Genomic DNA, 56,882 nt, shown 5'->3' on the forward strand with positions numbered 1-56,882 from the left:
CCTTGCGCCTTAATCCCGAGTAGGCCGACACGATCTGGTCCTGGGTGGGCAACTGCAGGTCGGGCTGCTCGGCGGCGATCTGGGTGAACATCGACGTGATCGCGCGCGGGGTGATCGGCATCAGCGGCGAGCGCATCAGCCGGAAGAGCGCCGCCTCATGCCTGTTGGTGCCGATGATCAGCGGGACCGGGTGCGAGCAGCCGTCCTGCGCCAGCTTGACCGGGTAGTCGTGCAGCAGGTCGCCGTCGACGATCGGGACGAATGCAAGCGTGCCCGGATTGCGCACCGGCACTTCGTCGAACACCTCTTGCGACGCTGCCAGGATCGCCGCGATCGGTGCTTCGGGCAAGCTCCCCGCATCGGTCCCTAGCTTGTCGAGGAAGCTCACGGCGACGCGCTCAGCCCTTTCGCGGTCGTACACCGATGTGGCCGGCGAGCTTTGGGCGATCGCGCCCGCGAACAGGCCCTTGGCCGCAGGGGTGGCAAGCAGTGTCGTGACGATCCCCGCTCCCGCGGATTCGCCGAACAGCGTGACCCTTTCGGGATCGCCGCCGAACGCCTCGATGTTGTCGCGCACCCAGCGCAACGCCGTCAGCACGTCGCGCAGCCCGATGTTCGAGTCGAAGCGGCGCCGCGCGGTGCTGAACGACGACAGGTCCAGAAAGCCCAGCGCCCCAAGCCGATAATTGACTGTCACCACGACAACGTCACCGCCGGTGACCAGACGGTGGGCGTCGTACAGCGGCTGGCTGCCCGACCCCAGGACGTAGGCGCCGCCGTGCAGCCACACCATCACCGGTTTGGCGTCACCGGGCACGGCGTGCGCCGGCGCCCAGACGTTGAGGCTCAGACAGTCCTCGCCCTGCGGCGCACCGAGTTCCAGTGGCATGTTGGGAAAGGCGGGCTGCGGGCAGGCCGGGCCGTAGGAGGTGGCATCGACGACATTGCCCCACCGCCGCGGGGGCTCCGGTAGCCGGAAACGCAGGTCGCCGACGGGCGGCGCGGCGTACCGAATGCCCCTCCAAGTCCGGAGGCCGCCGTCGGTGGCGCCCCGGACCGGGCCGTACGTAGTTTCGATCACGCGGTCGTCGGTCGCCATGCGTTGAGAAACTTCCCTAACTAAGCCGCTCGGTGAGGAATTGGACTACCCGTTTGCGGGCTTCATAAGCGGGTTGGCCGTCGACTTCGCGGACCTCGTCGGTCAGCACCGAGTGCGCACCCTTGGCGAAGCCCCCCTCGTTGCCGGGTCCCGAGTCGATCTCGATGACTTCGAACGCGTCGCCGAGCCGCGCCTTGAGCGTGGCGAACCGTTCCCGCGGCACGACGTTGTCCTCGCTGAACCGCAGGCCCATCGCGCACAGGCCGTCGTTGGCGCAGCGATCGGCGACGGTTGCCAACTCGGATTCGCTCAGCCCCGGGTCGGCGCGTCGCGCTCGGCCCAACGGCAGCGGTACCGACGGCTGGGACAGCACCGGGGCCAGCACGCTGTCGTCGACGGCGGAGGCCAGCGCGAAGCCGCCGGTGAAGCACTGCCCGATGACGCCGACGCCCTTGCCCGGCGTCGACGCGTTGAGGTCACGCGCCAGGGCGCGCAGGAACACTGACACCGGCCGCTGCTTGTCGGTGGCGAACGCCGCGAATTCCCTTGCGACGCAGGCCCGCGCGATCGAACTGAGGATGTAGCCGCCCGTCTTGGGCTTGCCCGGCTCACCGAACAGCGAGGGCATCGCGACGGTGAAACCGTTGTCCACCAGGTGATTACCCAGGCCCAGCACACCGGGATGGATGCCGGGGATTTCCGGGATCAGCACCACCCCCGGGCCGGCGCCCTTGCGGTAGACGTCGTGGGTGTAGCCGCCGCCGCTGAACGGCGCCACCGACCATCCGGACAGGTCTGCTTCGGGTGCGGTCACGTGCCTTCCCTTCAATGCGCGGGTAGGGGCGGCTGGGATTGTGTCGCCGCCGCCAGCGTACGGAACTGATCGGCGCCACCGGCGCCGGTGATCGCGATCTGGGTGGCGCCGGCCGGACCGGCGAGCCTGGTGGTCCACACCGGCTCGGCGTCGGCGTCGTTCTGGCCGGCGCCGCAGTAGACGACCCAGGTGGTGCCGTCGACGTCGGCCGTCCCGGTCGGATACGCCGACGCGCGGATCGAGCCGACGAGCCTGTCCTCGTCGGCGTTGCTCTGGGTCAGGCTCAGATACATTCCCGCCGGGCTGATGTAGCCGACGGTCGAGGTGGCCGCGTTGAGCCGCTGACCGGTCGAGGGGTCTTTGCGACCGCCCTCGATGCCGCCGCGGCCGCCGGAGTTGGCGTGCCAATCGCCGGGTAACCGGGGCAGCCGGATGGGGAACCCCAGCGTCTGGGCATCGGCCCGCAGCGCCACCGCCGCGTCATAGGCCGGGATCACCCCTTTGTTGGTCCCGACCGGCCGGAACGAACACATTCCCACCAGGCCGGCCAGCACGATGCACCCGATCACCAGCGGTACGAGCGACCAGAACATGTCGCGCCCGTCCTGCAACAGCCGGGGCTTGGCCGCGCGGGGTGCCGGTGCCGGCTCGCCTACCTCGGCGTTCGGCGGCGGCTGCTCGGTCATCTCCCGAGTATCCCAGTTCCCGCAGACCGATCCGCTTCTGGGACAATCTCCAACCATGACAGCATCGCAGCCACGGTCGCGCGGCGAAGCACCAGACCGCAACCTGGCCCTGGAACTGGTCCGTGTCACCGAGGCCGGCGCCATGGCTGCGGGCCGCTGGGTGGGCCGCGGCGACAAGGAGGGCGGCGACGGCGCCGCCGTCGACGCGATGCGCGAACTGGTCAACACGGTGTCGATGCGCGGCGTGGTGGTCATCGGCGAGGGCGAGAAGGACCACGCGCCGATGCTCTACAACGGCGAGGAGGTGGGCAACGGCGACGGCCCGGACTGCGACTTCGCCGTCGACCCGATCGACGGCACCACGCTGATGAGCAAGGGCATGCCCAACGCCATCTCGGTGCTGGCGGTGGCCGACCGCGGCGCGATGTTCGACCCGTCCGCGGTGTTCTACATGAACAAGATCGCCGTCGGGCCCGAGGCGGTGGACGTGCTCGACATCACCTTGCCGATCGCCGAGAACATCAAGGCCGTCGCCAAGGTGAAGGCCTTGTCGGTGCGCGACATGACCGTGTGCATCCTGGACCGGCCGCGGCACGCCCAGCTGATCGAGGACGTCCGCGCGACCGGGGCCCGCATCCAGCTCATCACCGACGGCGACGTCGCCGGCGCGATCTCGGCCTGCCGGCCCCTCTCCGGGACCGACATGCTGGCCGGGATCGGCGGCACGCCGGAGGGCATCATCGCCGCGGCCGCGATCCGCTGCATGGGCGGCGCCATCCAGGCGCAGCTGGCCCCCAAGGACGACGAGGAACGCCAGAAGGCGATCGACGCCGGCCACGACGTCGACCGGGTGCTGACCACCGAGGACTTGGTGTCCGGCGACAACGTGTTCTTTTGCGCCACCGGCGTCACCAACGGCGACCTGCTCAAGGGGGTCCAGTACTACCCGGGCGGCTGCACCACCCAGTCGATCGTGATGCGGTCGAAGTCCGGGACCGTGCGCATGATCGAGGCCTACCACCGGCTGTCCAAGCTCAACGAGTACTCCGCGATCGACTTCACCGGCGACAGCTCTGCCGCCTATCCCCTGCCCTGAACCGACACCACCGAGGACTGCCACCAATGGCCGATAGCGCCACCGACACCGAATACCGCATCGAGCACGACACCATGGGCGAGGTCCGGGTGCCCGCGAAAGCCTTGTGGCGCGCGCAAACCCAGCGCGCGGTCGAGAACTTCCCGATCTCGGGGCGGGGCCTGGAGCGCGCCCAGATCCGCGCGCTGGGCCTGCTGAAGGGCGCCTGCGCGCAGGTGAACAAGGACCTGGGCCTGCTGGCGCCGGAGAAGGCGGACGCGATCATCGCCGCGGCGGCCGAGATCGCCGACGGCCAACACGACGACCAGTTTCCCATCGACGTGTTCCAAACCGGTTCGGGGACAAGCTCGAACATGAACACCAACGAGGTGATCGCGTCCATCGCAGGGGCCAACGGTGTGACGGTGCACCCCAACGACGACGTCAACATGTCGCAGTCGTCCAACGACACCTTCCCGACGGCCACGCACATCGCGGCCACCGAGGCCGCGGTGCGCCACCTCATCCCGGCGCTCGAGGTGCTGCACGAGGCGCTGGCGAGCAAGGCCCGCGAGTGGCACACGGTCGTCAAATCCGGACGCACCCATCTGATGGACGCCGTCCCGGTGACCCTCGGCCAGGAATTCAGCGGATACGCCCGCCAGATCGAGGCCGGGATCGAGCGGGTCCGCGCGACGCTGCCACGGCTGGGCGAGCTGGCTATCGGCGGTACCGCGGTGGGCACCGGGCTCAACGCTCCCGACGGGTTCGGCGCCAAGGTGGTCGATACGCTGATCGCCTCCACCGGTTTGGGCGAATTGCGCCCGGCGGCAAACTCTTTCGAGGCCCAGGCCGCCCGCGACGGGCTGGTCGAGGCCTCGGGCGCGCTGCGCACCATCGCGGTGTCGCTGACCAAGATTGCCAACGACGTCCGCTGGATGGGGTCGGGGCCGCTGACCGGGCTGGCCGAGATCCAGCTGCCGGACCTGCAGCCGGGTAGTTCCATCATGCCGGGCAAGGTGAATCCCGTTCTGCCGGAGGCGGTCACACAGGTCGCCGCGCAGGTGATCGGCAACGACGCCGCGATCGCCTGGGGCGGCGCCAGCGGCGCGTTCGAGCTCAACGTCTACATCCCGATGATGGCCCGCAACATCCTCGAGTCCTTCAAGTTGCTGACCAACGTCTCGAAGCTGTTCGCGGAGCGCTGCATCACCGGGCTGAAGGCCAACGTCGAGCATCTGCGCGAGCTGGCCGAATCGTCGCCGTCGATCGTGACGCCGCTGAATTCGGCGATCGGCTACGAGGAAGCCGCCGCGGTGGCCAAGCAGGCGCTCAAGGAGCGCAAGACGATTCGCCAGACGGTCATCGACCGCGGCCTGATCGGTGACAAGCTGTCGACCGAGGAGTTGGACCGCCGCCTCGACGTGTTGGCGATGGCCAAGGTGAAGCCGGAGGAATAGATGATGGTGGTTCAGCGATGACGGCTCCCCCCGGCGGGCCCTACGGTCAGGATCCGTACGGGACCAATCCCTATGGGCAGGGCCCCTATTGGGGCGGCCCGCCGCAAGGCGGCGGCTATCCGCAGGGCGGCGGCTATCCGCAGGGCGGCGGCTACCCGCAGGGCGGACCGCCACCGGCCGGGCCGCCGCCGGCCGGCTACCCGTACCCACCGCCCGGCGGGGGGCAGTATGCGCCGCCGCCATATCCCCCACAGGGTCAGCAGGTGCCGCCCGGCTGGCCGGGCGGCCCGTACCCGCCGGGGCCGCCGCCGCGCGGGCCGCGCTCCAAGGCGCCGTGGCTGATCGTCGCCGGTCTCGCGGTGCTGGCCGTGATCGTGCTGGTGGTGCTCCTGGTGCTCGGGCTCAACAGCGGGAACAAGCCGAACAAGGCGGCGCCCTCGACGGCCCCCTCGTCGACCGGCGCCCCGTCGTCGCAGCCGAACAATTCCCAGCAGACGGCGACGGGCTGCACGCCCAACGTGTCCGGCGGTGACAAGCCCGTCGGTGACACGGTCAGCGCGGGCAAGCTGTCGTTCCCGACCAGCGCGACGCCGGGATGGCAAGGCTTTGCGGACGACCAGACCCCCAACCTCATCGGCGCCGTCGGCGTCGGGGCCGAGGTGCCCAACGCCAGCCAGTGGATGATGCAGGCGGAGGTCGGCATCACCGACTTCGTGCCCAGCATGGACGTCGCCGCGCAGGCATCGAAGTTGATGAACTGCGTGGCCAATGGCCCCGGCTACGCCAACGCGACGCCCACCCTGGGGCCGACGAAGACGTCGTCGACCACGGTCGACGGGGTCAAGGCCGCACGGGTGGACGCCGACGTCACGATCGCCGATCCGGCGCGCAACGTGAAGGGCGACTCGCTGGTCATCATCGCGGTCGACACCAAGCCGGTCACCATCTTCCTGGGCGCGACGCCCATCGGCGACGCCGGTTCGGCGGGCATCATCAACGGGGTTGTCGCGGCTCTGAAGGTCAAGAAGTAGCCGGCGCCGACACGTGGGTGGCTTCGGACCGCCCGCGCAGCACGGTGGAATAGCATTCGGCCCAGTGCGCCCGCTCGGCGTCATCGGCGCCGTCGATCGCCGCCGCCGAACACAGGATCCGCCGGTCGGAGGTCTTGGCGAGGTCGGCCAGTCGCGCGGCCTCGTTGACGGCGTCACCGATTACCGTGTATTCGTAGCGGTTTTCGGCGCCGACGTTGCCGGCGAAGACGCGCCCCGCCGAAACGCCGATGCCGAAATCGACCACCGGTAGCCGGCGCAGCTCGGTGCCCAGCGCCCGCGCCGTCGCCAGCGCCGCCGACGCCGGTTCGGCCGACCGCAAGGGCGCCCCGAAAACCGCCAGTGCGGCGTCGCCGGCGAATTTGTTGATCAGCCCCTGATGTTCGTCGACGGCGTCGACGACGATCCGGAAGAAGTCGTTGAGCACCTGCGCAACCTCTTGCGGCGGAAGGCTTTCCGCGAGCTGCGTCGAACCGACCAGGTCGATGAAGAGGACGGCCGCGTCGACCACGTCCCCCGACAGGGAGGCGCCCTCCTGGATGGCGCGCTGGGCGACGTCGGTTCCGACGTGGCGCCCGAACAGGTCGCGCAACCGGTCCCGCTCGGCGAGCCCGGTGACCATTCGGTTGAAACCCGTTTGCAGGCGCCCGATTTGGGAGCGTTCGTAGGCGCCCACGTGGGTTCCGATGCGGCCGTGTTCGACCTCCGCCATCGCATCGACGACCTCGGCGAGGGGATCGGCAATGGATCGCGACGTCAGAATCATCGTCGGCAGCCCGAGGACCAGCGCCGCCAGCGACACCACCAGGATCGGCACATCCAGCGCGGCGGACTTCTCGATCAGCCAGCCGTAGGAGCGCAGCACCACCAGGGTCGCGATCACCCCGATTGGGAGCGCGCTGCAGAGGAACCACAGCAGCACCAGCCGCGCGAACACGCCCGGCACCGCCAGGCGGGGCTCGCCCCCCAGCGTGGCGGTACCCATGATCGGGCGCAGGGTGCGTTGCGCAAGCAGCATCCCCGTCCCGGCGGCGGCCGGTGCACCCAGCAGCACGCCGAGCCCGATGGGCAGCAGGATCTGCGCCCCGCCGCCCAGGTTCATCAGCGCGAAGACGACCCCGGCCGCCCCCCAGGCCAGCACCAGGATGGCCGACTGGCGGCCGGGCATCTTCATCGCGGCTTCCCGCTGTTCGGGGGTCGGTTCGTCCCCGGCGACATACCAGCGCAGCGTGGGAGCCAGGTTCACCGCCCCGGCCGCCGCGACGGCCGCGACGCCCAGCACGACGAGAACCAGCATCAGCGCCGTGTTCTTCTCCGCGAAGTCCGTGTCGGCCGCGACGGACGTGTGCCCCCGCAGCGGAATCAAGATGGCGGCCGCGTCGACGAAGGCCAGGATGTAGGCCAGCGAGAGGTCGGTTGCGTAGTCAATCGTCAACCTGCGCGCGGACTTTCGCCGCCCCGCCGCTGGAGCCCGAAACCGCCCCGACGTGATCACCTAGGCGCCGTTGTTGGGGCCGCCCGAGTTCTGGCCCGGGATGTCGGTGATCGGGAAATTGGGCATCGGCTTGGGCGAGGACGTATTCGGCAAGGCGGGGATCTCGCTGGCCGGAATGTCGTGCAACTGGTTGGCAGGCGGCCCGTTGTCCCGGCCGCCGTAGGTGCTGCCGGGCGCCCGCGCGCCCAGCAGTTCGGAGACCGTCACCAGCCGGTAGCCGTTGGCCTTGAGCACCGGGATGAACTGGTACACCAGGTCGACGGTGCTCGAGTAGGTGTCATGGAACAGCACCACCGAGCCCGGCTTGATGTACGTCATCAGCATGTAGCGCGTCGCGGCCGTGTTGGAGTCGTTGATCCAGTCGAAAGGGATGACGTCCCAGAGGATTTCGGCCAGACCGAACTTTCCCGCGGTCTGGCGCACGGCGTCGTTGGACAGCCCGCCCGCGGGGCGCCACAGCGACGGGGCCCGGCCGGTCGCGGCGGCGATCGCGTCGTTGGTCTTCGAGAACTGACCGGCGATGTCCTCGGGCGGGATCGTGGTCATGTTGGGGTGTTCCCAGGTGTGGTTGCCGAACTCCATCCCGGCGTCGGCGACGCGCTTGGCGCCCGCCGGGTTGGCGGCCACCTTGTTGCCGATCAGGAAGAACGTGGCCTTGGCGTCGGCGTCCTTGAGCACCTGCAACAGCCGGTCGGTGTAGGGCCCCGGCCCGTCGTCGAACGTCAGCGCGATGCACTTGACCACCGAGCAGCTCTGGTTGTCGGCGCGCGTCACGTGACCGGTGAGCGCGCCGATCACCAGCACCGCGGCGGCCGCGACGACGCCGAAAACGGTCCGCCAGTAGCGCCAGGCCTGGCTGTCGGGTCGTTTCGGCACGTGAGAAGCCTACCGAAACCCCTCCTCAGTGCGGCCCGGCGATCTCCTCGAGCATCTCGGTGACCAGCGCGGCGATCGGCGACCGCTCGCTGCGCAGCAGGGTGATGTGGGCGAACAGCGGGTGCCCCTTGAGCTTCTCGATCACCGCCGCGACACCGTCGTGACGCCCGACGCGCAGGTTGTCGCGCTGGGCGATGTCGTGGGTCAGCACCACCCGGGAGCCGGTCCCCAACCTGGACAGCACGGTCAGCAGCACGTTGCGCTCGAGCGACTGCGCCTCGTCGACGATGACGAACGAGTCGTGCAGCGAGCGGCCCCGGATGTGGGTCAGCGGCAGCACCTCGAGCATGCCCCGGGACAGCACCTCCTCGAGCACCGCCGGGCTGGCCAGCCCCTCGAGGGTGTCGAAGACGGCCTGCGCCCAGGGGCCCATCTTTTCGCTCTCGCTGCCGGGCAGGTAGCCCAGCTCCTGGCCGCCGACGGCATACAGCGGACGGAACACCACCACCTTGCGCTGCGTGCGCCGTTCGAGCACCGCCTCGAGACCCGCGCACAGCGCCAACGCCGACTTGCCGGTGCCGGCCTTGCCGCCCAACGAAACGATGCCCACCGACTCGTCCAGCAGCAGGTCGAGCGCCACGCGCTGCTCGGCGGACCGGCCACGCAGCCCGAACACCTCGCGATCGCCGCGGACCAGCTGCACGCGTTTGGCCGCCGTGACCCGGCCCAGCGCGTGCGAACTCCCGCCCAGCAGCCGAATTCCGGTGTGGCAGGGCAGGTCCCGCGCCTCGGCGAGGTCGATCTCGCCGTCGGCGAACAGCGTGTCGATGTCCTCGGCCGCCGTCTCGATCTCGTACATCCCCGACCACCCGGACACCACGACATCCTGCGCGTGGTATTCGTCGGCGGACAGCCCCACCGCGGCGGCCTTCACCCGAAGCGGAATGTCCTTGCTGACCAACGTAACCCGCTTGCCCTCGGCGGCGAGGTTGGCGGCGCAGCTCAGGATCCGGGAGTCGTTGCAGTCGGTGCGAAAGCCCGCGGGCAGCACCGACGGGTCGGTGTGGTTCAGTTCAACGTGAAGCGATCCGCCTTGTGTCCCAACGGGAATCGGCTGATCCAGCCGACCGTGCTCGAGCCGAAGATCATCGAACAGGCGCAATGCCTGACGGGCAAACCAGCCCAGTTCGTGGTGGTGGCGTTTGGCCTCCAGCTCGCTGATCACCACCAGCGGCACCACCACCTCGTGTTCGGCGAACCGGCTGCAGGCCCACGGGTCGGACAGCAGCACGGAGGTGTCGAGCACATAGGTCCGGAGATCGGTCACGAAGCGCTCCTCGAGCGGGTAAGCCCGCGCGGACCCGCACAGGCATGTCGGCGGGAGCCGCAGCACCAGGACCGGGGCCGGTCCTGCCCTTGTCGTGACGGGAGGTGCCGCCCTGGCAGCAAAGCATGTCGCTGGCCATCGAGAATGACGCTACTCTCGTGGCCGCTCGGCCGCCGGGCAGGCGCGCCGAGACCGACACGGCGACACCAAAAACCGGCCGCGAGCCCGCGGCCGGTTTGGGTGAAGTTCGGCTTAACCGATAACGAATTGCTTGAGCGCAGGCTCGTCGGCCACGCCCCATTCGGTGATGCGATCGGAGATCGCCTGCCGCAAGTCCTCGGGAGTGAAGATGCCGGCGTCGGCCGCGCTTTGCACCTTGTCCGCGTAGGCGTCGATGTCGGCGCCGACGACCTGAAGCTCCGCCGCCCGCGCGGCGACGGCCGCGATGGTCTCGTCGCGGGTGTAGGACAGGCAGTGCGCGACGAGGCTGGCGAACATGTGCTCGTGGCGCTCTTCGTCCCTGCGGATCCGGTCGATGAGCCCGGCCAGGAGGGGCTCCTCGATCTTGGCGGCCAGGTTGCGGCAGAAGACGGCGTGGGTGCGCTCGGCGAACGCCATGTAGACGAGGGTCTCGACCTGGCTGTAGGTGTCGGCGCGGTAGCCCTTCATCACGTACTGGACGCGGGCCTCCTCGTTGGCGGTGGGGTCGACCTCGCGGGTCACCACCAGGTACTCGCGCAGCGCGATGGCGTGCAGGTGCTCCTCGGCGGTCCACCGGCCCAGCCAGCGGCCCCACCAGTCCTCGAGGATGAAGTGCTCGACGAGCTCGCGGTGATGGCCGGCGAGGTTGTCCTTGAGCAGCAGCAGGATCTCGCAGGCGTCCGTGATGGTCCGCGGCAGCGTCGTCTGGGACGGGTCCCAGTCGCGTCCGCCGAGGAAGGCGAAGTTCTCGCCCTGATCGAACGGCACGTACTCGTGGGCGAACCAGAGGTCCTCGGTGTTGAGGTGGTTGTCCATGAGCCGCTCGACCACGGGCTCGAGTTCGAGGGTCAGCGCGTTAGGAACAGGTTTCTGTGCCATGCGGTTACTGTAACTCCTAGGTACATGTTCTGGAAATTCTCGGCGCGTGTCGGCGCCGATTGGTGACTTTGGTCCCTCGGCCGGTCAGCGGTCCACCAGCGTCCAGCTCTCAAGGCCCTCGTAGAGGGGAAAGTCCCTGGCCAGACGCGTCACCCGCTGCCGCAGCGCGGACACGTCCGCAGCGGTGCCGGCCGCCAACGCGGTGGCGATGATGTCGGCGACCTCGGTGAATTCGGCGTCCCCGAAGCCGCGGGTGGCCAGCGCCGGCGTGCCCACCCGCAGGCCCGACGTCACCATCGGGGGCCGCGGGTCGTTCGGGACCGCGTTGCGGTTGACGGTGATGCCGACTTCGTGGAGCAGGTCCTCGGCGGCCTTGCCGTCGAGGGGCGAGTCGCGCAGGTCGACGAGCACCAGGTGCACGTCGGTGCCGCCGCTGACCACGGAGACGCCGGCCTTGGCGACGTCGGCCGCCAGCAGCCGGTCGGCGACGATGCGGGCGCCGGATAGCGTGCGCTGCTGGCGGTCGGCGAATTCGGGGGTGGTGGCGATCTTGAGCGCGACCGCCTTGCCCGCGATGACGTGCATCAGCGGCCCGCCCTGCTGGCCGGGGAACACCGCCGAGTTGATGGCCTTGGCGTACTCCTGCTTGCCCAGGATCATGCCCGAACGGGCGCCGCCGAGCGTCTTGTGCACGGTGGTGGACACGACGTCGGCGTGCGGCACCGGCGAGGGGTGCAGGCCCACCGCGACCAGCCCGGCGAAGTGCGCCATGTCCACCCACAACTTGGCGTCGACCTCGTCGGCGATCGACCGGAAGGCGGCGAAGTCGAGGATCCGCGGGTAGGCCGACCAGCCGGCGATGATCACCTTGGGGCGGAACTCGAGCGCCCTGGCCCGCACCGCGTCCATGTCGACCAGGTGGGTCTTGGGGTCCACCCCGTAGAAGCCGGCGTCGTAAAGCTTCCCGGAGAAGTTGAGCTTCATGCCGTGGGTGAGGTGGCCGCCGTTGGCCAGGTCCAGGCCGAGCAGGTGCTCCCCCGGCGACATCAAGGCGTGCAGCACCGCGGCGTTGGCCTGGGCACCCGAGTGCGGCTGCACGTTGGCGAACTCCGCGCCGAACAACGCCTTGGCCCGGTCCCGGGCGATGTTCTCCACGACGTCGACGTGCTCGCAGCCCCCGTAGTAGCGCCGGCCCGGCAATCCCTCGGCGTACTTGTTGGTCAGGACGCTGCCCTGGGCCTGGAGCACCGAACGGGGCACGAAGTTCTCCGAGGCGATCATTTCCAGGGTGTCGCGTTGCCGGTGCAATTCCTTGTCGAGCAGCTCGGCGATGTCGGGGTCAACCTCGGCGAGCGGGGCCGACATCACGGACGCGGTAGGTCGGGCATCAGGTGCGGCGGTCACGGGCGCCAGTCTATCCAGCATGGTTTTAGCCAGCCCAGCCGTCGGGCGCGCGTCCGCCCCTGCAACACTTGGCACCATGCCGCGGCTTAGCGAGCCGAGCCCGTACGTGGAGTTCGACCGGAAGCAATGGCGTGCGCTTCGTATGTCGACGCCGCTGGCCCTCACCGAAGAGGAACTGGTCGGCCTGCGCGGCCTCGGTGAGCAGATCGACCTGCTGGAGGTCGAAGAGGTCTACCTGCCGCTGGCCCGGCTCATCCACCTTCAGGTCGCCGCCCGCCAGCGGCTGTTCGCCGCCACCGCCGAGTTCCTCGGCGAACCGCAGCAAAACCCGGATCGGCCGGTGCCGTTCGTCATCGGCGTGGCCGGCAGCGTCGCGGTCGGCAAATCGACGACCGCCCGCGTGTTGCAGGCGCTGCTGGCCCGCTGGGATCCGCACCCCCGGGTGGACCTGGTGACCACCGACGGCTTCCTCTATCCCAACGCCGAGCTGGACCGGCGAAACCTGATGCACCGCAAGGGTTTTCCGGAAAGCTATAACCGCCGGGCGCTGATGCGGTTCGTGACGTCGGTCAAATCCGGCGCCGACTACGCGTGCGCGCCGGTGTATTCGCACCTGAAGTACGACATCATTCCCGGCGCCAAGCACGTCGTCCGCCATCCCGACATCCTGATCCTGGAGGGCCTCAACGTCCTGCAGACCGGGCCGACGCTGATGGTGTCGGACCTGTTCGACTTCTCGCTGTATGTGGACGCCCGGATCGAGGACATCGAGCAGTGGTACGTGTCCCGGTTCCTGTCCCTGCGCGGCACGGCCTTCGCCGACCCGGAATCGCACTTCCACCACTACTCGGCCCTCAACGACACCAAGGCCGTCGCCGCCGCGCGTGAGATCTGGCGGTCGATCAACCGGCCCAACCTGGTTGAGAACATCCTGCCGACGCGCCCCCGCGCCACCCTGGTGCTGCGCAAGGACGCCGACCACTCCATCAACCGGCTCCGGCTGCGCAAGCTGTAGCTACGTCGCCAGACGGCGCACTCCCAGGTATTGCAAAGCGGCGAACGCCGCAGTGTAGACGCCCGTGGCCAGCGTCGCGGCCACCCCGGTGGCCGTCATCGGCAAGGCTTCGGCGGCCAGTATTGCGGCCAGCGTGAAGACGATGTTGGCCGCGACGATGCCGATCCCGACACGTCGCAAGTTCGGCGCCGCCGCGAGGGTGAACACGGCGAGGCCGGCAAGCACGAAGAACGCGCCCAGCGCGTACTCCTGGCCCGACGTCAGCCCCGTCAGCGACGAGATCTCGTCGGCGAAGAACGCGACGGCCAAGCCGCACAGCCCCGTCAGCGTGGCGTCGGCACGCATCGCGAAACGCAGCAGCGAGTCGGTCGAGTCGTATAGGGGTCGGGGGGGAAGACCGGTAACTGCGGTCATGTGATCACTCCTCGCGATGGCGGATGGGTCGAACTGGTTTGAGCGTGCCGCCAGGGCACTGCCAGATCGACTCGTGGCACTGCCAACTGCTGCCACGAGGAGAACGACCAGGGATTTCTGCCGGCTATTCCCGTCCCGGGGCAATTAATTCCACACGTGTCTCAAACCGTGGGGTCGCCGGCGTGATCGGGTGCCCCGAGCCGCGACACATAACCAGTGGCGAAGACACGCCGAGGAGGCTCGCGATCGCTTATATCTCGCGGTTGCCGGGAGCGCTGACCTAGTCGCTGGGAACCGCGACGCGCCCGCGCAAATCGGCCGCGATCAGCCGGGCGGCCGCGTTTTGCCAGTTGTGCAATGAGCGCTGCGGGACCTCGGTGACCAGCCATTGCCACGCCTGCCGGGCGGTGGGGTCCAATCCGGCGGCGGTGGCGTTCTGCGCGTACGCGCGCACGCCGACGACGTAGGGGAAGTACAACGCGTTGTAGTAGCGCCACTCCTCGGTGGTGCCGAAATCGCCCGCGTCGCGCGGTTTGAGCCGGGCGATCCCGTCGGCGAGGACGGCCTTGAGCTCGTTGGCGCGCTCCACGGGGTGATCGGGCGCGCCCCGCGCGGCCAGCCGCTCGTCGATCACGGGCAGCGCGGTCAGCGGGCTGGCGACAAGCTTCGTCAGGTCGGCGTAGTGGCCCAGCGCCCGGCGGGTGAGCCTGGCGAAGGTGTCGTCGTCGACGTCGACCAGAGGGTCGGCCGAGCGCAGCGGCAGCGCCGCCCCGGTATGCCGCAGCGCGGCCCGGTCGGCGCGCAGCGAGGGCGACCTGGAGAACGCCAGCCGGTCCAGCACCCCGGCCAGCGGATCGGCCAGCACCTGCACCGTGATGGCGATCGCCAGGGTGGTGAACATCAGCACCGTCAGCACCGTCTGCGTGGTGGGCTCGTGCCGGGTTACCGCGAGCCCGATCAGCGGCTGCCCGCCGAACAGCACGGCCACCGCCGAACAGCCGACGAACGAACGCAACATGTCGGCGCGCAGCGCCTGGCCCTCGTCGAAGGCGTCCCACAGCGCCACCGCCACGCCGAGCGCCAGGACGTCGAAACCCGTCGAGGCCAGGGCCAGCCGGCTGGGGACCAGACCGAGCGGAATGATCAGGATGGCGTTGGCCAGCGCGAAGAACAGCGTCGCCATGACCACCACGCCGGCGACCGGCGTCGGCTGGGCGCGCCGGCGCAGCGCGACGACCATCGCCCCCAGGGTGGATACCGAGATCACCGCCATCATCAGCACGTGACCTGGCCGCAGCGGGCCCTCGACGCTGCCGGCCATCATCGCCCCGAACAAAGTGAGCGCGGCGACACCGCCGATCAGCAGCAACTCACCGGTGCGCACCCGCCAGTGATCGCCCGGCCGCGACAGCTCCACCAGTACCGCGAACCACGCCACGCTGGGAACGGCCACCAAATAGATCTCGAGCCGCCCGAGCAGCGCGAGACGCGGGGCGTCCACGGAGCGCACCGCGTCCAGCGCCACCACCAAAGCGAAGCCACACAATCCCGCCGCCGCCAGTGCCAGCACCGGCTTACGCGGATCGCGGGCAAGGAGGTACAACCCCAGCCACCCGCTCAGCGTGAACACCACAGCCGACAGCGCAGCCATGCATCTAGTTTGGCACGGAGTTAAGTTGCGCTACTTGCCGTGGCGGCGATGCCGTTGGCTGTAGTCGCGCAGCGCGCGCAGGAAATCGACGCGGCGGAACGCCGGCCAGTGCGCCTCGGTGAACCACATCTCCGAATAGGCGCTCTGCCACAGCAGGAATCCCGACAGCCGCTGCTCCCCGGAGGTCCGGATGACCAGGTCCGGGTCCGGCTGCCCTGAGGTGTAAAGGTTTTCGGAGATGCCGTCGACGGTCACCGCGTCGATGAGCTCCTCGGCGGTGCCGCCGTTGGCGAGTTCCTTGCTCAGCAGCGCGCGCACCGCGTCGACGATCTCCCGGCGGCCGCCGTAGCCGACGGCGACGTTGACGTGGAAGGGCGCCTCGGCAGGCGTGGACTCCACCGCGTCGCGCAGCCGGCGCGCCGGCTCCTCGCCGATCAGCGCGAGGTCCCCGACGGTGCGCACGCTCCAGCTGTTGGCCGGTGCGCAGATCTCCTCCACCACATCGGTGATGATCTCGATGAGCCCGGCCAGCTCGTCGGGATCGCGCTGCAGGTTCTCGGTGGAGAGCAGGTAGACGGTGGTCATTTCGATGCCGGCCTCTTGGCACCACCGCAGCATCTCGGCGATCTTGACGGCGCCCATCCGGTAGCCGTAGCTGACGTCGTCGTAACCGGCGTTGCGCGCCCACCGCCGGTTCCCGTCGCACAGCACCGCGATGTGGCGGGGAAGTTCGGACTTGGAGGCCGCCAGACCCTGCCTCAGCCGCAGCTCGTAGACGCGGTACAACGGCTCCTTGAGCCGTGGCGGGATGATCTCCACGAAGCTCCACACTACTGTGACCGGCGCCAAATTCCGGCGGGCATTTTCGCGATGTCACCGCACGCCCGACACCGTGCTGTGACGATTCGCGGCTACTGTTGGTGCGAAGGAGCGAACGGCAACGCGAGGCAATGCAGTCCCAGAGGGAGTCATGAGCAGCCAGACGGACACGCAGCACGAGACAGCGCCGGTCGCGCCCGGCAATCCCGTCGAAGAGCTCGTCGAGGGCGCCGCCGAGGTCCTGAGCAAGCCCCGCATGCGCGGCTGGATCCACTTCTATTCCGCGTGGCTGGCGATCGTCTGCGGGGCGACCCTGGTGTCGGTGTCCTGGGCGGTGGCATCCACCCGCGCCGGTCTGACGACATTCGCCTACGCCATCGCGACCGTGGCGATGTTCGGCGTCAGCGCCACCTACCACCGCGTCAACTGGAAAACCGCGACGAGCCGCAAGCTCATGAAGCGGCTCGACCACTCGATGATCTTCCTGTTCATCGCCGGCAGCTACACACCGTTCGCGATGCTGGCCATGCCGCCCGCGGACGGGCGAGTGGTGTTGTGGATCGTGTGGGGCGGCGCGCTGGCCGGCGTCGCGTTGAAGGTGTGCTGGCCGACGGCGCCCCGCTGGGTGGGTGTGCCGCTGTATCTGCTGCTGGGCTGGGTGGCCGTCTGGTATGCCCCCACGATCATCCACGTCGCCGGGGTGGCCGCCATGGTGCTGCTCGCCGTCGGCGGCGCGTTCTACAGCGTCGGCGGCCTGCTCTACGGGCTGCGCTGGCCGGATCCGTGGCCCAAGACGTTCGGCTACCACGAGTTCTTCCACGCCTTCACCGCGATCGCGGCGATCCTGCACTACATCGCGATGTGGCTCGCGGTCTTCTATGTCGGCCACCCCGCCTAGCGCGGGTTTACAGCTGCCGCACGTCGGCCGCCGACCAGTAGGCCTTCATGGCGGCGACTTTGCCCTGGGCATCGAAGACCATCACGTCGATCGGCTCGATCACCATTTTGTGCTCGCCCGCGGTCACCGTCAGCCGGAACTGGAAGGCCGCCTCGTGGCCGGCGACGCGCAGCGTCACCAGCTCGCATTCGCGCCGCACGTCGCTGACCGCGGCGTAGAAACCGCGGATCGCCTGACGCCCGATGTGCACCTCGCCCCCGACCGGGTCCTCGACGGTCGCGTCGTCGGCGTACAGCTCGACGATGTCGTCGGCGCTGCCCTTGGCGACCAGCTCGATGTAGCGGTTGACGGTCTCGGTGATCGCTTGGACCCTGTCGGTGGCGTTCGGCATGGGACGCAGGGTAGCCGCCGGGCTACTGCTCCGAAACACCCAGGGCGCCCGCCAGTTCGGCAGCCCCGGTCACCGGGAGATCGCACACCCGGCCGCGGCACACGTAGGCGGCGTCGGCGCCTCCCACCCGGTCCCGGCCGGCCAGCAGCGCCGAGGAGTCCCGTTCGCCGCCGACGACGATCGCCCCGCCGGGCGCCAGCCGGCGCGCGGCGGCCAGCAGCGCCGACCGCTCGCCTTTTGAAGGGTCGCAGGCGACCGCGATCTGCAGCGGCCCGCGGACCGCGGATTCGGCGACGGCCAGCCAGTGCCCGGCCGAGCGCGGCGCGCGCTCCAGCAGCACGGAGTGCGCGGCGAGCGAGTCGGCGGCCGCCCGCAGGTACCGCTCGGCGCGCTCACCATCGACCAGGTGCGCCGCGATCAGCAGCGCCTCGGTGACCGACGACGCGCCCGACGGCGTCGCGCCGTCCAGCGGGTCGCCGGGTCGCAGCATCAACTGCTCGGCGTCGTCGGCGGTGTCGAACCAGCGACCGGGCCGCTGCGGGTCGGCGAAGTGCCGCAGGGCGATGTCCAGCAGCTCGGTCGCCGCGTTCAGCCACGGCTGTTCGGCGTCCAGCTGGTACAGCGCGAGCAGGCCGGTGGCCAGCGTCGCGTGGTCCTCGAGGATGCCGGGACTGTCGCCGACCACTCCGCCCAGGCTGGCGCGCCGCAGCCGGCCGTCGACGATGTGGGTGTGCAGCAGCGCCGACGCGCACCGCCGCGCGGCTGTGGTTAGTTCAGAGGCCAGCTCGGGATCCTCCAGCGCCACACTCGCCTCGGCCAGCGCGGTGATCGCCAGCCCGTTCCACGACGTGACGACCTTGTCGTCGCGACCCGGCTGGGCCCGGGTGCGCCGCGCGGCCAGCAGCGCGGCCCGGACGCGTTCGGCCCGTTGCGGATCGCCCGGATCGGCGGGCAGCTGCAGCACCGAGCTGCCGTGTTCGAACGTGCCGGTGGGAGTGACGGCGAAAACCTCTGCGGCCCAACGACCGTCGTCGCCACCGAGCACCTCGGTCAGCTGCGCCGGCGTCCACACGTAGGTCGCGCCCTCGCGGCCCTCGGTGTCGGCGTCCAGCGACGAGACGAACATGTCACCGTCGGTCAGCTCGCCGACCAGGAACCCCGCGGTCTGAGCGGCGACGCGGCGGGCCAGCGGGTCTCCGGTGCGCCGGGCCCAGTGCGCGTACACCCGCAACAGCAGCGCGTTGTCGTACAGCATCTTCTCGAAATGCGGTACCACCCAAGCGTTGTCGACGCTGTATCGGGCGAAGCCGCCCGCGAGTTGGTCGTAGATGCCGCCGCGGGCCATCGCGTTGCCGGTGCGGGCGACCGCCTCCAGCGCCGCCGCCGATCCGGTGCGCTCGTGGCTGCGCAGCAACGCCTCGAGGATCGCCGACGGCGGGAACTTGGGGGCGCCGCCGAATCCGCCGCGCTCCGTGTCCTGGTCGCCCAGCACGGCGGCGACCGCGTGATCACACAGCGCCGGCGCCACGGCCGGGCCACCGCCGGGCAGCGCCGAAACCATCCTGCGCAGCTCGTCGGCGATGCGGTCCGAGGCCTCCTCGACCTCCCCGCGGCGGTCCCGCCAGGTGGCGGACACGGCCGAAAGCAGCTGCAGGAAGCCTTCTTTCGGGTAGTACGTGCCGCAGAAGAAGGGCCGGCCGTCGGGCGTCAGGAAACAGGTCATCGGCCAACCGCCCTGCCCGGTGAGCGCGACGGTGGCGTTCATGTAGACGGCGTCGAGGTCCGGCCGCTCCTCCCGGTCGACCTTGATGCAGACGAACCCCGCGTTCATCACCGAGGCCACCTCGTCGTCCTCGAACGATTCGTGGGCCATGACGTGGCACCAGTGGCAGGCGGCGTAGCCGATGGAAAGCAGGATCGGCACGTCGCGGGCGGCGGCGTCCGCCAGCGCCTGCGGCGTCCACTCCCGCCAGTGCACCGGGTTGTCGGCGTGCTGGCGCAGGTAGGGGCTGGTGGCCAGCCCAAGGGTGTTCGTTCCCGGGGACTCAGCCGGGCTCATCGCCGGGTCCTGGCGCCCGCGCGGATCCGTTCGGCCGCCCCGGCGGCTGGTCTTCGCCGACCGTGTCGGTGCCCTCGTCGGCGGCCTGGTCGGGCTCGGGATGCGCGGGATCGAATGTTTTGGGCACCTTCTTCAGTTGCCGGTTCATCGACCGCAACAGGAACACGGTGGCGATCAGCAGCAGCACGACGACCAACAGGCCCACCGGGCTGGCCTTGCCGAAATCGGGGCCGTGGTTGTGGGGTCCGTCCGCGATCACCGCGATCAGGTAGTGATTCACCCGTCATCCTCGATTCCGGCGAAGAGGTCGTCCTCGGGGAATTTGACGGGGACGCGGGAGCGTGCCAGCTCGAATTCCTCAGTCGGCCATAGCCTTTGCTGCCATTCGATGGGCGCGGCGAAGAATTCGGCATTCGGGTCGATCTGGGTGGCGTGCGCGCGCAACGCGTCGTCGCGCTGGCTGAAGTACGCCGAGCACTCGACGCGCGTCGTCACCCGCGACTCGAACGGGTCGTGCTCGGGATCCCAATGCTTGAGCCACTTCTGGAACGGCCCCTCTTGGCCGCGCTTGACGAACTCGTCGTGCAGCAGCTGCATCCGCGCGCGCAGGAAGCCGTGGTTGTAGTACAGCTTGGACACCGTCCACGGCTCACCGGCGTCCGGGAAGCGGGCGTAGTCGCCCGCCGCCTCGAAGGCACCGACCGAAACCTGGTGGCAGCGGATGTGGTCGGGGTGGGGGTAGCCGCCGTTCTCGTCGTAGGTAGTGATCACGTGCGGCCGGAATTCGCGGACCACGCGCACCAACGCCTCGACGGGTTCCTCGAGCGGCACCTGCGCGAAGCAGCCGTCGGGCAGCGGTGGCGGCGGGTCGCCCTGGGGCAGGCCGGAGTCGACGAAACCCAGCCACGTGTGCTCCACACCGAGGATCTCGGCCGCCTTCGCCATCTCGTCACGGCGGATTTCGGCCATGTGCTCCAGCACATCGGGCAGGTCCATCGCCGGGTTGAGAATCTCGCCGCGCTCGCCGCCGGTCAACGTCACCACCAGCACGCGGTGACCCTCGTCGGCGTAGCGGGCGAGCGTCGCCGCACCCTTGCTGGACTCGTCGTCGGGGTGGGCGTGCACCGCCATCAACCGCAGTTCGCTCACGTGCCCCCTCAAGTTTGTCCGAGTCGGTTCGCTGGTCGCCCCTGACGGGCTATAAGAGCTAGAAGCGACCTTATAATTCCAGTTCCGATCGTTGCATCCTGTCGACCGGTGTCCGACAGCCCACTCACCCAGGCATACCCAGGCATGACCGAAACTCCCCTTCCGCGCCCCGAGGCCCGCTACGGCCGGTCGCGGCTGTCGCGCGTCTCCCGCCGCCGCGTGGTCATCGGGCTGGCGGTGCTGGTGGTCGGCGTCGGCATCGTCGTCGCGGTCGTCGGCTACCAGCGGCTCGGCACCAGCGCGGTGTCGGGGACGCTGGCCGGCTACCAGGTGGTCGACAACGAGACCGCGTCGGTAACGATCAGCGTGACCCGATCCGACCCGTCGCGGCCGGTGGACTGCATCGTGCGGGTCAAGGCCAAAGACGGCAGCGAGACGGGCCGGCGCGAGGTGCTGGTGCCGCCCTCCGAGGCGGCCACCGTACAGGTGACCACGACGGTGAAATCCGCCCAACCGCCGGTGATGGCCGACATCTACGGCTGCGGCGCCGACGTGCCCGGCTACCTGCGGGCGTCCTGACCGCACGACAAACGCGAACGGTGAATATCGAGTCATCATCTGTTTGCGCGGTGGTAACATGGATGAATGCACGGTTCCTGCTGGGACCGTGTATTGCTGCATTAATGGCCGTGAGAACGACGCGGCGGTAGCCCCAAGCAGCGGGCTTCACAGGCTTACGCGGTTACGCGGAACATACAGATACGAGGAGCACGACAAGATGACGGATACTCAGGTGACCTGGCTGACTCAGGAGTCACATGACCGACTGAAGGCCGAGCTCGACCAGTTGATCGCGAATCGTCCGGTCATCGCCGCGGAAATCAACGACCGCCGCGAGGAGGGTGACCTCCGCGAGAACGGCGGCTACCACGCCGCCCGCGAAGAGCAGGGCCAGCAGGAGGCCCGCATCCGCCAGCTGCAGGACCTGCTCAACAACGCCAAGGTCGGTGAAGCGCCCAAGCAGTCCGGCGTCGCGCTGCCCGGCTCGGTGGTCAAGGTCTACTACAACGGCGACAAGTCCGACAACGAGACGTTCTTGATCGCCACCCGCCAGGAGGGCGTGAACGAGGGCAAGCTCGAGGTTTACTCGCCGAACTCACCGCTGGGCGGCGCCCTGATCGACGCCAAGGTGGGCGAGACCCGCAGCTACACCGTGCCCAACGGCAACACCGTCAAGGTCACGCTGGTCAGCGCGGAGCCGTACCACTCCTAGCGATCGCGCTAGGTCAGGGCCTGCTCCAGGTCGGCAAGCAGGTCGGCGGCGTCCTCGATGCCGACGGAAAGCCGCACCAGGTCGTCGGGCACTTCCAGCTGCGAGCCGGCCGTCGATGCGTGCGTCATGGCGCTGGGCAGCTCGATCAGCGACTCGACCCCGCCCAGGGATTCGGCCAGGATGAACACCTGGGTGCGGGCGCACAGCTTCTCGGCGGCTCGCCGGCCGCCCCGCATGCGCATCGAGACCATGCCGCCGAAGCCGCGCATCTGCCGCGCCGCGATCTGGTGCCCGGGATGGCCGGGTAGGCCCGGGTACAGCACCGCGCTCACCGAAGGGTGTCCGGCGAGGAATTCCGCTACCGCCAAGGCGTTTTCGCTGTGCCGCTGCATCCGCAGCACCAGCGTCTTCAGGCCGCGCATCGTCAGGTAGGCGTCGAACGGACCGGGCACCGCGCCGGCCCCGTTCTGCAGGAACGCGAAGGCGTCGTCCAGGTCGTGGTCGTTGGTGATCAGCGCGCCGCCCACGACGTCGGAGTGGCCGCCGATGTATTTGGTGGTCGAGTGCAGCACGACGTCGGCGGCCAGCGTCAACGGCTGTTGCAGCGCCGGCGACGCGAAGGTGTTGTCCACCAGCACCTTCGCGGAGCTCTGGTGGCCGATGTCGGAGATGGCCGCGATGTCGGCGATGGTCAGCAGCGGATTGGTCGGCGTTTCCACCCAGATCAGCCGCGTCTGCGGGGTGATCGCGGCGCGGACGGCGTCGAGGTCGGACAGCGCCACCGGCGTGTACTGGACGTTCCACCGGGTGAACACCTTGTCGATCAGCCGGAACGTGCCGCCGTAGGCGTCGTCGGGGATCACGACGTGGTCGCCGGGCCGCAGCATCGCCCGCAACGCGCAGTCGGTGGCGGCCATGCCGGAACTGAACGCGCGCCCGAAGGCGCCCTCTTCGACGGCCGCCAGCGACGCCTCCAGCGCGGCCCGCGTCGGGTTGCCGGTGCGCGCGTATTCGAAGCCGCCGCGCAGACCGCCGACACCGTCCTGGGCAAACGTGCTGCTGGCGTAGATCGGGGCGTTCACCGCCCCCGTCGCGGGATCGGGCCGATACCCGGCGTGAATGGCTGTGGTGGCCAGCCCTTGGAACCGGTGGTGTCCGCTACGGTCCTCGCTCATCGACGATCAGCCTAGTGCCACCCTCCGGCGGGCCGACGTCGACCGAATGCCGTTCGCGATCAGGGCTGTTCGAGCGGCAGGCACACCGTCGTCATGATCTTGTCCGCCAGCGTTTGCCGCTTGGCGTCCCAGAGCGGAAACAGGTAACCGATGTAGCAGATGACCGAGTCGACGAAGTGCGCGAGCTGGCGCACGACTGACATCCCGAAGCCGATCGGTTGGCCGGTGACCTCGCTGACCACCTTGAACTTCATCACCGACTTGCCGATGCTCGAGCCGGTGGTGCCCTGGCGGTAGCCGTAGTTCCAGACCACGTAGGCCAGCGCCAGCAGGACGGTCAACCAGTACAGCAGCATGCCGATGCCGCTGGGCTGGCTGACGCAGTACTGGTTGACGCTGTACTGGTTGATGTCGCTGACGCACGACTGTTGCGTGGTGAGCGCCTGGATGAGCACGCCGATACCGACCAGTACGGCGGCCGGGATGTTGTCGATCAGGAATGCCAGGACCCGGGTCACCCACGGCGTGTAGGACTCCGTCGGCAGGGCGCGGATCGCCGGCCCCGGCGGAGGCGGCGCGTAGCCGCCCGATGGCGGGGGCGGCGGCGGGTAGGAGCCGCCGCCGGGCGGCGGTGGCGGAGATGCCGGGCCGCCGGGCCCAGGGGGTGGCTGATAAGACTCGCCGGACGACGGTTGATCGGTCATGGACAACCCTCCACTGAGTTAGCTGAACCAGGCCGCATTACAGTACCTGAGGGCGGCGCCCGCGAAGGGATTTAAGCGACATTTGCGCCGCCGCCGACGGGCTCCGCTAACGCCGCACCGTCGCCGCACGGGGCCCTTCCGACAGGAAGCCCAACAAGTCGTACCGGGTGATGACCCCGACCGGTTTGCCCTCCTCCACCACCATCAACGCGTCCCAGTCGCGCAACGCCTTGCCGGCCGCGCTGACCAATTCGCCGGCCCCGATCATCGGCAGCGGCGGGCTCATGTGCAGCGACACGGCGTCGGCCAGCTTCGCCCGGCCCTCGAAGACGGCCGACAGTAGCTCGCGTTCGGAAACGCTGCCGGCCACCTCGCCGGCCATCACCGGCGGCTCGGCGCCGACCACGGGCATCTGCGACACGCCGTACTCGCGCAGGATGCCGATGGCGTCGCGCACGGTCTCGGACGGGTGGGTGTGCACCAGGTCGGGCAGCGCGCCCGATTTGCGGCGCAGCACGTCGCCCACGCTGAACTCCTCCGTCGAACCGTCGAGGCGGGCCTGCAGGAATCCGTACGACGACATCCAGGCGTCGTTGAAGATCTTGGACATGTAGCCGCGCCCGCCGTCGGGCAGCAGGACCACGACCAGCGCGTCGGGCCCGGCTTCCTCGGCGACGCGGATCGCGGCGACGACCGCCATCCCGCACGACCCGCCGACGAGCATCGCCTCCTCGCGGGCCAGCCGCCGCGTCATGTTGAACGAGTCGGAGTCCGACACCGCGATGATCTGGTCGGGCACCGTGCGGTCGTAAGCCTGCGGCCAGAAGTCCTCGCCGACGCCCTCGACCAGGTAGGGGCGGCCGCTGCCGCCCGAGTACACCGAGCCTTCGGGGTCGGCGCCGATGATGCGGACCCGGCCGCCGGACACCTCCTTGAGGTAGCGGCCCGCACCGGTGATCGTGCCGCCGGTGCCGATGCCGGCGACGAAATGGGTGACCTTGCCGTCGGTATCGGCCCAAATCTCCGGGCCGGTGGTCGCGTAGTGGCTGGCCGGCCCCTCCGGGTTGGCGTACTGGTCGGGCTTCCAGGCACCGTCGATCTCCGTGACGAGCCGGTCGGAGACGCTGTAGTAGCTGTCCGGATGGTCGGGCGGCACGGCCGTCGGGCACACCACGACCTCCGCGCCGTAGGCGAGCAGCACGTTGCGCTTGTCCTCGCTGACCTTGTCGGGGCAGACGAACACGCACTTGTACCCGCGGTGCTGGGCGACCAGCGCGAGGCCGACACCGGTGTTGCCCGACGTCGGCTCGACGATGGTGCCTCCGGGCTTGAGCTGCCCGCTGGCCTCGGCGGCGTCGATCATCTTCACCGCGATCCGGTCCTTGGAGCTGCCACCGGGGTTGAGGTATTCGACCTTGGCCGCCACCGTGCCCGCGCCGTCGGGGACGACCGAGTTCAGCCGAACCAGCGGCGTCCCACCGATGAGGTCACTGATGTGCTGCGCGATCCGCATGCGTTCATCGTGTCAGGCGGATTCGGGCGGCGCACACTCGCTAGCCAGTGGCCTCGCGAATGTAGTCGCCGATCTGGCGCAGCGACCGGATCGCCTCGGGCACCAGCGGCGCGGCCAGCTGGAAGTCGTGCACCTGCCCGGGCCAGACGCGCACCTCGGCCGGCACGCCGACCGCCGCCAGCCGGGATGCCGCCAACTGCGCGTCGTGCAGCAACACTTCCGACCCGGAAACGTGGATGAGCGTCCGCGGCAGGCCGGGCTTGATGTGCTCGAGGGGCTCGTAAATCTCTTCGGGTTTGCCGTCCACGATGTTCTTTTCGGCCGCGCTAGCAACCAATTCGACGAGCGCGTCAAACGCGTTGGCGGGGAACATCGCGTCGCTCTTGATGTTGGGGTGGGCCTGCTTGCATTCCTTTGCCAGCTGCAGCAGTGGCGAGATCGCCACCAGCGCCGCCGGCTCCTCGCCCTCCTCCTGGAGGCGTTGCGCCAAGGCCAGTGCGAGGTAGCCGCCCGCGGAGTCACCGGCCAGCACGATCTGGTCCGGCTGGAAGCCGCGCTCGCGCAACCATCGGTAGGCATCGTGGCAGTCGTCCAACGCCATTCCGATCGAATGCTTGGGCAACAGCCGGTAGTTGACCACCAGTATGGGTGTGTCAGCAAACTCCGACAGGGCCTCGACGAGCCGGCCGTGGGAGTTTGCTCCACAGGTCAGGAAGGCGCCGCCGTGCAGATACACGACGACGCGGCGGGTGCCGTCGGCGGGCAGCACCCCGGGCGCGCGCACCAGCTGCGCCGAAGCATTGGGCAAGTTCACGGTCTCGCGGACGGTTGCGGACACCGGGAGCAGGACCCGAGCCGCGGCGTCGATGAGTCCCCACGGCCAGGGCCAGTTGGGGGCGTGGCTGCCGACGGCCAGAACCGGCCGGATCGTCAGGCGTGACGCGAAGTTGGCTACCCGTGCAGCAACGCTGGGCCCGGACTCGAGTACCTCGACCGGTGCGCCGTCGCTGATTGCAAATCTGCGTTCCTCAACTCTACGTCGCTTGAGGACCTCGTGTGGCCGAACGGTATTCCGGGGTGAGCCGGATACCTTGCTGGGTGCGGTCATGCTCAACACTTCCTACGCCGTTGTAGTGCGATACAGCATGTGACGAGGCAGCTAAGCGTCCGGTTCAGCCCGACTCCCAGGGCGTTCAGCCAACCCCTAAAAAGTAGCTTGACAGGCGTTACTGAGTAGAACGTTTGAAGAATCTGATTTGATACCACATTTGATTCACACCGTGACCGCATTGTTGACAACCCGCCCGCGCAAACCCCGGAGCGGATCTAAACTGATTTGGTGACCATCCGGGTGCCGCGTCGTTCGACGATCGCCCTGGCCACAGCGGGTGCGCTCGCCTCGACGGGTACGGCCTATCTGGGCGCACGCAACCTGCTCGTGGGCCAGGCGGCGCACACGCGCACCGTCATCCCGAAGGCCTGGGACATCCCGCCGCGCGCCGACGGTGTGTACAGCCCCGGCGGCGGGCGCGTGCAGCGGTGGCAGCGCGGCATGCCCGTCGACATGCATCTGATGATCTTCGGCGACTCCACCGCCACCGGGTACGGCTGCATGAGCGCCGCGGAAGTCCCCGGCGTGCTGATCGCGCGCGGGCTGGCCGAACGGACCGGCAACCCGGTGCGCCTGAGCACCAAGGCCATCGTCGGCGCCACGTCGAAGGGCGTGGCCGGTCAGGTCGATGCGATGTTCGTGGCCGGACCGCCGCCGGACGTGGCCGTGATGATGCTGGGGGCCAATGACGTCACCGCCCTCAACGGCATCAGCCAGTCGGCGCAGCGGCTGGCCCTGACCGTCCGCAAGCTGCGCTCCCGCGGGGCGGTCGTAGTCGTCGGCACCTGCCCGGACCTGGGCGTCGTCAGCGCCATCCCGCAACCGCTCCGCTCGCTGGCGCACGCGCGGACGACGCAGCTCGCCCGCGCCCAGACGGCCGCCGTCCGCGGGGCCGGCGGCGTGCCGGTTCCCATGGCGCAGCTGCTCGCACCCCGGTTCCGCACCCAGCGCGAGCAGATGTTCTCCGCCGACGGGTTCCACCCCTCGCCGACCGCCTATGCGCTGGCCGCCGAGGCGTTGCTCGTCGCGGTGTGCGATTCGCTGGGCATACCGGCCGCGAGCCCGGTGCCCGACGTCCCGGTGCCCGCGGGCACGCCGCTGCTGGGTCCGGCCCACACGCGGCTGAGCGTGATGTCGCGGCTGTGGCGGCGTCCGGTTTCGGGGTCGGCCGCCCCGTCCGCGTGGGCTCCGGTCGCCACCGACTAGATTTGTTCTGGCCCGCCGGGGTGAACTCACTCCCGCCTATGAAGCGAGCCCGCATCCGCTGGAAGGAACAGCCATGCCCGAAGCCGTCATCGTCTCTGCCGCGCGCTCGCCGATCGGCCGCGCCATGAAGGGGTCGCTGGTCAGCATGCGACCCGACGACCTCGCCGCCCAGCTGGTACGGGCGGCGCTCGACAAGGTGCCCGCGCTGAACCCGCACCAGATCGACGACCTGATCCTGGGCTGTGGCCTGCCCGGCGGCGAATCCGGCTTCAACATGGCCCGCGTCGTCGCCGTCGAGCTCGGCTATGACTTCCTGCCCGGCACCACCGTCAACCGGTACTGCTCGTCGTCGCTGCAGACCACGCGGATGGCGTTCCACGCGATCAAGGCGGGCGAGGGCGACGCGTTCATCTCCGCGGGCGTGGAGACCGTCTCCCGCTTCGGCAAGGGCAACTCCGACTCGTGGCCCGACACCAAGAATCCGCTGTTCGACGAGGCCCAGGAGCGTTCGGCGGCGGCCGCCGCGGGCGCCGACGAATGGCACGATCCCCGCGCCGACGGAAACCTGCCCGACGTGTACATCGCGATGGGGCAGACCGCGGAGAACGTCGCCATCATGACGGGCATCAGCCGCGAGGACCAGGACCGCTGGGGGGTGCGCAGCCAGAACCGGGCCGAGGAGGCGATCAAGAGCGGCTTCTTCGAGCGGGAGATCACCCCGGTGACCCTGCCCGACGGCACCACCGTCAGCACCGACGACGGCCCCCGCGCGGGCACCACCTACGAGAAGGTCTCCGAGCTCAAGCCGGTGTTCCGGCCCAACGGCACCATCACCGCGGGCAACGCCTGCCCGCTCAACGACGGCGCGGCGGCGCTGGTGATCACCAGCGACACCAAGGCCAAGGAGCTGGGCCTGACGCCGCTGGCCCGCATCGTGTCCACCGCCGTCAGCGGGCTGTCCCCGGAGATCATGGGCCTGGGCCCCATCGAGGCGTGCAAGAAGGCGCTGGCGCGGGCCGGCATGTCGATCGGCGACATCGACCTGTACGAGATCAACGAGGCCTTCGCAGTGCAGGTGCTGGGCTCGGCGCGCGAGCTCGGCATGGACGAGGACAAGCTGAACGTGTCCGGCGGAGCGATCGCGCTGGGTCACCCGTTCGGCATGACCGGAGCGCGCATCGCCACCACGCTGATCAACAACCTGCAGACGCAGGACAAGGCGCTCGGCCTGGAAAGCATGTGCGTCGGCGGCGGCCAGGGCATGGCGATGGTGATCGAGCGGCTGAGTTAGGCCGACTCGCGGATTGAGGGTGCGTCCCGGTGATCCGGTGTGCACCTAGGGCTTTGCGTGGGCGTTCAGGGCGGGAAAATCGCCGGGATGCCGCCGCCAGCTCACGCTCGAAGCCTTGAGCACACACTCAACGCCTCAGCGTTGCTCACTCGACGAGAAAGGCCGGCACCGCAGTGCCGGCCTTTGCCGTCGAAGCGAACTAGTCGTTCTGCAAATAACTGAGCAGGCGCAGGATCTCGAGGTACAGCCAGACCAGGGTCACCGTCAGGCCCAGCGCGATGCCCCACGCCGCCTTGTCCGGCGCGCCGGCGCGGATCATCTGGTCGGCCGCGTCGAAGTCGATCAGGAAGCTGAACGCCGCGATGGCGATGCACACCAGCGAGAAGATGATCGCGATCGGTCCGCCGCTGCGCAGGCCCAGGCCCGCGCCGCCGTTCACGTGGAACATCGCCAGCACGAAGTTGCCGAGCATCAGGAACAGCACCCCGAACAGGGCGGCGACCACCATCCGCGTGAACTTGGGCGTGACCCGGATGGCGCCGGTCTTGTAGACCACGAGCATCCCGAAGAACACGCCGAAGGTGCCCAGCACGGCCTCGCCGATCAGCGCGCCGGCATTGGCGTTGGAGACCTGGAAGTTGGCGAAGACGAACGAGACGGCACCGAGGAACAGCCCCTCAAGAACGGCGTAGCTGAGCACGATCGCGGGGTTGTCCTGCTTGCGACCGAAGGTCGCGATCAGCACCAGACCCAAGCCGCCGAGCGCGCCGATCAGGGTCAGCGGCATCGCCAGCGAGAGCTTGGACGCCACCAGGAAGTAGGACACGACGGCCGAGGCGGTCAGCACGGCCAGCGTCATGCCGGTCTTGGTGACGACGTCGTCGATGGTCAGCGGACGGGAAGCTTTGGTCTCCTGGTAGGGAACTGTGTAGGGGTCGGCCTGGTAGTAGCCTGGGGCCGCTCCAGTCCCGAATTGCGCGTATCCGCCCTGCTGCTTAGGCAGCGAGCGAAATACCGGGTTACTTGTCTCCCGCACCGTCGGATCCTCTCTATGGGTCTGTGGGTTCGAGCTGTGCGAACAACTGCTCAACGACCAGGTGGCCGCCCGGGTTCCCAGCGGACCTGCTGTTTCTCTAGGTTTCGGGACTTTTCCGGCCTCGTAACGAACTCTGCTGTTGTTGTCGTCCGGTCAAACATAAACCTTACCCGCGGGCATCGCTTCAGGCGTGACGATCTAGATTGCTGGTCGAGACCGGGCGGCGATGGGAGGCTGGCGCGTTGAGCGACGAATCAGATGAGGTTCTGACCCGGGTCGAAGGCGGAGTCGGACTGATCACGCTCAACCGCCCCAAGGCGATCAACTCGCTGAATCAACACATGGTGGACGCATTAAGCGCCGTGCTCACCCGTTGGGAAAACGACGACGCGGTGCGCGCGGTGGTGCTGGCGGGCACGGGCGACCGCGGCCTGTGCGCCGGCGGCGACGTGGTCGCGGTCTACCACAGCGCCCGCAAGGACGGCGTCGAGGTACGGAAGTTCTGGCGCGACGAGTATCTGCTCAACGGCCAGATCGGCAGGTTCGCCAAGCCGTACGTGTCGCTGATGGACGGCATCGTGATGGGCGGCGGGGTCGGCGTCAGCGCGCACGGCAGCGTGCGGGTGGTGACCGAAACCTCAAAGGTGGCCATGCCGGAAGTGGGCATCGGGTTCATCCCCGACGTCGGCGGAGCGTTTCTGCTTTCCCGGGCCCCGGGCGAGCTCGGGCTCCACGCCGCCCTGACCGGAGCCCCGTTCTCCGGATCCGACGCCATCGCCATGGGATTCGCCGACCACTACGTGCCACACGGCGAACTCGACGCGTTCATCGCGGCGACCGTGGCCGACGGCATCGACAGCGCGCTGGCCGCCCACGCCATCGAGCCACCCCCGAGTGAGCTTGCCGCGCAACGTGATTGGATCGACGAGTGCTTCGCCGGCGACACCATGGTGGACATCGTGGCCGCGCTGCGCGGTCACGATGCCGCACCGGCGAACGACGCCGCCAACCTGATCGCGACCCGCTCCCCCATCGCCGTGTCGGTGGCCCTGGAGGCTGTGCGCCGGGCCGCGAAGATGGACACGCTGGAAGATGTTCTGGTGCAGGACTATCGGGTGTCGAGCGCGTCCGCGCGCTCACACGACCTGGTGGAGGGCATCCGCGCGCAGATCATCGACAAAGATCGCAATCCGAAGTGGTCGCCGGCGACGCTGACCGAAATCACCGCGGCTGACGTCGAGGCGTATTTCGCACCGGTCGACGACGACCTGACTTTCTAGAAAGGCGGTTCGGGTGACCGACAACTACGAGACCATCCTGGTCGAGCGCGACCAGCGGGTCGGGATCATCACGCTGAACCGGCCCCAGGCGCTCAACGCGCTCAACAGCCAGGTGATGCGCGAAGTCACCAGCGCGGCAACCGAACTGGACAACGATCCAGGCATCGGGGCGATCGTCATCACGGGTTCGGCCAAGGCGTTCGCGGCCGGCGCCGACATCAAGGAAATGGTGGCCCTGACGTTCGCCGACGCGTTCGACGCCGACTTCTTCGCCGCCTGGGGCAAACTGGCCGCCGTCCGCACCCCCACGATCGCCGCGGTGGCCGGTCACGCGCTGGGCGGCGGCTGCGAACTGGCGATGATGTGCGACCTGCTGATCGCGGCCGACACCGCGAAGTTCGGCCAGCCCGAGATCAAACTCGGGGTGCTGCCCGGCATGGGCGGTTCGCAGCGGCTCACCCGCGCCATCGGCAAGGCCAAGGCCATGGACCTCATCCTGACCGGGCGCACCATCGACGCCGCGGAAGCCGAACGCAGCGGCCTGGTTTCGCGGGTGGTGCCGGCCGACGACCTGCTGACCGAGGCCAAGGCCGTCGCCACCACGATTTCGCAGATGTCGCGGTCGGCGGCGCGGATGGCCAAAGAAGCTGTCAACCGCGCCTTCGAATCCACACTGTCCGAAGGGCTTCTCTACGAACGCAGGCTATTCCATTCCACATTCGCGACCGAGGACCAGTCCGAGGGAATGGCGGCATTCATCGAGAAGCGGGCAGCAAAATTCACCCACCGATAGGACGCTTCGATGAGCGAGCCGAGTCCCACGACGACCGTCCCCGAGGACGAAGCCGCCCGCGACACCGAGCCCGAGGCCAAACCGGAGGCCCGCGAACCACGCTCGCCCAAAAGGCCTTGGTGGGTGCGCCATTACACGTTTATGGGCACCACGGTCGGGCTGATCTTCATCTGGTTTTCGATGACGCCGTCACTGCTGCCGCGCGCCGCGCTGTTCCAGGGGCTGGTCAGCGGCATCTCCGGCGCGATCGGCTACGGGTTCGGAGTGTTCGGCGTATGGCTGGTCCGCTTCATGCGCACCAAGAATTACAGCCCGCCAGCGCCACGCTGGGCGTGGATGGTGCTGATCCCGGTCGGCGCGGCCGGCATGGTGGTGATGGCGATTCGGTTCCACGTCTGGCAAGACCGCGTGCGCGACCTGATGGGCGTGCAGCACCTGAAGTGGTACGACTACCCGGTGGCTGCCGGCCTGTCGCTGGTGGTGCTGTTCACGCTGGTCGAAATCGGCCAGTTCATCCGGTGGCTGGTCCGTTTTCTGGTGGAGCAGCTGGATCGCATTGCGCCGTTTCGCCTTTCGGTGACCATCGTCATCGTCGTGCTCGTGGTGCTGACCATCACCCTGCTCAACGGCGTGGTGCTCAAGTTCGCCATGCGCACCATGAACGACACCTTCGCCTCGGCCAACAACGAGATGAGCCCCGACACCGCGGCCCCGAAAACGCCGCTGCGATCCGGCGGCCCGCAGTCGCTGGTGTCGTGGGAGTCGCTGGGCCACCAGGGCCGCATCTTCGTGCAAGCCGGCCCGAAGGTCGCCGAACTCGCCGCTTTCAACGGCACTCCGGCCACCGAACCGATCCGGGCCTACGCCGGGCTGAACTCCGCCGACGACATCACGGCGACCGCGGATCTGGCGGCGCGGGAGCTGCAGCGCACCGGCGGACTGCAACGCGCCGTCGTCGCGGTCGGGACCACCACGGGCACCGGCTGGATCAACGAGGCCGAGGCGGATGCGCTCGAGTACATGTACAACGGCAACACCGCGATCGTGAGCATGCAGTATTCCTTCTTGCCGAGTTGGCTTTCGTTCCTGGTGGACAAGGAGAATGCCCGCCACGCCGGCCAGGCGCTGTTCGAGGCGGTCGACAGATTGATTCGGCAAATGCCCGAGGCGCAACGCCCCAAGCTCGTCGTGTTCGGCGAGAGCCTGGGATCGTTCGGCGGCGAGGCGCCGTTCATGAGCCTGAACAATGTCCTGGCGCGCACCGATGGCGCGCTGTTCAGCGGACCGACCTTCCAGAACACCATCTGGACCGATTTGACCTCCGCCCGCGACGGCGGGTCGCCGGAGTGGTTGCCGATCTACAACGACGGTAGAAACGTCCGATTCGTCGCCCGCCCAAGCGATTTGCAGCGCCCCAACGCACCGTGGGACCACCCGCGGGTGGTCTATCTACAGCACGCCTCCGATCCGATCGCCTGGTGGACCCCCGACCTGCTATTCGCCAAACCGGACTGGCTGCGGGAAAAGCGGGGGTATGACGTACTGCCCGAAACCTATTGGATCCCGGTGGTGACCTTCCTTCAGGTCTCGGCCGACATGGCGGTGGCCGTGGACGTGCCCGACGGGCACGGCCATCACTACGTCGCCGACGCGGCCAACGGCTGGGCGGCGGTGCTGTCGCCGCCCGGTTGGACCGACGAAAAGACCGCCAAGCTGCGGCCGCTCCTCCATTCCGATGCCACCTCCACCGGGTAGCTAGAGCCAGCGGCGAACGGCCGTACCGGCGTCCACCGTCGCTGACCGGCGCGGGCCCACCGGCTCACCGGTGAGCTGGTCCAGCACACCGGAACTGGCCAGCGCCTGATAGCCGCCGATGACGTCGGTGGCGCGGTGCAGGCCGATGTCGAGCAGCGCGGCGGCCGCCAGGCTGGACGTGTAGCCCTCCGAGCAGACGATCACCCACTCGACGTCGTCGTCGACGGCCTCGGGCAACTTGGCGTCGCTGGTCGGGTCGCACCGCCATTCCAGGACGTTGCGTTCGATCACCAGCGCGCCCGGCAACTGGCCCTCGCGGAGCCGCTGGGCCTGCGGCCGGATGTCGACGAGCACGGCCTCGCGCCGGAGCGCCTCGGGCACCTCGGTGGCGCGAAGGCGGCGGAACCGGCGCCGGGCCGATCTCAGGACAACGTCGATGCGGCTCATCAGGATCCCTCCGGTTGATCGGTCAGTTCGGTGCGGTCGCGGCGCAACCGGTTGTGTTCGGTGACCTCGTAGTACGACATCGCGGTCAGCGGTGGCGAGTAGGCATGCACGCTCAGGGTCGGCTGCACGGCCGCGGGCGCCGCCTTCGTCGCCGGTTGCGGAACGGGCCTGGGCGCCCACACCACGTCGTGCACCCAGCCCAGCGGGAACCCGGCCTGATCGCCCGCGTCCAACCGGCGCCGCCGCAAACCCTTTCCGTCCCAGCGGAATTCGCTGAGTGAACCGGACAGCACGGTCAGCGCACCCAGCGACCCGCCGTGGTCGTGTAGCTCCGTGGCGTGACCGGGCACCCAGCTGATCAGCCAGATGTCCAGTTCCTCGTCGCCGTGAATGCGGGTGAACCAGCGCTTGGATTCCGGCACCCCGCCCCTGGGCAGCAGGTGGTCACAACGCCCGCTGAGGACATGGTCGGCGGCCTGGTCGGTGGCGTGCAGCAGGTCGGGCACCCGCAACCGGGTGGGTCCCGGTGCGGGTTTGAGGGGCGACGAGACGGCGGCAGGCGCCGCAAAAGAAACGGACATTCGAGGAGCTCCAGGGTCAACGGATAGGCAAGCGGCGGCGGGTCAGGGCCGACAACACTCGCAAAATCCGAAGCGCTCCATCACGGTCGCCAGTGTTGCATAGATTGGGACCGTGCGCCGTTGCCGTCATCGCCCCGGGCAGCGGACCGCGCTTGTCGTCGCGACGCTTCTCCTGGCGGTCACGGGGTGCGCGCACGGCGCGCCCGGCGGCACCGCGACGAGCCCGTCGGCGCGCCCGTCGAGCATCCCCCGCGGCCCGGCCTCGGCGCCGCCGGGCGCCATCGGGCTCACCCCGGGCGGGGTGACGACCAGGGTCGACGTCCCCGCGGATTCGACCGAGGAGGAGTACTTCCAGGCCTGTCACGCCGCAAAAGTCTGGATGGAAACCCAGCCCAGGACGGGTGCGTCGCTGCTCGAGCCGTACCTGGCGATGGTGCAGGCCTCGCCGTCGGGCACACCCGGCACCTGGGGCGCCCGATGGTCGGAGCTGACGCTGGCCAGGCAGGCGGCCGTGATCACCGCCGCGCGCGCGGCCGCCGGCGACGAATGCGGGTAGGCCGGGGCTTCGGGCAATTGTGATCACGCGTACGAAAAGTGCGGATTGCGGCTGCCGCCGCGCAGAATGAACGCATGCCGCGACGCTCATCACCCACTCGGGTGGCGCTGGCGCTGGGCAGCGGCGGCGCCCGCGGCTACGCCCACATCGGCGTGATCGAAGCGCTGCGGGCCCGCGGCTACGAGGTTGTCGGGATCGCCGGTTCCTCGATGGGCGCGATGGTCGGCGGTCTGCACGCGGCCGGGCGCCTCGACGAGTTCGCCGACTGGGCGAAGTCGCTGACGCAACGCACGATCCTGCGCCTGCTGGACCCGTCCATCAGTGCCGCCGGCGTGCTGCGGGCCGGGAAGATCCTGGACGCGGTGCGCGACATCCTCGGGCCGGTGTCCATCGAGGAACTCCCCATCCCCTACACCGCCGTCGCCACCGACCTGCTGGCCGGCAAGTCGGTGTGGTTTCAGCGCGGCCCCCTCGACGAGGCGATCCGCGCGTCCATCGCGATTCCCGGGGTGATCGCGCCGCACGCGTTCGACGGGCGCCTGCTGGCCGACGGCGGCATCCTCGACCCGCTGCCGATGGCGCCGATCGCCGCGGTAAACGCCGACCTGACCATCGCGGTCAGCCTCAGCGGCAGCGAGGCCGGCGGCATCGAAGACCACCGTGACGCGGAGCCGGGGGCTACCGTCGAGTGGCTGAACCGCATGGTGCGCAGCACGTCCGCGCTGCTGGACACCGCGGCGGCGCGGTCCCTGCTGGACCGGCCGACCGCGCGCGCGGTGCTCGGCCGGTTCGGGTCAGACGATGCGGAAGCCGAAGACGTCGGCCCCGACGACATCGCCGACCTTCCGGCGGTGCCCAAACTGGGCAGCTTCGAGGTGATGAACCGCACGATCGACATCGCCCAGTCCGCGCTGGCGCGCCACACGCTGGCGGCCTACCCGCCCGACCTGCTGATCGAGGTGCCGCGTTCGACGTGCCGGGGCCTGGAATTTCACCGGGCGGTGGAGGTCATCGCCGCGGGCCGGGCGCTGGCCGATGAGGCCCTCGACGGGCTGGAAGCCGAGCCGGAGCAGGCCGCGCCGCCCGCGCTCGACGGCTGATCGCGCCGGGGTCAGGCGCCCAGGAAGCGCGCGACGGCCCGGGCTTCGCGGCGGCCCTGTTCACGCCCGGCCATGGCCGAATCGATGCGGCAGCGCGGATCCAGGGGATTGGGTCCGAACGCCGCCAACGAGTCGGCGTCGGCGAACATCGCGAGCGCCGGGCCGGGGAACGCCGCGATCTCGGCGGCCGGCCCCGCGCCGAACGCCGCCGGCGCATCGGCGCCCGACGGGACCAGCACTACCGCCGCGGCGCAATCGCCGGCCACCGGCAGGTTGACCGAGCTGGCCACCCCGCCGTCCATGTAGCGCCGCCCCCCGATCGTCACCGGCGGCCACGCCCCCGGTACCGCGCAGCTGGCCGCCACCGCATCGACGAGCCCGGCACCCGACTCACGATCGAAGACCACCAGTTCGCCGGTGGCGACGTCGATCGCGGTGATCCGCAACGCCCGTTCCGGCCAGTCGTGGGACGGCAAGCGCTGGGCGATCACCCGGCGCCGGACGGACTCGGCAACCGTTTTGGTGGCCAGCGCCACGGCCCCGATCCGCCGCATCTGCTCCCGGGTCTTGTCCTGCGCCTCGTCGAACGGTTCGGCCAGGGCGGTCAGGAACACTTCGGTGATGTCGTCGATGTCGACGCCGGAATCGATCTCGGCCGATGACTCCGCCACTTGCCGGTCGTACAGGGCCTCCAGCGGGCAGCCGCTGCCGATCTGCGCGGCGACGGCCGAACCCGCCGAGGTCCCCACCAGCACATCCGAATCCAGCAGCGCCCGCGCCGCCGCGGGAGCCTCGTCGGCGATGCCGCGCAAAATTCCTGTCTCCCATGCGATTCCCGCTATCCCGCCACCGGCCAGCACGAGCGCGCGTCTGGTCGTCACGCCGAAAGGCCCGACGCCGACGTGTGCTGGGCCCGCTGGACGGGCTCGCTCAGGTCGGCCCGGCGGAGCGGATGCGCCGGCGGGTCGGGTAGCACCACGCTGCGGGTGATCTGCAGCCCGGCGTCGACGTGGACGAGCTCTCCGGGCTCGAGCGGCTGCCAGCGCGGATCGTCGTCCATCGGTTCGCTGGCGAACACCACCGAGGAGCGGGTGCACAGATGCTCGGACTGCGCGCGGATTCGGTGTGTGCGCAAGTCGAATTCGGGCGCGGCCGCCTCGTGCTGGTGGCGCCGATCCAGGACATAGAGCTCGTGGGTGTCCGGGTAACGCAGCGCCCACATCTCTGTGGCGGTGCTCAACAGAACGTTGACCGCGTAGATCGGCACCTTCGCCGCCAGCCAGCGCATGGCGTCGACCAGGCCGGCGGTCCCGTCGCCACCCCGTGCACGGATCGAGCCGGTGATCAACGCGAACACCCGCTCGGAATCGGTCTCGCCCAGGACCAGACCGTCGGTGCCGAGCTCGCGCAGCCGTTCGTCGATGTCATCCAGCCCCCCGACCACGCCGTTGTGCGCGAAGATCCGGCCGTCCTGCAAAAACGGGTGGGTGTTGCGGACATCGAGCGAACCCGTCGTCGCATAACGGACGTGGGCGATGAAGGTCGTGCCGGTCAGCTCGTGCGCCTCGGTGGCGAACCGGGTGTCGTGCCAGGCCGCAATCGGGTCCTTGTACAGCTGCGGCCGCCCGTCGCGGTCGAAGACGCCCAGCCCGCTGCCATCGGGGTTCCGGCGGCTCTGCTTGGACAGGCTGTCCGGGGCGTTGAGCAACCAAAAGGTCGCGGTGCAAACGTCCGTCCCGGAGTGCAAGCCAAAAAGTCGGCACATGATTCCGACCGTACCGAAGGCGGCTCGGCGGGGTCTCGCGACACATAACCAGTTGCGACGACACGCCGAAATGCGTCGCAACGGATTATGTCTCGCGGCACTACCGCGCCAGTCCGGGCGCGGCCCGGCCGGTGATCAGCGGGAGATCGAAAAAGCTCTGAATCCCGGCCGGCGCCGCGCAGGTGGCGGGCACCGCGTTGACGCAGTGCGCGGCGGTCGCGACGATCCCGGGATTGCTCTGCAGGCCGGCCGCCACGCTTTCCGGCTGCCACCCCTTGACCGTCACGAAGGTGTCCGGGTTGCCGCGCACCTCGATCTCGTAGCGCTCCCCCGCCGGCCCGAACGACCAAGGCGGGTCGAGGTTTTCGGAGCCCATCAGCCAGTTCACGGTGATCCGCACCACCACCGCGTCGCCCACCAGCGCCTCCCAGTGGAAGCGGCGACCGGCGACCTGGCCGGGCTCGATCGCCCCGATGGGCGAGTCGATCGGCGCGGTCGCGACGGCCACCTCCTGCGACGACCGGATCGGGCCGGCGGCGAAGCCCAGCTGGTCGACGCAGAGCCGGACCGACTGCGCGAAGCCGCCGTCGAGCAGCTTTTGCATCGGCCCGGTGAGCGCGCTGTCGGGCGTGCCGCCGAAGCCCATCACGTAACGCAACACATCCGGTGCCCCATAGGTGCGCAGGTCGGAAAACTCTTCGGCGAGAACGAAAGTCACGCCAGTCGACATCACCGACAGCAGCAGCGGAAACAGCTCGGTGGCCGCACCGGGCCCGATCCCGGCGCCGTGCAGCGTCGCATTGCCGGCCTGCGCGGCGACTTCCAGTGGGGCGCCCTCCTTTTCGCTCGGGTAGAACCACCCGAGCGGGGTCACCACGTTCTTGCCCGAGCTCAGCAGCGCGGCCACTTCCTCGACGCTGGGCAGCAAGGGCGCGTAGATCACCGCGTCGGCGTCCAGCGCGAGCACGTCGTGGATGCTGTTCGTCGCCATGACGCCCAGCGGTGGCGTGCCGATGATCTCGCCGACGTCCTTGCCGGCCTTGGTCGCCGAATGCACCCAGCAGCCGACGAGTTCGAGCTCGGGATGTTCCAACACGCCCTTGATAGCCGCGGTGCCGACCGATCCGGTCGCCCACTGAACGACGCGCAGGCCCATGTGCGCACCTCACCTTCCCAGTCGCGAGCAGACAGAGAATCGCACGTTTGGATGCGGAATTACGCGATTCTGCGTCTGCTCGCGCATCAGCGCCCTCTCAGTCGCGGGCCTCGACCACCCAATAACCGTGCTCGGCGTATCGCGCCCGAATCGCCTTCTTGTCGTACTTGCCCACGCTGGTGCGCGGAATCTCGTCGACGAATGTCCATCGCTCGGGCAGCCACCACCGGGCCACCTTGTCCGCGAGGAACTTTCGCAGATCTTCGGCGCCCAGCGACGAGTGCTTGGCGACGATGACCGCCAGCGGTCGTTCCTGCCACCGCTCGTCGGGCACCCCGACGACGGCGGCCTCGAGCACCTGGGGGTGCCCGATGAGGCAATTCTCCAGCTCGACCGACGAGATCCATTCCCCACCGGACTTGATGACGTCCTTGGCGCGGTCGGTCAGGGTGACGAAGCCGCGGTCGTCGATGCGGCCGACGTCGCCGGTGCGCAGCCAACCGGAGTCGAACTTGGAGTCGTCATGGCCGAGGTAGTAGGAGCCGGCGATCCACGGGCCGCGGACCTCCACCTCGCCGACGGCCTCGCCGTCGTTGGGCAGCGCCGCGCCCTCGTCGTCGACGATCCGCATCTCCACGCCGCCCACCGGCTGGCCCTGCGTCGCGCGGTACGCCCAGTGCCGATCCTCGGGGGTTCCCGGCGGCGGCCAGGCCATCGTGGCCATCGGCGATGTTTCGGTCATGCCCCAGAGCTGACGGATCTGGACACCATGCTTTTCCTCGAACGTGCGCATCAGCGACACCGGAACGGCCGAGCCGCCGCAGACCACCAGGCGCAGCGACGACATGTCGTGCTCGGGGTCGTCCTCCAGGCGGTGCAGGACGTCGTTCCAGATAGTGGGCACCGCGCCGGCCACCGTGGGCCGCAGCTTTTCCACCATACCGATCAGCGCGGGGGCGTCGAGATGACGATCGGGGAGCACCAGGTCGGCGCCGGCCAGCAGCGCCGCGTACGGCAGCCCCCACGCGTTGGCGTGGAACATCGGCACGACCGGCAGCACGCTGTCGATGGCCCCGACCCCGATGCCGTTGGTGGTACACGCCGCCATGGCATGCAGGTAGCTCGAACGATGGCTGTAGACAACGCCTTTCGGGTTGCCGGTGGTGCCGCTGGTGTAGCACATCGCGGCCGCGGACCTCTCGTCGACCTCCGGCCACTCGAAGTCGGGTGATTCGGCGTCAATCAACTCGGCATAGCTCAGCACGGTCTTGCCGGATTCCTGCAGCGGCGTGGGGTCGCCCTCGCCGACCAGGATCACCGTCTGCACGGTCTCGAGTTCGCCGAGCACCGGGGCGAGCAGTTTGACCAGCGACGCGTCGATCAGCACCACCCGGTCCTCGGCCTCGTTGGCCACGTAGGCGATCTGCTCGGGGAACAGGCGGATGTTGAGGGTGTGCAGGACGGCACCCATCGACGGCACCGCGAGGTAGGCCGCCAGGTGTTCGGCGTTGTTCCACATGAACGTCGCGACGCGCTGATCCCCGGTAATGCCGAGGCGGCGCAACGCGTTTGCCAACTGGGCGGCCTGTTGGCCCAGCTCGCGGTGGGTGATGCGGCGGTAGCCATCGCCGGTGGCGGTGGTGACCGTGCGCGCTCCGTGGACGCCGCAGCCGTGCCGCATGATCGCGGCGATCGTCAACGGATAGTCCTGCATCGTGCTGTCCATCGAGGTACCGCCTCACTCTCTCGGCGCGACACCGCCACCTGTGCGGTCGGGCGAATGCTATCGCCGCACACGGCTATGAGAAAACGGGTTCCCCCGACAATGTGCGTTTTAAGCGCGAGTCGTCGGGTTTGCGGCGCAGCGTCAGGCCAGGGCCGGCTCCCAGTCCGGCAACTCGGGCACGACCCACTCGGTCGGGGTCTCGTTGTCGTGCACCGACGTCTCGATGCCCAGGGCGACGATCGAGGCGACCGGCGCCACGGTGACGATGCCGGCATAGTCGGCGATGTACAGGTATTTCGCGTCGGCGCTTTCGACCACGCACGACGGCTGGTGGGCGACCCCGATGGTGCCGATGACGTCGTGCGTGAGCGTGCACAACACGGTGATGCCGTCGTCGCTGACCAGGTAGGCGCGGTCGCCGTCGCCGCTGAGCGTCAAGCCCGTCAGAATGCCGATCTCGCCGATCTTGCGCGTACCGGTGACCTTGGCGGTGCGGGTGTCGACGACGTCGATCACCGCGCCCAACTCGGGAGCGCAGCTGGCCACGTACGCCAGCGCGCCGTTGGGGCTGAGCGCGACGTCGCGGATGGTCAGGCCGATCTCGACGGTGCCCAGAACGCGCGACCGGGACGGCGTGCGCGTGTCGATCACGACGAGCTGACCGCCGGCGGGTCCGTTCGTGGCGACGTGCAGCCGGCCCCCGTCGGCGCTGGCCCGCACGCATTCGGTTGTGGTTCCGGGCCGGTTCGCCCACGCGAGCTCCGCCACGCGCCCGGTCTTGGCGTCCAGGACGGCGATACCCGCGCCGCCGGCGCCGTTTCGGCTCGCGTAGACGTGGGTGCCGTCGGGGCTAACCACCAGGTCGCTCACGCTGTCCGCCAGCGGATGTGTCGCGACGACGGTGTTGGTCGGCACGTCGATGACGCCGATCGAGTCGTACGCCGGTGTCACGGTGGTGACGTAGGCGCGGTCGGTGTTGTGGCCGGCCACGGCCAGCGCGAAGGGCTCTGGCAGGTCCGCGATGGTCTGCACGACGCGGCAGGTGTCGGTGTCGATGACCGAGACGCTGTCGGCGGCGTGGTTGGCCACCAGCAGTCGGGTGCCGTCGGGGCTGGCGGCGATGCCGCTGATCGGACCTTGCTGCACGGCGACCTCGACGACGATCGGGAACCCGGCCGCCGCTCCCAACTCGATGACGCCGCCGTCTCCGGCCTCATGTCGGTGGTTCACTGCGAGCATGCTGGTACCGCCTTTGCTGTCTTCGTAGTACGTCCGGTTCCCTCGGTGGGCGCCGCGCGCCTGCACGAACCGGACCCCACCACCCGTAGAGGGCTGCTTTCGTCAAATTTTACCGAGCGAATTTCGCGCACAAAGAATTCGAGATCGGTGCTGTCAGACAGGTCACACCAGCCACTCGATGCACACTTAGAAATTTATTATCGAGGACACCGGCGGCCGTTTGGGGGCGAACCGAATTCCGGGAATTACCTGCGCTTTCAGTGGCTCGGCTAACAGACGGCGCCTGCCCCTGGCGAGCCCGGCAAATAAGACTCTCTTATAATTCGGGCCGAAAGAGGTAAAAGTCACATTTTGCAGACTCCGGCGCGCCGATTGCGAAATTAATTTGCTCGCCGCGTGCTAGCTGAACTGGGTCCGGGGCCGGGACAGCGCCACACCGTCGACGCTGATATCGAGTTTCTCGTTGTAGAAGGCCACCAGGCCGGCGATCTGCCCGACCGCGGGCAGCGGGTAGTGGTAGGTCCACGCCAGGTCCGGATGCGTGGTGCCGCCGGCCCGCACCGACCAGTAGCCCGATGTCACCCCCTTGTACGGGCATAGCGTCCGGGTGCAGCTGGGTTCCAGGTGCTCGAACGCGATGTCGGTCGGATCGATGTAATACCTTGTGGGCAAACCCGTTTCGAATAGGAGCACCGGAGATCCGGTGTCGGCGAGGACGATTCCGTCGAGCTCGACGCGGACATGGCGGTGGGAGCGCAGCGCGTCGACCCGCGAATACGGGTTGCGGGGGTGGCCGTAGATCGGCTCGTCCTCCTCGAACCACCGCAGCGGATCCCAGTCGAAGCGCACGGTGCCCGCTACCGGCCCGTCACCGGCGTCGAACACCCGCGCCGCCGAGAGATGGGTCCGGCCGGCACCGACCAGCGAGTGCAGCCGCGACGGACCAAGCTGCACCTGCTGCGGGTGGTCCTCGTCGACGAGGAACTCCGTGCGCACATCGCCCAGCGGGATGTAATACGCCGGGTAGTAAGGCAATTCCCACACGTACCGCGCGGCGGTGGTGTCGAAAACCAGCTCGTGGCCGAGATAGCCGCGAACGCGGCGCGGCGCGGGCTCGACGCGTCCGCGGGCGGCGGCCATTTGAGGGTAGTCGGGTTGGGTGGTCATGCCTGGTCCCCGGAAGCCAGCCCGGCCGGGGCGTTGGCGATCGCTCGATAGATGGCGTCGGCGAGCGCCAGCGCGCTCTCCTCGGTGAGCTCGAGGGCGACCCGCGCCGACGGGCCCAGGCCGGGATTGATCACGTCGATGTTGACCGTGTGGCCGTACGGCGCGTGCACGGGGTGGTCGACGTACACGGTGGCGGCGCTGGCGCCGAACCACCCCGTCGCCCCCTTGCCGCTGCCGACGATCTGCACGTGTTCGGTGAGGTATGTGCACATGTCTTGGCGCACCTAGCCTTTCAAGTGGGTCGCGAAGAAGTCCTCGATGCGGCGCCAGCCGTCCATCGCCGCATTGGGCCGGTACGCCGGCCGGTCGACGGAGAAGAACGAGTGGCCCGCGCCTTCATACGAGTGAAACTCGTGTGGTTTGTCGAACTTGGTCAGCTCGGCGTCCAGGGCCGCCACCGCAGGGGGCGCGGGGAACCTGTCGTCGGCCCCGAACAGTCCCAGCAGCGGGCAGCTCAGGTTCGACGCCAGGTGCAGGATCGGTTGCATCGCCTTGGGCATGCCCTCCGGCAGGTCCTCGACGATGAACGCGCCGTAGCAGTCCACCACGGCGTCGAACGGCAGCGAGCACGCCGCCAAAAACGCGTGCCGACCGCCCGAGCAGTGCCCGATGACCCCGAACTTCCCGTTCGCGCCGGGCAGCGAACGCAGGTGCTCGACCGCGCCCGCGACGTCGCCGACCAGTCGTTCGTCGGGGACCCCGCCGGCGGCGCGCACCGTCGCCGCGGCATCGTCGGGCGCGGCACCCGGGGCCTCGCGCGAATACAGGTTGGGGGCCACCGCGTGGTAGCCGTTGACCGCGAGCCGGCGGACGAATTCCTTGGTTTCCCGGTCGTAACCGGGCATGTGGTGAATCCATACGATTCCGCCGCGCGGTCCCTCGGCGAGCGGGGTCGCCCGGTAGGCCTCGATCTCGTCGCCGCCGTGGCCGGCGATCGTGACCGTCTCCGCGCGGATGGCGTCAGGACTGGGCGCGTTCATCGCTGCTCCTCTTGGCGGGGTGCGGTCCGACCAAACCAACGTAGCCCAACGACACCCGGGTCGGTTTGTCTTGCCGCCGCACAACGCGACAATGAAGCACGGTTGACTGACGATATGTTCGTATGTGACGATATCGTCAGTAAGAAAGGGTTGGCCATGGCATGAGCATGATCGACGAACCTGGCACATCGCGACCACACCGACTGCACCGAGCATGGCTGCTGCAGCGCGCCGTCGCCGCAGCGCTGTGTGATGCGCTGCGCGGCAATATTTTCCGTGGGCTCCAGCGCCAAGTTGGGCCGACTTGATGCGGAACGGCCCCCGCAACGTCGCGAGCTACGGTCCAAACATCTACGCCAAGTCGGCAGTGGTCGACCCGTACCCGCACTACCGCCGGCTCCGCCGGCTCGGACCGGTGGTGTGGCTGAGCCGGCAGGGCGTCTACGCGCTGCCCCGCTATGCCGAGTGCAAAGCAACGCTGCGGGATGACGCGACGTTCATCTCGGGCAACGGCGTGGCACTCAATCCGATCAGCAATCGGCTGTCGCGAGGCACGACGCTCAACAGCGACGGCGTGGAGCACGACCGGCGACGCAAACTGGTTGCGCACCGGCTACTTCCGCGAGCGTTGCGCGACCTCGCCGACACCATCGATGATCAAGCAGCCGCCATCGTCGACACCGCCGCGCGCCGCCGCACGGTTGACGCGGTCGCCGACCTCGCCTCGGCATTGCCGCTGGCCGTGGTGCCCGATCTGGTCGGATGGCCCCGTGACGAGCGGGGACTGCTGATCGACTGGGGCGGGGCCACATTCGACATGCTGGGCCCGCTGAATCGGCAAGCCCTCATGTCCTTCCCGCGCAGCCTGCAGATGTTGCGATTCGCTCGCCGCGTCGTCCGCCGCCGCACCGTGCTCGAGGGCAGCATCGTCGACGAGTTGCTCGCCGCGGTCGACGCAGGGACCGTGAGCCGCGAGCAGTGCACGGCGCTGATGATCGACTACATCGCGCCGTCACTCGACACCACCATCAGCGCCATCTCAAACGCCGTGTCCCTGTTCGCCAGTCACCCCGAGCAGTGGCAACTCCTCAAGAACGACCCAGGTCTGATTCCCAACGCGGTCAACGAGATCGTGCGCTACGAATCGCCGCTGCGCGCGTTTGCCCGGCTGGTCCGGCATGACACCGAGATCGCCGGTGCCGCCATTCCGGCGGGCGCGCGCGTCCTCGTCATGTACGCCTCGGCCAACCGCGACGAACGCGAATGGAAAGACCCGGACGCCTTCGACATTCGCCGCGACGCGGGACGACACCTCGGCTTCGGCAACGGCGCGCATGCGTGTGCCGGCCAGGCCCTGGCCCGCCGGGAGACGGCCGCCATGTTGCGCGCGCTGATCGATCGCGTCGACCGCATCCACGTCAGCGGCCCACCTACCTGGGCCGAAAACAACATCATCCGCCGGCATCAATCGCTTCCGGTCACCCTCGAATCGGCGTGAGGATTCAGCGACTGCTCCGCAAGCTTGGCCATTGAAGGCATCGCCGAGTGCGAGGGCGCCGACCTGCGCGCCAGACTCCTCAGCCGACTTTGATCGGCACCGTCACCGATTCGGTGGTGGCGGGTACCCGCGTGGTATCGACGACGAGGATCTCACCGCTGTCCTGGGTGCCGTTGGGCAGCATCTTGGGCTTGAGCTGAAACGGCGGCGCATCGGAGGCCAGGCCGGCCAACCCAAAGTCGCTGTCGTTGGCGAGAATCAGCGTGTTGCCGCCGTCCCGGCTGATGACCCCTTCGATATGGTCATGCCCGAAGAAATTGCCGTCGGCCGAGAGCGTTCGTACCAGATCCCCGACATCGAGCTTGAGCGCTTTGGTGGCGAGGGTGATGCCGGCGGCCTTGAGTTTGGCGCCGGCCGCCGCGTCGGTGCCGATGCCGACGAAGGTCTCGACGGGGACGCCGTCGATCAGGAGCCCGCCGGCACCGGCCTGATAGGTAGCCCCCGGGGCCGTGGAGTGCGGCCCGACATCGGTGGCCCCGGAGATGTCGGCCACGTAGATCTTCTTGTTGCCGTTGGGCTGCGGCGCGTCGTCGCGCTCGTCGATCAGGAACGTGGTCGCGCTCAACGCGGTGATTTCCGACACCGCGACCTTCGTCTGCTGCGGGTTGGCCAGTGGATAGAGGTACTCGTGCATGTCGCCGCGGTTGGCGAGGTTGATGCTCACGATCCGGGTCAGTGGGACGGACCGGGATGAGCCGACCAAGCCCGGGGTGGCCAGGGCCGATTGCATGATGCCCACCAGCGTGCCGCCGTCGGGGGTGATGGTCAGCCCTTCCATGCCCTGGTTCGGGCCGCGCAGCGCGAGCTCCGCGGGCAGGCTGCCGTCGAACGGCGAAAGACGTTCCAGCTCTTTGCCGTTGGCGTCGAAGTGGACGACGAACGGGCCGTACTCGTCGGACACCCAGAACGTGCCGTCGGGCATGGCGACCAGGCCCTCGGTGTCCAGGCCGTGGTCCGACTGCGGCAGGCGGTTGCCGTTGAGGTCCACCATCGACTCGCCGGTGGCGGCCCGCGGGTCGATCAGCCCCACCAGCGGCGCGCCGTCCTTCCCGGTCAGCGTGATGATCTGCTCCAGCGTCGCCACGCCGCGGGCGAGTTTGAGCTTGGCGATCTGCGGATGGAAATTCGGTACCGGAAGCACCTTTTCGCCGGGGGTGCGCCCGTCGACGTTCGGGCCCCGGTCGGACAGGCCGTAGATCTCGTCGGTGCTGCCGGGCACCGCGGCGATCGCGGAGCCGTGCGCGTTGGCCTGCACCGCGACCTCGCCGACGATCAGCAGCGGCGCCTCGTCCTCGGCGTAGAGCCTGACGGCGTGGCTGACGGTGACCGGAAGCTGATCCGTGCCGGTGAAGCCGGCGTCCGGCGTGTAGACCATCGCCCCGTAGGCGCCGTACGCGATGCTGCCGTGCGCGGGCTTGCCGAAGGCGACCGGCGTGACGCCGCCGGTGGCGGCCAACAGCTGTTCCGGCGAGATCATCAAAACCTTTCCCGCGGCGGTGCTCAGTTCCTTGAGCGACGGCGCCGAGAGCGACGGCGGGGGATCCGACGAGCAGGCCGCGACGGTGATCAACGCCGTTCCCGCCGCCAGCCACCCGGGCAGCGACGTCAGGCGAGGTGATGACATGAAGCCGATCTTTGCGCTTCTAACGCCGCTTATCCCGCACTTTGTAGGTAGAGGGCCACGACTTTTTGGACTCGTCGCCCGTCAGCGGCGTCCCCATCCCCCCGACCTTCACGTTGTAGGCCTCCTTGCCGGGGCCGACCTCGCGATTGGCGTGTTCCTGCGCCAGGTAGTAGAGCTCGTCGATGGTGGCCTCGTCGTAGGCGACGAACGAAGTCTCGCGGGCGAGGTCGTCGATGCCCGCCAGCATCCGGTCGGGCAGGAGGCGCGAGGCCAGCGCCGCGACGCCCAGCAGCGAGAACGGGATGACCCAGTAGCAGACGTAGGACAGCGGCGTCTTGGTGTCGAGGATCGTCGCGTCGGCGGCCACGATCGGCGGGATCGCCGCCGACGCCGTCATGCCGGCGAACGCGGCGATCCAGACCCAGGTCAGCAACCCGGCCATCCGGGCGAACAGCGCCGTCTTGACGACGTCGGCGGGGTGTTCGGCGGCGGCCAACGCGCGGGCGAACGGCTTGCCGAGCAGCGCGCCGGCCAGAGCAACCACGAAGATCCCGGCGTTGCCCAGCGGCAATATCCACCGCTGGTTGAAAGAGTCATCGAGCGCGAAGGCCAGGATCGTCAGCACCAAAAAGACCGCGGCAGAGCCGACTTGGAGTGGCTCCCACGGTTTGGCCGCCGAGCGATCGACCGCGATCACCGCGACGGCGAACGCCAGCGCGACCAGCGCGGCGGCGGCGAACGGAACGTTACCGACCAGCGCCCAATAGACGATCCACGGCGCAAAGCTAAACAGCAGGCCCACGAGGGGTCAGTTTATGAGTGACGACTTCGGGCACCGTCGGCGGCAAGGCTAACCGGTCGGGTTCGTGTTGAGCGCCATCGCCAGAAAGTCGAGCCGCCACAGCGACCGGAACAGTGTGCGCGCGGATTCCTGGAGCTCGACCTGGCTCTCGTTGGCCGCGCCGCGGTCGCGTGCCACGCACTCAACGATCTGCCGGATCGTGCGACGCCCGTCGACCTGCCGGACGAAGCGCAGCCGGGCGGGGTCGAGCTTCAGCTTCGCCCCGGGCAGGAAAATCTCCTCGCCCGACAGCAGGCACGCCGTGCGCGCCAGCGGAACGTAATCGAGCGATCCGTCCGTCGAGAAGTCGATCGTGTATTGCTCTTTCGGACGTTCGGGGCGACATGCGATGAAGAAGTGGGTGGCATTTGCCGGCTGCAGGCGTTCCATCACCGACCAGAGTTTGGTGTCGGGCAGTCGGTCCAGGGCCGCCGGGAATCCGCCGGCCGGGGCCACCAGGTCGTGCGGGTAGTACGGCGTCTTGTGAAACCATCCCTGGAATGTGAGCCCGGCCGAGCCGACGAGATCCAGGCACTCCTCGACGGTGTAGCTGCGTTGCCGGCTGTGCAAGAAGGTGTCGACGAGGGCGCCATCGGACAGCAGGTCGCGCGCCACCTTCAGGTAGCTCCGCACGGGGTGGTCCCCCGGCAACGTCGCGAGCGCCTCTTTGACCTGCTCGACCGACGCCTCATCCTGCGCCAGCCCGAGGTCGCGGAATACGGATTCGAGCATCTCGACGCCGACTCGGCCGTACTTCGCGTAGAGCATGACGCCCAAGGCCCCCTCCGGGCGCAGGCACTCGCCGAGCGCCCGCAATCCGGCCAGGGGATCCGCCATGTGGTGCAGGACGCCACTGGAGACGATGAGGTCGAAGTCGCCCGCGAGCGTGGACACCTCTTCGATCGGAAGCAGGTGCAGCTCCAAATTCCGCAATCCGTGCTTGCCCTTCAGATACCGCTCGTGCTCCAAGGCCGACCGGCTCACGTCGATCGCCGTCACTTTGGCGTCTCGATTCATGAAGGCGTAGACCGCCGCCTGGTAGGTGCCGCAACCCGCAATCAGGATGTCGAGATCGGGTCGGTATTCCCGGTCCGGCCACAAGACACGATGCGCCCAAAACGGATCGAACCAATCCCAGTGGCTTTTGGTCCAGGCCTCCAAATCGGTGACCGGGGGCGGGTAGTCCCACCGGTCGTATTGGCGCGAGACGCCATCAGCGCGCGGATCCTCGGTCACTTCGGCGCTGACTCCTTCGCGGGTGAATGCGTCACGATCGCGACCAACCTACCTACTGAGCCCGGCCGGTTTGCCAAATCGCGGTGAACCCGAACCTGTGATACACCATCAGAACCACCCAACGCATCGATGAGCTGCCCGGAGGGAGCAAGGTCATGGTTATCGCACGGCGCTTCGCCGCAACCGCAATGTTCGCCGCCTGGACCGTCGGTGCGGCCGGCACGGCGTGGGCGGACACACCGACGATGGACGGCAGCTACACCGAGACCGCGACAACTCCTGCGGGCGCGACCTTTACCAGCAGTTGGACGGTCAATTCCTGCGGCGACGGCTGCCTCTGGATCAAGGCCGGGGCGGGCAGCAGCCAAGCTCGGTTGGTCGACGGCCAATGGGTACTGGATACGCTCAACAACGTGAATTGCGCGGACGGCAGTTACATCCAATACGCGACGAGCACCCACATAACGTGGGATCCCAACACCCTTACCGGCACCGCTGAGCACACCTACGTCGTGCCGGCCTGCGGCCATCCGCCGGGCTACGCGCAGACGGACCACATAGAGATCAAGCAGACGCCGTCCTCGTCGTCGCCGTCACCGTCGCCGTCCGCCTCGCCGTCGTCCTGACGGGGCCGGGCGACTGTCCGGGCCGCGCCCCCAGCGGCCTGGGTATTGATCAGGGCCGCAAGTTCGAATCCTGCGGGGCACCATCTGACCAGCGCAGATGCGATCCCGCACAAGATTCGCACCACGAGGTCAAAGAGAAATCGGACTTGGTCGTTGCACGCAGGCTGGAGAAGTGGCAAGTCCCGTGCGGGGGGGGGGGCGTGCGTCAATTCGATTTGTCGAATCGCTGGCGTTGCCGCACCCCATACGCCGCGGCCTTCACGGCGTGGTCATCCTCCAACCCCGATCCCAGGGCACCGCCCAATGTTGCGACCGCCGCCACCAGCCAGGCCATCAGCAATAAGGATGAGAGGCTGACGGGGTGGCCGATATTTTGCGCGACCATTTGCGGTGGCAGCGTCCACCAGGCGGTCAGCAGCAGCAGGATGAACAGCCCGATGTGGAGAATGACGACGCCGATGGTCAGGGTGACAACGGTCGCTGCGTTGTACAGCACCGCGCGTTCACGTTCGCCGGCCGAATGCGGCCGTTCCCATAGTTCGTGGTGAAGGATGAGCCACGCGATCATCGCTGTACTCGCCAAGATCGTCGCCGCGCTCAATCGCCAAGGGCCCATCGTGTCGGACAACTGCCAAATTGTCGGATACGCAAGGCTCACGGCCCCAGTGGCGAACGCCGCCATCAACACCTTGGACATACCAGCAGCTAATCGCCACGGGCGGTTGGCGTAAACCATGCCCGTCAGAAGTTGCAGGCGTGACAAGGATGTGGGGGCGACGTAGCGGACAACGTCGTCCTCCTGCATCCGGGTCAGCCGCTTGACGGATCGGTTTTGCTTGTCCGACTGGCCCGTCACCTCCGCCACGATTGTCCGCGCTAGATTTTTCACCCGGCGATCGATGAACAAACCGCCCACTGCGGGGATGGAGATCAGTCCGAACCGGCTATGCAAGCTGATGTCAGCAATCACCGGCGTCGTCCCGAGACGTCGTGGTAGATCGGTCAGGTAGATAACGATGTCCTCGGTCTCGCCAGCCGGGTCGACGGTGCGGATCACCTCTAAGACCTCGGCGTGCTCATCGAACGGGTAGGCGTGGCGTCGCACAGACACGTCCCACTTGCCGTCCGCGGGAGCGCCGTCCGTCAGCGCATCCGAGAGCGAGTCAGAAAGACGTTCGGCGATCACCGCCGGAACACCGGGATCGGCGATTAGCAAGATTGATGACGGGGCTCGTGGCACTGGTTCGCGGCATACCCGTACCCCACACGGCCAAACGTCCCTGGTGACCGCGATGGCTCCGGCACGACAGCCCATCCGGCTGGTGCCGTATGGGTGGGTCCTTCCGAGTCGGGTTACCGGTTCAGCATTGCCAATGGTGGCCGACCACCCGGGGCGACCGCCGTGGATCAGGTCCCGAAGTAGTCGTGGATTTGGCGGATTGCCATAGCTCCTTCGCCGACCGCGGACGCCACCCGCTTGACCGAGCCACTACGCACGTCGCCCGCGGCGAACACGCCGGGCCGGCTGGTCTCCAGGATCATCGGCTGACGTTGCGCTGGCCGCTGATTGCCGTCAGTGTCCGAGTAGAGCGCGGCCGGGCCGGTTGGAATGTAACCGTGGTCGTCGAGCTCGATAGCGCCGGCGAGCCACGACGTGTTGGGGACGGCGCCGATGAAAACGAACAGGGCGCGGGTCTGGATCAGCTCACGCTCGCCCGTGCGTTTGTTTTCGGTAACCACCGCGGTGAGTGCACCGTCTCCGTGCACCTCCCGAATCTCGGTACACGACCGGACGGTCACGCGGGGGTGCTGGCGGATCTGATCGACGAGATATCGGGACATGCTCTTGTTCAGGTCGTCGCCGCGGATCGCGACATACACCCGGGAGACCCGCGCGGCGAGGAAGACCGCCGCCTGGCCCGCGGAGTTACCACCCCCGACAATGACGACGGGACCCGTGCCGCACATCAAGGCCTCTTGGAAGGTGGCGGCGTAGTACACGCCGTTGCCTTGCAACGATTCGATTCCCGGGACCGCGAGCCTGCGGTACCTGGCTCCCATGGCGAGCACGACGGCGCGGGCGACCACCGATTCCTGATCGGCGAGTTGGAGCAGATGGTGTCCGCCGTCGGATTCCAGCCGGGTAACTTCCGCGGAGACCATAATCCGCGCGCCAAATTTGCCGGCCTGCAGAACGGCCCGTTCGGCCAGGTCGGCACCCGAGATTCCGCCCGGGAATCCGAGGTAGTTCTCGATTCTCGATGACGTCCCGGCCTGTCCGCCGGTTGCTATCCGTTCCATGGCCGCCGTGGTCAGGCCGTCCGAAGCGCCATACACGGCCGCCCCCAGGCCGGCCGGACCAGTGCCCACCACAACGACGTCGGATTCGGCGGGCACGGTATCGGGCACCGGCAGCCCGACCCGGCGGGCCAGCTCGGTGGTTGTCGGGTTGCGCAGCACCTCACCGTCCCAGATCACCACCGGGGTGTCCTGGGGCGATACTCCGAACCGGTGCAGCAACCGCTCGGCGTGCTTGTCGCGCTCCAAGTCGATCCACTTGTGCGGTAACCGGTTTCGCGCCGCGAATTCCCGCAGCCGCGCCGTATCGGGGTCATAACAGGAGCCGATGATCCGAAATCCCGATCCTTCCTGGATCAGCAGCGAGCGGCGTAACAGGTAGGCGCGCAGGATGAGGTCACTAAGCACCGGATCGTGGGCGACCATGGCCCGCACCCGCTCGGTCGGTACCACAAGCACTTCGCCGGGTTCCACCACTTCGGCGGTGTAGAACGCGGCTTCACCTTCGAGGTCGCCCAGCTCCCCGAGGAACCTCCGGGGGCCGTGTATCCGGATCACGTGCCGATCGCCCGCGTCGTCGGTAGTGCTGACGGCTACCTTGCCGGACAGAATGACGAAAAAATAGTCGGAGCGCTCACCCTCGCGGACCAGCGTTTCGCCCGTGTCGACGGCGCGCCGGGCGCCCCCTGCCTCGAGGGTGACAATCTGATCGTCAGGCAGTCGCGGGTACGCACCGTATATGTCCGGGGTTTCTTGCACCGGCGTCGATGCGCGCCGGTCGGCGGCGACCTCAGACATAGTTCTGATCGACGTAGCACCAACGCCACGTCTCTCCCGGTTCCATGGACTGCACGATCGGGTGGCCCACCGTGTACGCATGCGCGCGGGCATGCCGCATCGGTGACGAGTCACAGCAGCCGACATGCCCGCACGTCAGGCACAGCCGGAGGTGCACCCACGGGGTGCCGAGCCGCAGACATTCCTCACAGCCATTCGTGTGCGGGCGCACCTGGCGAATCGCCGCCACGTGTGGATCGATATTCACAGAAGTCATGCGCGTGCCTCCTCCGTGTTGCCTGCCGACAGCGTCCGGTCCAGCCAATTGCGCAGCGCCGCAACGGGTGCGGCACCCGATTGCCGCCCCAGTACTTGCCCGTGGTCAAAGAGCAACAGTGTCGGCACCGCCTGAACCGCGAACCGTTGCGAGATCGCCGGCGCCTTGTCCACATCGACCTTGACCAGTTTGAGTTGTCCGGCGCGTTCGGTGGCGAGCTGCTCCAGCGCCGGGCTCACCATGCGGCACGGTCCACACCATGTCGCCCAGAGGTCGACAAGCACTGGAACCGAGGACTTTTCGGCAACGTCGGCGAAGTCCGGGTCGCCGGCCGCTGCGATCCACGGCAACCACTGGTGACAGTTTGCGCACCGGGGCTTCCCCGCGGCCGCCGCGGGTACCCGGTTGCGTTTTCCGCAGTGCGGGCATGTCACGATGTCGGCTTCCATGGCGTCACCTCCGTCAGGCCGCCAGGGCCGGTTCCGAATAGCCCACGGCAAGTTCGCCATTGCTCACGGTAACGCGGATCTTGCCCCCGCCCGCGATGTCGCCGCGTAGCAGCGCCCGGCCGATCTTGGTCTCCACCTCGTGGGCGATGTAGCGGCGCAGCGGCCGCGCACCGTACACAGGATCGTAGCCATGTTCGGCGATCATCCGGCGAGCGTCCGGGGTGATGTCGAGCTCGATTTGCCTTTCCGCCAACCGATCCCGCAACTCGGCCAGCTGCAGCTCGACGATCCGTTCGAGCTGCGGCATCGACAGCGGGGTGAACAATACCGTGTCGTCGACGCGGTTGAGGAACTCGGGCCGGAAGTGTCCGCGCAGTTCGGCCATCACCCGGTCGCGCGCGTCGGGCTTGATCTCGCCGTCCGCGGTGACACCGTCAAGCAGGTACTGCGATCCGATGTTGGAGGTCATGATGACCACCGTGTTGCGGAAATCGACCTGGCGTCCCTGCGCATCGGTGAGCCGGCCATCGTCGAGCACTTGCAGCAGGGTGTTGAACACATCGGCGTGCGCCTTCTCGATCTCGTCGAGCAGCACCACCGAGTAGGGCTTGCGACGCACGGCTTCGGTGAGCTGGCCGCCCTCCTCGTAGCCGACGTATCCCGGTGGCGCACCGACCAACCGGCTCACGGTGTGCCGCTCCTGATACTCGCTCATGTCCAGCCGGACCATGTTGTCCTCGCTGTCGAACAACGCGGCGGCCAGCGTCTTCGCGAGCTCAGTCTTACCGACCCCGGTGGGTCCGAGGAAGATGAACGACCCGATCGGGCGGCGCGGATCCCGGATTCCTGAGCGAGCGCGAATCACCGCATCGGCGACCAGCTGGACCGCCTCGTCCTGACCGATCACCCGCTCGTGCAGTATTTCGTCGAGCCGCAGCAGCTTTTCGCGTTCGCCCTCCTGCAACCGCGCGACCGGTATTCCGGTCCATGCGGCCACGATTTCGGCTATCTCGTCCTCGGTGACGACCTCGCGCAGCAACCGCTTTTCGCCCTGCTTGGACTTCAGCTGCTCCTCGGCCGCTTGCAGTTTGCGTTCCACATCGGTGATCTGGCCGTAGCGCAACTCGGCCGCCCGGTTGAGATCATAGTTGCGTTCGGCTTCCTCGGCCTCGTGCCGCAGCTGCTCGAGTTGCCCGCGCAGTTCCTGTACCCGCCGGATCGCCTGCCGTTCAGCATCCCATTGTGCGTGCCGGGCGTCGGCCTCCGATCGCAGGTCGGCCAGTTCTTTGCGAAGTTCCGCCAGACGGGACTTGCTGGCCGAGTCGGTCTCCTTGGCCAGCGCCGCCTCCTCAATCTCGAGCCGGGTAACTCGACGGGTGATCTCATCCAACTCCGCTGGCATCGAGTCGATTTCGGTGCGCAGCCGCGCACACGCCTCGTCCACCAGGTCGATCGCCTTGTCCGGAAGGAACCGGTCGGTGATGTAGCGGTGCGACAGGGTGGCCGCCGCCACCAGGGCCCCATCCTGAATCCGCACGCCGTGGAACACCTCGAGGCGTTCGCGCAGGCCGCGCAGGATCGAAATGGTGTCCTCGACGTCAGGTTCGTCGACCAGCACGGTCTGGAACCGGCGCTCCAACGCGGCATCCTTTTCAATGTGCTTACGGTATTCGTCGAGCGTGGTCGCGCCGATCATGTGCAGCTCACCGCGGGCGAGCATCGGCTTGAGCATGTTGCCGGCGTCCAGGGACCCCTCCGTCGCCCCCGCTCCGACCACGGTATGCAGCTCGTCGACGAACAGCAGGATTCGGCCCTCGCCCGCCTTCACCTCCGACAGCACCGCCTGCAGCCGTTCCTCGAATTCGCCCCGATACTTCGCACCTGCCACGAGCGAACCCATGTCGAGCGAGAAAATTGTCTTGTCCCGCAGGCCTTCCGGGACGTCGCCGCGCACGATCCGCTGGGCCAGGCCCTCCACGATCGCCGTCTTGCCGACTCCGGGATCGCCGATGAGCACCGGATTGTTCTTCGTCTTGCGGCTGAGGATCTGGATCACCCTGCGGATCTCGGCGTCTCGGCCGATCACCGGGTCCAGCTTGCCGGCGCGGCCTTCGGCAACCAGGTCGCGGCCGTACTTTTCCAGCGCCTCGTAGGCGCCCTCCGGCGATGCTGACGTGACCCGCTGGTTGCCGCGGACCTTGGTCAGCGCGGCGAGAAACGATTCGCGGGTGATGCCATGGGAGGCCAGTATCCGTCCGGCGGCACTCGCCGATCCCTCTTCGGCGAGGGCGATGACGAGGTGCTCCACCGACACGTATTCGTCCTTGAGCCGCTTGGCTTCCCGCTCGGCAGCCTCCAGCAGGTTCGCCAGGCGCCTGGTGACGGACACCTGGCCTGGCGCAGCGCCGGGGCCGGTCACCCGCGGGCGCCGATTCAGCTCGCGTTCCAGGTCCGCACGCAGTGCCGCGGTCTCGGCACCCGCCTGATCAAGCAGCCGGGGCACGAGGCCCTCGGGCTGGTC

At 68.5% G+C, this 56,882-nt stretch carries 54 protein-coding genes (2 of these 54 only partly in view); 16 read left to right on the forward strand and 38 right to left on the reverse strand.

All coding sequences use genetic code 11. From position 1 onward, the window contains the following. The 3 genes in view from A5787_RS11425 to A5787_RS11435 are tightly spaced (at most 16 nt apart) and all read right to left on the reverse strand, a layout consistent with a single transcriptional unit that may run on beyond the window. A protein-coding gene (locus tag A5787_RS11425; RefSeq protein ID WP_066966155.1) for a carboxylesterase/lipase family protein crosses the window boundary here: on the reverse strand, positions 1–1,099 show its 5' portion. 437 nt of this gene lie to the left of the window's left edge; 1,099 of the gene's 1,536 nt are visible here — the first part of the coding sequence; it begins with the start codon at positions 1,097–1,099; its stop codon lies off the left edge, out of view. 16 nt (positions 1,100–1,115) lie between these two features. Next, a complete protein-coding gene (locus tag A5787_RS11430; RefSeq protein ID WP_066966158.1) occupies positions 1,116–1,913 on the reverse strand; it encodes a dienelactone hydrolase family protein in 798 nt (265 codons plus the stop codon). Positions 1,914–1,924: 11 nt separating this feature from the next. Then, positions 1,925–2,599, reverse strand: a complete 675-nt coding sequence (locus A5787_RS11435) for a DUF4245 domain-containing protein (protein WP_066966161.1) — start codon at positions 2,597–2,599, stop codon at positions 1,925–1,927. 55 nt (positions 2,600–2,654) lie between these two features. Here A5787_RS11435 and glpX point away from each other — a divergent pair, with 55 nt between their 5' ends. From glpX to A5787_RS11450, 3 genes are read left to right on the forward strand one after another with little or no spacing between them, the layout of a single operon-like run. Then, a complete protein-coding gene (gene glpX / locus A5787_RS11440) occupies positions 2,655–3,695 on the forward strand; it encodes a class II fructose-bisphosphatase (RefSeq protein ID WP_066966165.1) in 1,041 nt (346 codons plus the stop codon). 26 nt (positions 3,696–3,721) lie between these two features. Then, positions 3,722–5,134, forward strand: coding sequence for a class II fumarate hydratase (locus tag A5787_RS11445; RefSeq protein WP_066966167.1), 1,413 nt, complete (start codon positions 3,722–3,724; stop codon positions 5,132–5,134). Between the two features lie 17 nt (positions 5,135–5,151). Beyond that, positions 5,152–6,165 (forward strand): hypothetical protein, encoded by a 1,014-nt coding sequence (locus A5787_RS11450; RefSeq protein ID WP_066966170.1) that lies wholly within the window; start codon positions 5,152–5,154, stop codon positions 6,163–6,165. On the opposite strand, the gene A5787_RS11455 is transcribed toward A5787_RS11450, so the two are convergent. From A5787_RS11455 to glyA, 5 genes are all read right to left on the reverse strand, one after another. After that, entirely contained in the window at positions 6,155–7,618 is a 1,464-nt protein-coding gene (locus A5787_RS11455; RefSeq protein ID WP_082977173.1) for an adenylate/guanylate cyclase domain-containing protein, read from the reverse strand. The genes A5787_RS11450 and A5787_RS11455 overlap by 11 nt on opposite strands. A gap of 60 nt (positions 7,619–7,678) precedes the next feature. Continuing rightward, positions 7,679–8,554, reverse strand: coding sequence for a polysaccharide deacetylase family protein (locus tag A5787_RS11460; protein ID WP_066966173.1), 876 nt, complete (start codon positions 8,552–8,554; stop codon positions 7,679–7,681). A 25-nt stretch (positions 8,555–8,579) separates the two neighbouring features. Further along, entirely contained in the window at positions 8,580–9,881 is a 1,302-nt protein-coding gene (locus A5787_RS11465) for a PhoH family protein (protein WP_066966343.1), read from the reverse strand. 252 nt (positions 9,882–10,133) lie between these two features. Further along, positions 10,134–10,961, reverse strand: a complete 828-nt coding sequence (locus tag A5787_RS11470; protein ID WP_066966176.1) for an acyl-ACP desaturase — start codon at positions 10,959–10,961, stop codon at positions 10,134–10,136. Between the two features lie 84 nt (positions 10,962–11,045). Further along, positions 11,046–12,326, reverse strand: a complete 1,281-nt coding sequence (gene glyA, locus A5787_RS11475) for a serine hydroxymethyltransferase (RefSeq protein ID WP_066966179.1) — start codon at positions 12,324–12,326, stop codon at positions 11,046–11,048. Positions 12,327–12,441: 115 nt separating this feature from the next. On the opposite strand from glyA, the gene coaA reads away from it, so the two are divergent. Then, on the forward strand, positions 12,442–13,380 hold the full coding sequence (gene coaA / locus A5787_RS11480) for a type I pantothenate kinase (RefSeq protein ID WP_066966183.1): 939 nt from the start codon (positions 12,442–12,444) through the stop codon (positions 13,378–13,380). On the opposite strand, the gene A5787_RS11485 is transcribed toward coaA, so the two are convergent. The 3 genes from A5787_RS11485 to A5787_RS11495 form a co-directional block, all read right to left on the reverse strand. Continuing rightward, positions 13,381–13,794 (reverse strand): hypothetical protein, encoded by a 414-nt coding sequence (locus A5787_RS11485; protein WP_066966186.1) that lies wholly within the window; start codon positions 13,792–13,794, stop codon positions 13,381–13,383. It lies immediately after the preceding gene. A 280-nt stretch (positions 13,795–14,074) separates the two neighbouring features. Further along, positions 14,075–15,445: a hypothetical protein gene (locus A5787_RS11490; RefSeq protein ID WP_066966189.1), complete on the reverse strand. Its 1,371-nt coding sequence runs from the start codon at positions 15,443–15,445 to the stop codon at positions 14,075–14,077. A gap of 30 nt (positions 15,446–15,475) precedes the next feature. After that, positions 15,476–16,264, reverse strand: a complete 789-nt coding sequence (locus A5787_RS11495) for a (2Z,6E)-farnesyl diphosphate synthase (RefSeq protein ID WP_066966346.1) — start codon at positions 16,262–16,264, stop codon at positions 15,476–15,478. 151 nt (positions 16,265–16,415) lie between these two features. On the opposite strand from A5787_RS11495, the gene A5787_RS11500 reads away from it, so the two are divergent. Then, a complete protein-coding gene (locus A5787_RS11500; RefSeq protein ID WP_066966192.1) occupies positions 16,416–17,162 on the forward strand; it encodes a hemolysin III family protein in 747 nt (248 codons plus the stop codon). 7 nt (positions 17,163–17,169) lie between these two features. On the opposite strand, the gene A5787_RS11505 is transcribed toward A5787_RS11500, so the two are convergent. From A5787_RS11505 to mca, 4 genes are read right to left on the reverse strand one after another with little or no spacing between them, the layout of a single operon-like run. Continuing rightward, positions 17,170–17,553: a nuclear transport factor 2 family protein gene (locus A5787_RS11505; protein ID WP_066966195.1), complete on the reverse strand. Its 384-nt coding sequence runs from the start codon at positions 17,551–17,553 to the stop codon at positions 17,170–17,172. Between the two features lie 22 nt (positions 17,554–17,575). After that, positions 17,576–19,612: a thioredoxin domain-containing protein gene (locus tag A5787_RS11510; RefSeq protein WP_066966198.1), complete on the reverse strand. Its 2,037-nt coding sequence runs from the start codon at positions 19,610–19,612 to the stop codon at positions 17,576–17,578. Next, positions 19,599–19,892: a hypothetical protein gene (locus A5787_RS11515; RefSeq protein ID WP_066966201.1), complete on the reverse strand. Its 294-nt coding sequence runs from the start codon at positions 19,890–19,892 to the stop codon at positions 19,599–19,601. Before A5787_RS11515 ends, A5787_RS11510 begins: the two co-directional genes overlap by 14 nt. Next, the gene (mca, locus tag A5787_RS11520) at positions 19,889–20,761 is read right to left on the reverse strand and encodes a mycothiol conjugate amidase Mca (RefSeq protein ID WP_066966206.1); all 873 of its coding nucleotides are present in this window, start codon (positions 20,759–20,761) and stop codon (positions 19,889–19,891) included. The genes A5787_RS11515 and mca overlap by 4 nt, the downstream gene beginning before the upstream one ends. A gap of 144 nt (positions 20,762–20,905) precedes the next feature. Between mca and A5787_RS11525 the strand changes: the two genes are divergently transcribed. Both A5787_RS11525 and greA read left to right on the forward strand, forming a co-directional pair. Then, on the forward strand, positions 20,906–21,340 hold the full coding sequence (locus tag A5787_RS11525) for a DUF4307 domain-containing protein (RefSeq protein WP_066966210.1): 435 nt from the start codon (positions 20,906–20,908) through the stop codon (positions 21,338–21,340). 199 nt (positions 21,341–21,539) lie between these two features. Then, positions 21,540–22,034: a transcription elongation factor GreA gene (greA, locus tag A5787_RS11530; protein WP_066966213.1), complete on the forward strand. Its 495-nt coding sequence runs from the start codon at positions 21,540–21,542 to the stop codon at positions 22,032–22,034. An 8-nt stretch (positions 22,035–22,042) separates the two neighbouring features. Here the strand turns inward: greA and A5787_RS11535 are convergent, their stop codons facing one another. The 4 genes from A5787_RS11535 to A5787_RS11550 form a co-directional block, all read right to left on the reverse strand. Then, positions 22,043–23,209, reverse strand: coding sequence for a cystathionine gamma-synthase (locus A5787_RS11535; protein ID WP_066966217.1), 1,167 nt, complete (start codon positions 23,207–23,209; stop codon positions 22,043–22,045). Between the two features lie 59 nt (positions 23,210–23,268). Beyond that, a complete protein-coding gene (locus A5787_RS11540) occupies positions 23,269–23,913 on the reverse strand; it encodes an RDD family protein (RefSeq protein WP_066966221.1) in 645 nt (214 codons plus the stop codon). Between the two features lie 106 nt (positions 23,914–24,019). Continuing rightward, the gene (locus tag A5787_RS11545) at positions 24,020–25,426 is read right to left on the reverse strand and encodes a cystathionine beta-synthase (RefSeq protein WP_066966224.1); all 1,407 of its coding nucleotides are present in this window, start codon (positions 25,424–25,426) and stop codon (positions 24,020–24,022) included. A gap of 40 nt (positions 25,427–25,466) precedes the next feature. Continuing rightward, positions 25,467–26,534, reverse strand: coding sequence for an alpha/beta hydrolase (locus A5787_RS11550; protein ID WP_066966227.1), 1,068 nt, complete (start codon positions 26,532–26,534; stop codon positions 25,467–25,469). Between the two features lie 243 nt (positions 26,535–26,777). Here A5787_RS11550 and A5787_RS11555 point away from each other — a divergent pair, with 243 nt between their 5' ends. Both A5787_RS11555 and A5787_RS11560 read left to right on the forward strand, forming a co-directional pair. After that, the gene (locus A5787_RS11555) at positions 26,778–27,743 is read left to right on the forward strand and encodes an SGNH/GDSL hydrolase family protein (RefSeq protein ID WP_369829108.1); all 966 of its coding nucleotides are present in this window, start codon (positions 26,778–26,780) and stop codon (positions 27,741–27,743) included. Between the two features lie 73 nt (positions 27,744–27,816). Then, positions 27,817–29,034: an acetyl-CoA C-acetyltransferase gene (locus tag A5787_RS11560; protein WP_066966232.1), complete on the forward strand. Its 1,218-nt coding sequence runs from the start codon at positions 27,817–27,819 to the stop codon at positions 29,032–29,034. A 199-nt stretch (positions 29,035–29,233) separates the two neighbouring features. Here A5787_RS11560 and A5787_RS11565 read toward each other — a convergent pair whose 3' ends face one another. Continuing rightward, positions 29,234–30,070 (reverse strand): Bax inhibitor-1/YccA family protein, encoded by an 837-nt coding sequence (locus tag A5787_RS11565; protein WP_066966234.1) that lies wholly within the window; start codon positions 30,068–30,070, stop codon positions 29,234–29,236. A gap of 242 nt (positions 30,071–30,312) precedes the next feature. Between A5787_RS11565 and A5787_RS11570 the strand changes: the two genes are divergently transcribed. Genes A5787_RS11570 through A5787_RS11580 form a run of 3 tightly spaced genes read left to right on the forward strand, consistent with a single transcriptional unit; the run spans position 30,313 to position 33,898 of the window. Beyond that, positions 30,313–31,350, forward strand: a complete 1,038-nt coding sequence (locus A5787_RS11570) for an enoyl-CoA hydratase/isomerase family protein (protein WP_066966349.1) — start codon at positions 30,313–30,315, stop codon at positions 31,348–31,350. A gap of 13 nt (positions 31,351–31,363) precedes the next feature. Then, entirely contained in the window at positions 31,364–32,143 is a 780-nt protein-coding gene (locus tag A5787_RS11575; protein WP_066966237.1) for an enoyl-CoA hydratase, read from the forward strand. Positions 32,144–32,152: 9 nt separating this feature from the next. Then, the gene (locus tag A5787_RS11580) at positions 32,153–33,898 is read left to right on the forward strand and encodes an alpha/beta-hydrolase family protein (RefSeq protein ID WP_066966240.1); all 1,746 of its coding nucleotides are present in this window, start codon (positions 32,153–32,155) and stop codon (positions 33,896–33,898) included. Here A5787_RS11580 and A5787_RS11585 read toward each other — a convergent pair whose 3' ends face one another. Both A5787_RS11585 and A5787_RS11590 read right to left on the reverse strand, forming a co-directional pair. After that, positions 33,899–34,345 (reverse strand): rhodanese-like domain-containing protein, encoded by a 447-nt coding sequence (locus tag A5787_RS11585; protein WP_066966242.1) that lies wholly within the window; start codon positions 34,343–34,345, stop codon positions 33,899–33,901. After that, positions 34,345–34,926, reverse strand: a complete 582-nt coding sequence (locus tag A5787_RS11590; RefSeq protein ID WP_082977174.1) for a cysteine dioxygenase family protein — start codon at positions 34,924–34,926, stop codon at positions 34,345–34,347. The genes A5787_RS11585 and A5787_RS11590 overlap by 1 nt, the downstream gene beginning before the upstream one ends. A gap of 112 nt (positions 34,927–35,038) precedes the next feature. Here A5787_RS11590 and A5787_RS11595 point away from each other — a divergent pair, with 112 nt between their 5' ends. Then, complete coding sequence (locus A5787_RS11595; RefSeq protein ID WP_066966249.1) at positions 35,039–35,482, forward strand: lipoprotein LpqV; 444 nt, start codon at positions 35,039–35,041, stop codon at positions 35,480–35,482. Positions 35,483–35,556: 74 nt separating this feature from the next. After that, entirely contained in the window at positions 35,557–36,582 is a 1,026-nt protein-coding gene (locus A5787_RS11600; RefSeq protein WP_156763896.1) for a patatin-like phospholipase family protein, read from the forward strand. 11 nt (positions 36,583–36,593) lie between these two features. Here the strand turns inward: A5787_RS11600 and A5787_RS11605 are convergent, their stop codons facing one another. The 8 genes from A5787_RS11605 to A5787_RS11640 all read right to left on the reverse strand — a co-directional run bounded on the left by A5787_RS11605 (position 36,594) and on the right by A5787_RS11640 (position 44,675). After that, positions 36,594–37,463: a patatin-like phospholipase family protein gene (locus A5787_RS11605; protein WP_066966254.1), complete on the reverse strand. Its 870-nt coding sequence runs from the start codon at positions 37,461–37,463 to the stop codon at positions 36,594–36,596. Beyond that, positions 37,460–38,347, reverse strand: a complete 888-nt coding sequence (locus tag A5787_RS11610) for a class II glutamine amidotransferase (RefSeq protein WP_066966258.1) — start codon at positions 38,345–38,347, stop codon at positions 37,460–37,462. Before A5787_RS11610 ends, A5787_RS11605 begins: the two co-directional genes overlap by 4 nt. A 100-nt stretch (positions 38,348–38,447) precedes the next feature. Beyond that, the gene (locus A5787_RS11615; protein ID WP_066966261.1) at positions 38,448–39,503 is read right to left on the reverse strand and encodes a dihydrodipicolinate reductase; all 1,056 of its coding nucleotides are present in this window, start codon (positions 39,501–39,503) and stop codon (positions 38,448–38,450) included. Between the two features lie 97 nt (positions 39,504–39,600). After that, positions 39,601–41,229: a long-chain fatty acid--CoA ligase gene (locus tag A5787_RS11620; protein WP_066966264.1), complete on the reverse strand. Its 1,629-nt coding sequence runs from the start codon at positions 41,227–41,229 to the stop codon at positions 39,601–39,603. A gap of 141 nt (positions 41,230–41,370) precedes the next feature. After that, on the reverse strand, positions 41,371–42,468 hold the full coding sequence (locus A5787_RS11625) for a YncE family protein (protein ID WP_066966352.1): 1,098 nt from the start codon (positions 42,466–42,468) through the stop codon (positions 41,371–41,373). A gap of 399 nt (positions 42,469–42,867) precedes the next feature. After that, entirely contained in the window at positions 42,868–43,635 is a 768-nt protein-coding gene (locus A5787_RS11630) for a DUF427 domain-containing protein (RefSeq protein ID WP_066966269.1), read from the reverse strand. Continuing rightward, positions 43,632–43,907, reverse strand: a complete 276-nt coding sequence (locus A5787_RS11635; protein WP_066966355.1) for a DUF6295 family protein — start codon at positions 43,905–43,907, stop codon at positions 43,632–43,634. The genes A5787_RS11630 and A5787_RS11635 overlap by 4 nt, the downstream gene beginning before the upstream one ends. 12 nt (positions 43,908–43,919) lie before the next feature. Next, positions 43,920–44,675, reverse strand: a complete 756-nt coding sequence (locus A5787_RS11640) for a dienelactone hydrolase family protein (RefSeq protein WP_066966271.1) — start codon at positions 44,673–44,675, stop codon at positions 43,920–43,922. 307 nt (positions 44,676–44,982) lie between these two features. Here A5787_RS11640 and A5787_RS11645 point away from each other — a divergent pair, with 307 nt between their 5' ends. Continuing rightward, positions 44,983–46,173, forward strand: coding sequence for a cytochrome P450 (locus A5787_RS11645; protein WP_066966274.1), 1,191 nt, complete (start codon positions 44,983–44,985; stop codon positions 46,171–46,173). A 79-nt stretch (positions 46,174–46,252) separates the two neighbouring features. On the opposite strand, the gene A5787_RS11650 is transcribed toward A5787_RS11645, so the two are convergent. Genes A5787_RS11650 through A5787_RS11660 form a run of 3 tightly spaced genes read right to left on the reverse strand, consistent with a single transcriptional unit; the run spans position 46,253 to position 49,934 of the window. Next, positions 46,253–47,857, reverse strand: coding sequence for an esterase-like activity of phytase family protein (locus A5787_RS11650; RefSeq protein ID WP_082977175.1), 1,605 nt, complete (start codon positions 47,855–47,857; stop codon positions 46,253–46,255). A gap of 19 nt (positions 47,858–47,876) precedes the next feature. Further along, the gene (locus A5787_RS11655) at positions 47,877–48,659 is read right to left on the reverse strand and encodes a hypothetical protein (RefSeq protein ID WP_066966277.1); all 783 of its coding nucleotides are present in this window, start codon (positions 48,657–48,659) and stop codon (positions 47,877–47,879) included. A gap of 48 nt (positions 48,660–48,707) precedes the next feature. Beyond that, complete coding sequence (locus A5787_RS11660; protein ID WP_066966280.1) at positions 48,708–49,934, reverse strand: bifunctional 2-polyprenyl-6-hydroxyphenol methylase/3-demethylubiquinol 3-O-methyltransferase UbiG; 1,227 nt, start codon at positions 49,932–49,934, stop codon at positions 48,708–48,710. Positions 49,935–50,089: 155 nt separating this feature from the next. Between A5787_RS11660 and A5787_RS11665 the strand changes: the two genes are divergently transcribed. Next, positions 50,090–50,560 carry a hypothetical protein gene (locus tag A5787_RS11665; RefSeq protein ID WP_066966283.1) on the forward strand — a complete coding sequence of 157 codons (471 nt, stop codon included), beginning with the start codon at positions 50,090–50,092 and terminating at the stop codon, positions 50,558–50,560. Between the two features lie 205 nt (positions 50,561–50,765). Here A5787_RS11665 and A5787_RS11670 read toward each other — a convergent pair whose 3' ends face one another. The 5 genes from A5787_RS11670 to clpB form a co-directional block, all read right to left on the reverse strand. After that, complete coding sequence (locus A5787_RS11670) at positions 50,766–51,776, reverse strand: hypothetical protein (protein ID WP_231993936.1); 1,011 nt, start codon at positions 51,774–51,776, stop codon at positions 50,766–50,768. Positions 51,777–51,967: 191 nt separating this feature from the next. Then, positions 51,968–53,656, reverse strand: coding sequence for an FAD-dependent oxidoreductase (locus A5787_RS11675; protein WP_066966288.1), 1,689 nt, complete (start codon positions 53,654–53,656; stop codon positions 51,968–51,970). After that, the gene (locus A5787_RS26640; protein ID WP_082977176.1) at positions 53,649–53,912 is read right to left on the reverse strand and encodes a UBP-type zinc finger domain-containing protein; all 264 of its coding nucleotides are present in this window, start codon (positions 53,910–53,912) and stop codon (positions 53,649–53,651) included. The genes A5787_RS11675 and A5787_RS26640 overlap by 8 nt, the downstream gene beginning before the upstream one ends. Beyond that, positions 53,909–54,361 carry a thioredoxin gene (trxA, locus tag A5787_RS11680; RefSeq protein WP_066966290.1) on the reverse strand — a complete coding sequence of 151 codons (453 nt, stop codon included), beginning with the start codon at positions 54,359–54,361 and terminating at the stop codon, positions 53,909–53,911. Before trxA ends, A5787_RS26640 begins: the two co-directional genes overlap by 4 nt. Positions 54,362–54,374: 13 nt before the next feature. Continuing rightward, positions 54,375–56,882, reverse strand: partial view of an ATP-dependent chaperone ClpB gene (gene clpB, locus A5787_RS11685; protein WP_066966293.1) — the 3' portion only. 117 nt of this gene lie beyond the right edge of the window; the window shows 2,508 of its 2,625 coding nt (coding positions 118–2,625); its start codon lies off the right edge, out of view; it ends in the stop codon at positions 54,375–54,377.

It is taken from the genome of Mycobacterium sp. 852002-50816_SCH5313054-b (genome assembly GCF_001667185.1).
Classification (GTDB): Bacteria; Actinomycetota; Actinomycetes; order Mycobacteriales; family Mycobacteriaceae; genus Mycobacterium.

Coding starts and splice junctions, on each gene's coding strand:
- A5787_RS11505 (WP_066966195.1), bottom strand. CDS start 17,553: ATGCCGAACGCCACCGACAGGGTCCAAGCGATCACCGAGACCGTCAAC.
- A5787_RS11610 (WP_066966258.1), bottom strand. CDS start 38,347: ATGTGCCGACTTTTTGGCTTGCACTCCGGGACGGACGTTTGCACCGCG.
- A5787_RS11535 (WP_066966217.1), bottom strand. CDS start 23,209: ATGAGCGAGGACCGTAGCGGACACCACCGGTTCCAAGGGCTGGCCACC.
- trxA (WP_066966290.1), bottom strand. CDS start 54,361: ATGGAAGCCGACATCGTGACATGCCCGCACTGCGGAAAACGCAACCGG.
- A5787_RS11640 (WP_066966271.1), bottom strand. CDS start 44,675: ATGAACGCGCCCAGTCCTGACGCCATCCGCGCGGAGACGGTCACGATC.
- A5787_RS11545 (WP_066966224.1), bottom strand. CDS start 25,426: ATGCGGATCGCGCAGCACATCAGTGACCTCATCGGTGGGACGCCGCTG.
- A5787_RS11445 (WP_066966167.1), top strand. CDS start 3,722: ATGGCCGATAGCGCCACCGACACCGAATACCGCATCGAGCACGACACC.
- A5787_RS11450 (WP_066966170.1), top strand. CDS start 5,152: ATGACGGCTCCCCCCGGCGGGCCCTACGGTCAGGATCCGTACGGGACC.
- A5787_RS11470 (WP_066966176.1), bottom strand. CDS start 10,961: ATGGCACAGAAACCTGTTCCTAACGCGCTGACCCTCGAACTCGAGCCC.
- coaA (WP_066966183.1), top strand. CDS start 12,442: ATGCCGCGGCTTAGCGAGCCGAGCCCGTACGTGGAGTTCGACCGGAAG.
- A5787_RS11650 (WP_082977175.1), bottom strand. CDS start 47,857: ATGTCATCACCTCGCCTGACGTCGCTGCCCGGGTGGCTGGCGGCGGGA.
- A5787_RS11630 (WP_066966269.1), bottom strand. CDS start 43,635: ATGACCACCCAACCCGACTACCCTCAAATGGCCGCCGCCCGCGGACGC.
- A5787_RS11585 (WP_066966242.1), bottom strand. CDS start 34,345: ATGAGCCGCATCGACGTTGTCCTGAGATCGGCCCGGCGCCGGTTCCGC.
- A5787_RS11615 (WP_066966261.1), bottom strand. CDS start 39,503: ATGGGCCTGCGCGTCGTTCAGTGGGCGACCGGATCGGTCGGCACCGCG.
- A5787_RS11625 (WP_066966352.1), bottom strand. CDS start 42,468: ATGCTCGCAGTGAACCACCGACATGAGGCCGGAGACGGCGGCGTCATC.
- A5787_RS11675 (WP_066966288.1), bottom strand. CDS start 53,656: ATGTCTGAGGTCGCCGCCGACCGGCGCGCATCGACGCCGGTGCAAGAA.
- A5787_RS11435 (WP_066966161.1), bottom strand. CDS start 2,599: ATGACCGAGCAGCCGCCGCCGAACGCCGAGGTAGGCGAGCCGGCACCG.
- greA (WP_066966213.1), top strand. CDS start 21,540: ATGACGGATACTCAGGTGACCTGGCTGACTCAGGAGTCACATGACCGA.
- A5787_RS11485 (WP_066966186.1), bottom strand. CDS start 13,794: ATGACCGCAGTTACCGGTCTTCCCCCCCGACCCCTATACGACTCGACC.
- A5787_RS11580 (WP_066966240.1), top strand. CDS start 32,153: ATGAGCGAGCCGAGTCCCACGACGACCGTCCCCGAGGACGAAGCCGCC.
- A5787_RS11510 (WP_066966198.1), bottom strand. CDS start 19,612: ATGAGCCCGGCTGAGTCCCCGGGAACGAACACCCTTGGGCTGGCCACC.
- A5787_RS11540 (WP_066966221.1), bottom strand. CDS start 23,913: ATGACCGATCAACCGTCGTCCGGCGAGTCTTATCAGCCACCCCCTGGG.
- A5787_RS11550 (WP_066966227.1), bottom strand. CDS start 26,534: ATGACCGCACCCAGCAAGGTATCCGGCTCACCCCGGAATACCGTTCGG.
- A5787_RS11645 (WP_066966274.1), top strand. CDS start 44,983: ATGCGGAACGGCCCCCGCAACGTCGCGAGCTACGGTCCAAACATCTAC.
- glpX (WP_066966165.1), top strand. CDS start 2,655: ATGACAGCATCGCAGCCACGGTCGCGCGGCGAAGCACCAGACCGCAAC.
- A5787_RS11525 (WP_066966210.1), top strand. CDS start 20,906: ATGACCGAAACTCCCCTTCCGCGCCCCGAGGCCCGCTACGGCCGGTCG.
- A5787_RS11500 (WP_066966192.1), top strand. CDS start 16,416: ATGAGCAGCCAGACGGACACGCAGCACGAGACAGCGCCGGTCGCGCCC.
- A5787_RS11490 (WP_066966189.1), bottom strand. CDS start 15,445: ATGGCTGCGCTGTCGGCTGTGGTGTTCACGCTGAGCGGGTGGCTGGGG.
- A5787_RS11665 (WP_066966283.1), top strand. CDS start 50,090: ATGGTTATCGCACGGCGCTTCGCCGCAACCGCAATGTTCGCCGCCTGG.
- A5787_RS26640 (WP_082977176.1), bottom strand. CDS start 53,912: ATGACTTCTGTGAATATCGATCCACACGTGGCGGCGATTCGCCAGGTG.
- A5787_RS11590 (WP_082977174.1), bottom strand. CDS start 34,926: ATGTCCGTTTCTTTTGCGGCGCCTGCCGCCGTCTCGTCGCCCCTCAAA.
- glyA (WP_066966179.1), bottom strand. CDS start 12,326: ATGTCGGCCCCGCTCGCCGAGGTTGACCCCGACATCGCCGAGCTGCTC.
- A5787_RS11560 (WP_066966232.1), top strand. CDS start 27,817: ATGCCCGAAGCCGTCATCGTCTCTGCCGCGCGCTCGCCGATCGGCCGC.
- A5787_RS11620 (WP_066966264.1), bottom strand. CDS start 41,229: ATGGACAGCACGATGCAGGACTATCCGTTGACGATCGCCGCGATCATG.
- A5787_RS11635 (WP_066966355.1), bottom strand. CDS start 43,907: ATGTGCACATACCTCACCGAACACGTGCAGATCGTCGGCAGCGGCAAG.
- A5787_RS11600 (WP_156763896.1), top strand. CDS start 35,557: ATGCCGCGACGCTCATCACCCACTCGGGTGGCGCTGGCGCTGGGCAGC.